At 45.3% G+C, this 56262-nt stretch carries 63 protein-coding genes and 2 pseudogenes (2 of these 65 only partly in view); 39 read left to right on the plus strand and 26 right to left on the minus strand.

Going from position 1 to position 56262, the window contains the following annotated elements; translation table 11 throughout:
• Positions 1 to 65: the 5' portion of a contact-dependent growth inhibition system immunity protein gene (locus tag L3V45_RS05890; RefSeq protein ID WP_003154958.1), read on the minus strand. 226 nt of this gene lie to the left of the window's left edge; the window shows 65 of its 291 coding nt (coding positions 1-65); it begins with the start codon at positions 63 to 65; its stop codon lies beyond the left edge, outside the window.
• Positions 66 to 81: 16 nt separating this feature from the next.
• Positions 82 to 1965, minus strand: a complete 1884-nt coding sequence (locus L3V45_RS05895; RefSeq protein WP_236837286.1) for a ribonuclease YeeF family protein — start codon at positions 1963 to 1965, stop codon at positions 82 to 84.
• 495 nt (positions 1966 to 2460) lie between these two features.
• On the opposite strand from L3V45_RS05895, the gene L3V45_RS05900 reads away from it, so the two are divergent.
• The 4 genes from L3V45_RS05900 to L3V45_RS05915 all read left to right on the plus strand — a co-directional run bounded on the left by L3V45_RS05900 (position 2461) and on the right by L3V45_RS05915 (position 5159).
• Complete coding sequence (locus L3V45_RS05900) at positions 2461 to 2823, plus strand: hypothetical protein (protein ID WP_024085166.1); 363 nt, start codon at positions 2461 to 2463, stop codon at positions 2821 to 2823.
• A 291-nt stretch (positions 2824 to 3114) separates the two neighbouring features.
• Positions 3115 to 3501 carry a VOC family protein gene (locus L3V45_RS05905; protein ID WP_015388384.1) on the plus strand — a complete coding sequence of 129 codons (387 nt, stop codon included), beginning with the start codon at positions 3115 to 3117 and terminating at the stop codon, positions 3499 to 3501.
• Between the two features lie 345 nt (positions 3502 to 3846).
• On the plus strand, positions 3847 to 4767 hold the full coding sequence (gene bla / locus L3V45_RS05910; protein ID WP_095315330.1) for a class A beta-lactamase: 921 nt from the start codon (positions 3847 to 3849) through the stop codon (positions 4765 to 4767).
• 110 nt (positions 4768 to 4877) lie between these two features.
• Positions 4878 to 5159, plus strand: a complete 282-nt coding sequence (locus tag L3V45_RS05915; RefSeq protein ID WP_003154950.1) for a putative quinol monooxygenase — start codon at positions 4878 to 4880, stop codon at positions 5157 to 5159.
• Positions 5160 to 5258: 99 nt separating this feature from the next.
• Here the strand turns inward: L3V45_RS05915 and L3V45_RS05920 are convergent, their stop codons facing one another.
• The 9 genes from L3V45_RS05920 to lacG form a co-directional block, all read right to left on the minus strand.
• Positions 5259 to 6671, minus strand: a complete 1413-nt coding sequence (locus tag L3V45_RS05920) for an MDR family MFS transporter (RefSeq protein ID WP_236837287.1) — start codon at positions 6669 to 6671, stop codon at positions 5259 to 5261.
• A gap of 132 nt (positions 6672 to 6803) precedes the next feature.
• Positions 6804 to 7277 carry a MarR family transcriptional regulator gene (locus L3V45_RS05925; protein ID WP_003154948.1) on the minus strand — a complete coding sequence of 158 codons (474 nt, stop codon included), beginning with the start codon at positions 7275 to 7277 and terminating at the stop codon, positions 6804 to 6806.
• Between the two features lie 269 nt (positions 7278 to 7546).
• Entirely contained in the window at positions 7547 to 8659 is a 1113-nt protein-coding gene (locus tag L3V45_RS05930) for a glycoside hydrolase family 53 protein (protein ID WP_236837288.1), read from the minus strand.
• A gap of 51 nt (positions 8660 to 8710) precedes the next feature.
• Positions 8711 to 10210: a UDP-glucose--hexose-1-phosphate uridylyltransferase gene (gene galT, locus L3V45_RS05935; RefSeq protein WP_115996252.1), complete on the minus strand. Its 1500-nt coding sequence runs from the start codon at positions 10208 to 10210 to the stop codon at positions 8711 to 8713.
• 1 nt (position 10211) lies between these two features.
• Positions 10212 to 11204, minus strand: coding sequence for a UDP-glucose 4-epimerase GalE (gene galE, locus L3V45_RS05940; protein ID WP_236837289.1), 993 nt, complete (start codon positions 11202 to 11204; stop codon positions 10212 to 10214).
• Between the two features lie 3 nt (positions 11205 to 11207).
• Positions 11208 to 12377 carry a galactokinase gene (locus tag L3V45_RS05945; RefSeq protein WP_044053113.1) on the minus strand — a complete coding sequence of 390 codons (1170 nt, stop codon included), beginning with the start codon at positions 12375 to 12377 and terminating at the stop codon, positions 11208 to 11210.
• A 15-nt stretch (positions 12378 to 12392) separates the two neighbouring features.
• Positions 12393 to 14099: a PTS lactose transporter subunit IIBC gene (locus tag L3V45_RS05950; RefSeq protein WP_044053114.1), complete on the minus strand. Its 1707-nt coding sequence runs from the start codon at positions 14097 to 14099 to the stop codon at positions 12393 to 12395.
• An 11-nt stretch (positions 14100 to 14110) separates the two neighbouring features.
• Positions 14111 to 14425, minus strand: coding sequence for a PTS sugar transporter subunit IIA (locus tag L3V45_RS05955; protein ID WP_025851875.1), 315 nt, complete (start codon positions 14423 to 14425; stop codon positions 14111 to 14113).
• Between the two features lie 63 nt (positions 14426 to 14488).
• Positions 14489 to 15889, minus strand: coding sequence for a 6-phospho-beta-galactosidase (lacG, locus tag L3V45_RS05960; protein ID WP_025851873.1), 1401 nt, complete (start codon positions 15887 to 15889; stop codon positions 14489 to 14491).
• 252 nt (positions 15890 to 16141) lie between these two features.
• Between lacG and L3V45_RS05965 the strand changes: the two genes are divergently transcribed.
• Both L3V45_RS05965 and L3V45_RS05970 read left to right on the plus strand, forming a co-directional pair.
• Positions 16142 to 16903 (plus strand): DeoR/GlpR family DNA-binding transcription regulator, encoded by a 762-nt coding sequence (locus tag L3V45_RS05965; RefSeq protein WP_003154937.1) that lies wholly within the window; start codon positions 16142 to 16144, stop codon positions 16901 to 16903.
• A 17-nt stretch (positions 16904 to 16920) separates the two neighbouring features.
• Positions 16921 to 17604 carry an HAD family hydrolase gene (locus L3V45_RS05970; RefSeq protein ID WP_046559501.1) on the plus strand — a complete coding sequence of 228 codons (684 nt, stop codon included), beginning with the start codon at positions 16921 to 16923 and terminating at the stop codon, positions 17602 to 17604.
• 188 nt (positions 17605 to 17792) lie between these two features.
• On the opposite strand, the gene L3V45_RS05975 is transcribed toward L3V45_RS05970, so the two are convergent.
• Entirely contained in the window at positions 17793 to 18140 is a 348-nt protein-coding gene (locus L3V45_RS05975) for a DUF3147 family protein (RefSeq protein WP_015388376.1), read from the minus strand.
• On the minus strand, positions 18124 to 18549 hold the full coding sequence (locus L3V45_RS05980) for a MarR family winged helix-turn-helix transcriptional regulator (RefSeq protein WP_015388375.1): 426 nt from the start codon (positions 18547 to 18549) through the stop codon (positions 18124 to 18126). The genes L3V45_RS05975 and L3V45_RS05980 overlap by 17 nt, the downstream gene beginning before the upstream one ends.
• A gap of 361 nt (positions 18550 to 18910) precedes the next feature.
• On the opposite strand from L3V45_RS05980, the pseudogene L3V45_RS19640 reads away from it, so the two are divergent.
• Positions 18911 to 19307: pseudogene (locus tag L3V45_RS19640) on the plus strand (MgtC/SapB family protein); the annotation flags it as partial.
• Between the two features lie 283 nt (positions 19308 to 19590).
• Here L3V45_RS19640 and L3V45_RS19645 read toward each other — a convergent pair.
• From L3V45_RS19645 to L3V45_RS06000, 4 genes are all read right to left on the minus strand, one after another.
• Positions 19591 to 19773 carry a hypothetical protein gene (locus L3V45_RS19645; RefSeq protein ID WP_071543315.1) on the minus strand — a complete coding sequence of 61 codons (183 nt, stop codon included), beginning with the start codon at positions 19771 to 19773 and terminating at the stop codon, positions 19591 to 19593.
• A 112-nt stretch (positions 19774 to 19885) separates the two neighbouring features.
• A complete protein-coding gene (locus L3V45_RS05990) occupies positions 19886 to 20059 on the minus strand; it encodes a YjfB family protein (protein WP_069013283.1) in 174 nt (57 codons plus the stop codon).
• Positions 20060 to 20102: 43 nt separating this feature from the next.
• Positions 20103 to 20504 (minus strand): ribosomal maturation YjgA family protein, encoded by a 402-nt coding sequence (locus tag L3V45_RS05995; protein ID WP_236837290.1) that lies wholly within the window; start codon positions 20502 to 20504, stop codon positions 20103 to 20105.
• Between the two features lie 97 nt (positions 20505 to 20601).
• Complete coding sequence (locus tag L3V45_RS06000; RefSeq protein WP_069473347.1) at positions 20602 to 21171, minus strand: YjgB family protein; 570 nt, start codon at positions 21169 to 21171, stop codon at positions 20602 to 20604.
• Positions 21172 to 21292: 121 nt separating this feature from the next.
• Here L3V45_RS06000 and fdhF point away from each other — a divergent pair, with 121 nt between their 5' ends.
• The 4 genes from fdhF to L3V45_RS06020 all read left to right on the plus strand — a co-directional run bounded on the left by fdhF (position 21293) and on the right by L3V45_RS06020 (position 27394).
• Complete coding sequence (fdhF, locus tag L3V45_RS06005; RefSeq protein WP_236837291.1) at positions 21293 to 24250, plus strand: formate dehydrogenase subunit alpha; 2958 nt, start codon at positions 21293 to 21295, stop codon at positions 24248 to 24250.
• The gene (locus tag L3V45_RS06010; RefSeq protein ID WP_012117344.1) at positions 24243 to 24785 is read left to right on the plus strand and encodes a helical membrane plugin domain-containing protein; all 543 of its coding nucleotides are present in this window, start codon (positions 24243 to 24245) and stop codon (positions 24783 to 24785) included. Before fdhF ends, L3V45_RS06010 begins: the two co-directional genes overlap by 8 nt.
• Positions 24786 to 24992: 207 nt before the next feature.
• Entirely contained in the window at positions 24993 to 26213 is a 1221-nt protein-coding gene (locus L3V45_RS06015; protein WP_236837292.1) for a cytochrome P450, read from the plus strand.
• The gene (locus L3V45_RS06020; protein ID WP_024085179.1) at positions 26210 to 27394 is read left to right on the plus strand and encodes a macrolide family glycosyltransferase; all 1185 of its coding nucleotides are present in this window, start codon (positions 26210 to 26212) and stop codon (positions 27392 to 27394) included. The genes L3V45_RS06015 and L3V45_RS06020 overlap by 4 nt, the downstream gene beginning before the upstream one ends.
• Before the next feature lie 38 nt (positions 27395 to 27432).
• On the opposite strand, the gene L3V45_RS06025 is transcribed toward L3V45_RS06020, so the two are convergent.
• Positions 27433 to 27618: a DUF8096 family protein gene (locus L3V45_RS06025; protein WP_003154919.1), complete on the minus strand. Its 186-nt coding sequence runs from the start codon at positions 27616 to 27618 to the stop codon at positions 27433 to 27435.
• Positions 27619 to 27793: 175 nt separating this feature from the next.
• Between L3V45_RS06025 and L3V45_RS06030 the strand changes: the two genes are divergently transcribed.
• A complete protein-coding gene (locus L3V45_RS06030) occupies positions 27794 to 28612 on the plus strand; it encodes a uroporphyrinogen-III synthase (RefSeq protein ID WP_003154917.1) in 819 nt (272 codons plus the stop codon).
• 25 nt (positions 28613 to 28637) lie between these two features.
• Here the strand turns inward: L3V45_RS06030 and L3V45_RS06035 are convergent, their stop codons facing one another.
• Genes L3V45_RS06035 through L3V45_RS06045 form a run of 3 tightly spaced genes read right to left on the minus strand, consistent with a single transcriptional unit; the run spans position 28638 to position 31147 of the window.
• Positions 28638 to 29399 (minus strand): ABC transporter permease, encoded by a 762-nt coding sequence (locus L3V45_RS06035; RefSeq protein ID WP_003154915.1) that lies wholly within the window; start codon positions 29397 to 29399, stop codon positions 28638 to 28640.
• Between the two features lies 1 nt (position 29400).
• Positions 29401 to 30138: an ABC transporter ATP-binding protein gene (locus L3V45_RS06040; RefSeq protein ID WP_236837293.1), complete on the minus strand. Its 738-nt coding sequence runs from the start codon at positions 30136 to 30138 to the stop codon at positions 29401 to 29403.
• A gap of 25 nt (positions 30139 to 30163) precedes the next feature.
• Complete coding sequence (locus L3V45_RS06045; RefSeq protein WP_063174240.1) at positions 30164 to 31147, minus strand: DMT family transporter; 984 nt, start codon at positions 31145 to 31147, stop codon at positions 30164 to 30166.
• Positions 31148 to 31276: 129 nt separating this feature from the next.
• Here L3V45_RS06045 and L3V45_RS06050 point away from each other — a divergent pair, with 129 nt between their 5' ends.
• The 12 genes and pseudogenes from L3V45_RS06050 to L3V45_RS06105 all read left to right on the plus strand — a co-directional run bounded on the left by L3V45_RS06050 (position 31277) and on the right by L3V45_RS06105 (position 43735).
• Positions 31277 to 31774, plus strand: a complete 498-nt coding sequence (locus tag L3V45_RS06050; protein WP_236837294.1) for a cupin domain-containing protein — start codon at positions 31277 to 31279, stop codon at positions 31772 to 31774.
• 387 nt (positions 31775 to 32161) lie between these two features.
• Positions 32162 to 32578, plus strand: a complete 417-nt coding sequence (locus L3V45_RS06055) for a DUF1641 domain-containing protein (RefSeq protein WP_003154908.1) — start codon at positions 32162 to 32164, stop codon at positions 32576 to 32578.
• 39 nt (positions 32579 to 32617) lie between these two features.
• Positions 32618 to 33796, plus strand: coding sequence for an NAD(P)/FAD-dependent oxidoreductase (locus L3V45_RS06060; RefSeq protein ID WP_003154907.1), 1179 nt, complete (start codon positions 32618 to 32620; stop codon positions 33794 to 33796).
• A gap of 184 nt (positions 33797 to 33980) precedes the next feature.
• Positions 33981 to 35378, plus strand: coding sequence for a glucuronate isomerase (uxaC, locus tag L3V45_RS06065; RefSeq protein ID WP_236837295.1), 1398 nt, complete (start codon positions 33981 to 33983; stop codon positions 35376 to 35378).
• 24 nt (positions 35379 to 35402) lie between these two features.
• Positions 35403 to 36794 (plus strand): MFS transporter, encoded by a 1392-nt coding sequence (locus L3V45_RS06070; RefSeq protein WP_236837296.1) that lies wholly within the window; start codon positions 35403 to 35405, stop codon positions 36792 to 36794.
• Positions 36795 to 36864: 70 nt separating this feature from the next.
• Positions 36865 to 37863 (plus strand): LacI family DNA-binding transcriptional regulator, encoded by a 999-nt coding sequence (locus L3V45_RS06075; RefSeq protein WP_003154904.1) that lies wholly within the window; start codon positions 36865 to 36867, stop codon positions 37861 to 37863.
• A gap of 73 nt (positions 37864 to 37936) precedes the next feature.
• Complete coding sequence (locus L3V45_RS06080) at positions 37937 to 39382, plus strand: tagaturonate reductase (protein WP_236837297.1); 1446 nt, start codon at positions 37937 to 37939, stop codon at positions 39380 to 39382.
• Positions 39379 to 40872: a UxaA family hydrolase gene (locus L3V45_RS06085; protein ID WP_063174236.1), complete on the plus strand. Its 1494-nt coding sequence runs from the start codon at positions 39379 to 39381 to the stop codon at positions 40870 to 40872. The genes L3V45_RS06080 and L3V45_RS06085 overlap by 4 nt, the downstream gene beginning before the upstream one ends.
• A gap of 183 nt (positions 40873 to 41055) precedes the next feature.
• Positions 41056 to 41727: a response regulator transcription factor gene (locus L3V45_RS06090; RefSeq protein WP_003154900.1), complete on the plus strand. Its 672-nt coding sequence runs from the start codon at positions 41056 to 41058 to the stop codon at positions 41725 to 41727.
• On the plus strand, positions 41724 to 43082 hold the full coding sequence (locus L3V45_RS06095; RefSeq protein ID WP_003154898.1) for a HAMP domain-containing sensor histidine kinase: 1359 nt from the start codon (positions 41724 to 41726) through the stop codon (positions 43080 to 43082). Before L3V45_RS06090 ends, L3V45_RS06095 begins: the two co-directional genes overlap by 4 nt.
• A gap of 119 nt (positions 43083 to 43201) precedes the next feature.
• A pseudogene (locus L3V45_RS06100) lies at positions 43202 to 43384 on the plus strand (ATP-binding cassette domain-containing protein); the annotation flags it as partial.
• Between the two features lie 159 nt (positions 43385 to 43543).
• Complete coding sequence (locus tag L3V45_RS06105; protein WP_014304836.1) at positions 43544 to 43735, plus strand: hypothetical protein; 192 nt, start codon at positions 43544 to 43546, stop codon at positions 43733 to 43735.
• Positions 43736 to 43810: 75 nt separating this feature from the next.
• Here the strand turns inward: L3V45_RS06105 and L3V45_RS06110 are convergent, their stop codons facing one another.
• Both L3V45_RS06110 and L3V45_RS06115 read right to left on the minus strand, forming a co-directional pair.
• Positions 43811 to 44575: a sulfite exporter TauE/SafE family protein gene (locus L3V45_RS06110; RefSeq protein ID WP_015388360.1), complete on the minus strand. Its 765-nt coding sequence runs from the start codon at positions 44573 to 44575 to the stop codon at positions 43811 to 43813.
• A gap of 147 nt (positions 44576 to 44722) precedes the next feature.
• Positions 44723 to 45190 carry a DinB family protein gene (locus tag L3V45_RS06115; protein ID WP_014304838.1) on the minus strand — a complete coding sequence of 156 codons (468 nt, stop codon included), beginning with the start codon at positions 45188 to 45190 and terminating at the stop codon, positions 44723 to 44725.
• A 204-nt stretch (positions 45191 to 45394) separates the two neighbouring features.
• Here L3V45_RS06115 and L3V45_RS06120 point away from each other — a divergent pair, with 204 nt between their 5' ends.
• The 3 genes from L3V45_RS06120 to L3V45_RS06130 all read left to right on the plus strand — a co-directional run bounded on the left by L3V45_RS06120 (position 45395) and on the right by L3V45_RS06130 (position 47745).
• The gene (locus L3V45_RS06120; RefSeq protein WP_088005367.1) at positions 45395 to 46531 is read left to right on the plus strand and encodes a Rap family tetratricopeptide repeat protein; all 1137 of its coding nucleotides are present in this window, start codon (positions 45395 to 45397) and stop codon (positions 46529 to 46531) included.
• Entirely contained in the window at positions 46521 to 46655 is a 135-nt protein-coding gene (locus L3V45_RS06125) for a PhrA family phosphatase inhibitor (RefSeq protein ID WP_003154881.1), read from the plus strand. The genes L3V45_RS06120 and L3V45_RS06125 overlap by 11 nt, the downstream gene beginning before the upstream one ends.
• A gap of 142 nt (positions 46656 to 46797) precedes the next feature.
• Positions 46798 to 47745 carry an N-acetylmuramoyl-L-alanine amidase gene (locus L3V45_RS06130; RefSeq protein ID WP_025851834.1) on the plus strand — a complete coding sequence of 316 codons (948 nt, stop codon included), beginning with the start codon at positions 46798 to 46800 and terminating at the stop codon, positions 47743 to 47745.
• Positions 47746 to 47782: 37 nt separating this feature from the next.
• Here the strand turns inward: L3V45_RS06130 and L3V45_RS06135 are convergent, their stop codons facing one another.
• The gene (locus tag L3V45_RS06135) at positions 47783 to 48160 is read right to left on the minus strand and encodes a PH domain-containing protein (protein WP_003154878.1); all 378 of its coding nucleotides are present in this window, start codon (positions 48158 to 48160) and stop codon (positions 47783 to 47785) included.
• A gap of 109 nt (positions 48161 to 48269) precedes the next feature.
• On the opposite strand from L3V45_RS06135, the gene L3V45_RS06140 reads away from it, so the two are divergent.
• Positions 48270 to 48875 (plus strand): poly-gamma-glutamate hydrolase family protein, encoded by a 606-nt coding sequence (locus tag L3V45_RS06140; RefSeq protein WP_032858666.1) that lies wholly within the window; start codon positions 48270 to 48272, stop codon positions 48873 to 48875.
• Complete coding sequence (locus tag L3V45_RS06145) at positions 48865 to 49014, plus strand: hypothetical protein (RefSeq protein WP_162918038.1); 150 nt, start codon at positions 48865 to 48867, stop codon at positions 49012 to 49014. Before L3V45_RS06140 ends, L3V45_RS06145 begins: the two co-directional genes overlap by 11 nt.
• 15 nt (positions 49015 to 49029) lie before the next feature.
• Here the strand turns inward: L3V45_RS06145 and L3V45_RS06150 are convergent, their stop codons facing one another.
• Positions 49030 to 49620, minus strand: a complete 591-nt coding sequence (locus L3V45_RS06150; protein WP_003154873.1) for an ImmA/IrrE family metallo-endopeptidase — start codon at positions 49618 to 49620, stop codon at positions 49030 to 49032.
• A 148-nt stretch (positions 49621 to 49768) separates the two neighbouring features.
• Entirely contained in the window at positions 49769 to 50107 is a 339-nt protein-coding gene (xre, locus tag L3V45_RS06155) for an HTH-type transcriptional regulator Xre (protein WP_003154871.1), read from the minus strand.
• Positions 50108 to 50298: 191 nt separating this feature from the next.
• Here xre and L3V45_RS06160 point away from each other — a divergent pair, with 191 nt between their 5' ends.
• The 10 genes from L3V45_RS06160 to L3V45_RS06205 all read left to right on the plus strand — a co-directional run.
• Positions 50299 to 50478 carry a hypothetical protein gene (locus L3V45_RS06160; RefSeq protein WP_003154869.1) on the plus strand — a complete coding sequence of 60 codons (180 nt, stop codon included), beginning with the start codon at positions 50299 to 50301 and terminating at the stop codon, positions 50476 to 50478.
• On the plus strand, positions 50468 to 51295 hold the full coding sequence (locus L3V45_RS06165; protein WP_025851827.1) for a FaeA/PapI family transcriptional regulator: 828 nt from the start codon (positions 50468 to 50470) through the stop codon (positions 51293 to 51295). Before L3V45_RS06160 ends, L3V45_RS06165 begins: the two co-directional genes overlap by 11 nt.
• On the plus strand, positions 51195 to 51995 hold the full coding sequence (locus L3V45_RS06170; protein ID WP_044053121.1) for an ATP-binding protein: 801 nt from the start codon (positions 51195 to 51197) through the stop codon (positions 51993 to 51995). Before L3V45_RS06165 ends, L3V45_RS06170 begins: the two co-directional genes overlap by 101 nt.
• Entirely contained in the window at positions 51995 to 52162 is a 168-nt protein-coding gene (locus tag L3V45_RS06175; protein WP_003154863.1) for a hypothetical protein, read from the plus strand. The genes L3V45_RS06170 and L3V45_RS06175 overlap by 1 nt, the downstream gene beginning before the upstream one ends.
• A 97-nt stretch (positions 52163 to 52259) precedes the next feature.
• Entirely contained in the window at positions 52260 to 52589 is a 330-nt protein-coding gene (locus tag L3V45_RS06180) for a hypothetical protein (RefSeq protein ID WP_014304844.1), read from the plus strand.
• A gap of 1 nt (position 52590) precedes the next feature.
• Complete coding sequence (locus L3V45_RS06185) at positions 52591 to 52794, plus strand: XtrA/YqaO family protein (protein WP_003154859.1); 204 nt, start codon at positions 52591 to 52593, stop codon at positions 52792 to 52794.
• Between the two features lie 112 nt (positions 52795 to 52906).
• The gene (locus tag L3V45_RS06190) at positions 52907 to 53419 is read left to right on the plus strand and encodes a sigma-70 family RNA polymerase sigma factor (protein ID WP_058905954.1); all 513 of its coding nucleotides are present in this window, start codon (positions 52907 to 52909) and stop codon (positions 53417 to 53419) included.
• Between the two features lie 112 nt (positions 53420 to 53531).
• Positions 53532 to 54329, plus strand: coding sequence for a terminase small subunit (locus L3V45_RS06195; RefSeq protein WP_003154855.1), 798 nt, complete (start codon positions 53532 to 53534; stop codon positions 54327 to 54329).
• Positions 54326 to 55624, plus strand: a complete 1299-nt coding sequence (locus tag L3V45_RS06200; protein WP_024085188.1) for a PBSX family phage terminase large subunit — start codon at positions 54326 to 54328, stop codon at positions 55622 to 55624. The genes L3V45_RS06195 and L3V45_RS06200 overlap by 4 nt, the downstream gene beginning before the upstream one ends.
• 48 nt (positions 55625 to 55672) lie before the next feature.
• Positions 55673 to 56262, plus strand: partial view of a phage portal protein gene (locus L3V45_RS06205; RefSeq protein WP_099762611.1) — the start only. It continues 790 nt past the right edge of the window; only the first 590 of its 1380 coding nucleotides appear in the window; the start codon lies at positions 55673 to 55675; the stop codon falls past the right edge of the window.

Raw genomic sequence — 56262 nt, forward strand, 5'->3', positions numbered from 1 at the left:
TCTTGATGAAATGTTGCACCTAAAAAATTTTCTAATTCATCTAAGAAATCATACCTTTCATCCATGATACTTCCTCTCTTTCTATTTGGTTGGATATCCTGTAAGGATAAAGTTACCGTTATTATCTTTTTTGAGTATAATTTTTGCGTTTGTAACGTTTTCTACTAGATCTGAATTTCTTGATACACTTCTGCCGATTATTTCTCCATCGCCCTTGTATCTTAACATTAATTTAGGTTTTTTAGGATCATCAATCCAATTTTCGATTTTCTTTATATTTTTTGGATCGTTTAAAACTGAATTAGCAATTCTTTCAGCGGTAGCCCTATCTTTAAAAGTAGATGAAGCTGTAATATGTGGGTTAGGATCAGTTTTCAGTCTTTCTATTAATTCTTTATCTGTTTTCCCAACATGCCTTTCTAGAAGGTGTCCGCCTTTTGCTTCGTGAGCAGCTAAGCCACCGCCTGGTGCGAGAGGACTGCTGTCTCCTTGTTTAACACTATGTATGCCGTTATTGTCAGAAGTCACAGATTTACTGAGCACACTCTCTTTCTGATCTTCAATAATACTTTTCAACAAAGGCGTATTCTTCACATTGTGAGTATTTTCAATATCCTGTGCTATTCCGGCAAGCGCGGGTTGGTACTTATTTTTCGAAACGGAATTGATATAATTTTTTCCTTTTTCAATCCCGGTTTTTACATGTTTTGCAGCTGCTTTTTCACCGGCTTCCAAGACGTTATCCACTTTGGCGGCGCCTGTTTTCGCGAGCTTGCTTGATACTTTTACAGCTGAGCCGGAACCTTTGAGCCCGACGATGCTCCCGATGGCGTAAGTGATGTAATGGGATCTTGAATACGCATCCCCGTTAACCATTTTATCATTCCACGAATCCGCCAGGTTTGTCCATATGATTTTTGTGTAGGAGGGCGTGTTCAATACAGCCGATATGGTTTTAGCGACTTTTTGTTCATCGGAGAGATGGTAAAAATCCCATGCGCCGACAGCCAGATCTTTGACGCCGGTTATGGTGTCTTTCCCGACATCATAAAGGCCGACGCCTATTCCTTTGACGATATCCCAAGCCGTTTCTCCGACTTCTTCGAGCTGTTTTGCTTGTTCAAGCTGCAACACATATTCCACCTGAGCAGGTTCAAGGTTTTGATAGCCGATCTTCTTCGTGATTTCCAAATACTCATCCGGATCGGTGACACCATCGGCCAGCTTTTTCTTCAGATCCTTGATTTCCCGCTCTTTCGCTTCTTCCTTTTTAATCGTCAAATAAGCATCCGAATGTCTTGCAATCTCGCCTTTCTTCTTATGGGTGTCGCTTTCTCGGTATGCCTTGGCGTTGTAGTGAAGCGGCGTGGCGCTTTTTCCTTTGCCCGTGGCGTTTTGAAGCTGCTGGAAGTCAGCTTGGATGAACTGTTCGTTTGCTTCGGTTTCTGTGTATTCTTTCGTTAGATCGTGATCAAGCTTGCCGAGCTTATGTATCGTTTCGCTTCTTTTTTTGTCAGCTGAAGAAAGCTTCTGATCCGTGCTTTCGGTTGAAAACAATTCGAGCGAGATGATGTCTTCGATCTCTCCGAGGATGGAGCGCATGTCCTTTTTTTGCTCTTCCATAATCGCCTTTGATTTACTGAGGGCGTGGGTGAGCTCATGCTCCAGGAAAGATTCCTCCACATGCGAACTGGAAAGTCCGGCATCTTCGACCTTGCCGGGAAGGCTTGTGAGAAATGCGATTTTCATGTCGATCAGATCAAGCCAGCTGTCTGTGACGCCGGCGTGGTCTTTGAAAAAGGCTTTGATGTTGTCAGCGCCCCGGCCTGAGAAATCATTGTCACCAAGATCAGCCATACCTTGAAACGCTTTTTTCAGATTGACCATCTGACCGCGCAGTTTTTTATATTCACCCGCACGCTGTTTGGCGGCGGCGAGGAGGGTGGTTGCTTCGAAAACTTTCATGACCATATCCTTTCATGCGAAATACTTCAACAAGATATTACCATGGAAGAATGAAGGAAAAGCCAAATAAGTATTTTGAAAGTGCAAAATGATTAATTTGTTCTGGGTAAATTTACTTATTTTATGATCGGGAATTGGGGTAGAGTTAGCTTTAGGTGAATCGGTTGTTAGAACATCATGTGACGCACTTCCTTTAAAAAGCATACACACACATATTAGAGGGCTGAAATTTACCCGAATGAATTAGGATACGGCGGCCCAAACTGCTTTCCGCATGGAATCAACCTGGGCAACTGGTCAATAGCTTTAAAAACTTCAACATAACAGGGAAATGCGGCGGGCATTGGGAATATAAAGGAATATAGGCTTACAGCTATGCAGGATGGATGAAAATCCGTCAGACGGCGAAGGAAAGGCAATCTCCATGTGTTGTGACAGTTCGAATGCGGGGGGTATGTCAGAGGGACGAAGCGACTTTTTTGAGGAGGAAGCGGAATGATTAAATTTACACGGCCTTCACCTATGAAGAAAACATGTACGATGCACCCGGAAAAGGAATCTGTCAGATCGGTTTCGTTTACTGATTTTAACGGCAATTCTGTAACAGTAACACTTTGTCAAATGTGTCTGGCTGAATTAAAAATGAAAGCCGCGACTGAATACAGGAGCATGACCGAGGAGCGGGCCAAACTGAATCGTTTCAAGATTGGTGATCATGTGTATTTAGAGCATTTGGGAGTCGTCAGCGAGATAAAAAACCTGGAAGGCGCTCAAGTGGCAAACAGGACAGACACAGACGGAGTCCGGAAGGCTACCCCTAAGGAAATCGCAGAGTATAAAAAGCAGGGGAAGCGATGACGGTGAAAAATTATTCAGTCAATTATTTATCAGTTGTGTTACTTATGGGAGCGGGGGCCGGATGTTTACGGGTGCGCGACTTACACGGCCGGAGCCTCCACGGTGGAGAGGAGGAGAATTCAAACTAAGAATGTGAATTGATCAAACGCAGTTTCATGAATCTCCGAAGGCTTTCCATCCGAAATTTGGGTGCAGTATGGGAAATTTTTTTGTGGAAACTTGACATAATGCTGTCAGGTCCCTATTGTATGATTAAATGAATGGCCAGTAAAATGATAGGAGGCGTTCAATATGAAGCTGCTGCAAATTAGACTATTGGTTAATGACTTTAAAAAAAGCGTCGAGTTTTACAGAGATTCATTAGGACTTCCAATAAGTTGGTTAGAGAAGGAAATGGAATATGCACTTTTCGATAATGGAGAAACGAAAATAGAGCTTTTATCTCAAGAAAATATGGCTGAAATAGTTGGAGAAGAAAGAAAATCTTTAGACGGAGATGCGCAATCGAGATTTTTGCTTCAATTTAAGGTAGAAGATGTTGATAAAACGTATGACTATTTGCACAAGCAAGGGATTACATGCGTCAATGAACCACATGATCGTCAGGAATGGCGTGCACGAGTTGCTCATTTCAGAGATCCAGATAATAATCTTATTGAAATATATAAAATGATATAATTTTGACCGGCAAGATTAAGGTAATGCGTTTGTTAACTTACCTTATGATTTTTATAGTCTGCAAGAGAAACATATATAGATCCAAGACGGAAAGCCTGCGGACACTGATCATTGCACAGCTCACTATGCTCTGATTGGTGTCCGTTTTTATTTGCACGGAGGGATAACAAATAGATAATGAACACGAAGCGGACATGCAAACATTCAGACGCGGCAAGGGCGGCGCATTTAATAAGGGGAGGAATCAGAATGCAGGATTTAATCATTCACAGGAAATATATTGACTTTCATCCTGTTTGTAATGTTAATTAGAAGATGTATACAAAAACATTATAATGAGGAGGTCTGGATGTGAAAAATAAAGCGGGAATACAAGTTGGAATATGCATTGGGCTTTTATGTTTAAGCTTTACCGGTTTCAGCCCTTTATTCGGCTCTACGCACGCTGAAGCAAAATCCATAGAAAACACAAAAATGACAAGCTGTATAACGAATCAAAAATTTGTTCAGCTTGAGAAAAAATTTGATGCCAGGCTTGGGGTTTATGCGATTGATACGGGGTCAAACAAGACAATCGCCTATCGGCCGAATGAACGGTTTGCTTACGCATCAACCTATAAAGTTCTGGCTGCAGCTGCTGTTCTGAAGAAAAGCTCAAATGAAAAACTTAATGCCATCATCCGCTACAGCAAAGACGATTTAGTTACATATTCTCCAATCACAGAAAAACACCTGGATACAGGCATGAGCCTGAAAGAAATCTCAGAAGCCGCTGTCCGTTACAGCGATAATACTGCGGGGAACCTATTGCTGCAGCAGCTTGGCGGCCCTAAAGGTTTCGAAAAATCACTGAAACAGATTGGGGATCATGTAACGAAAGCGGATCGATTCGAGACGGATCTAAACTCTGCGATTCCCGGGGATCGTCGTGACACAAGCACAGCAAAGGCACTGGCAACCGATCTTAAAGCGTTCACTTTGGGTAACACTCTCACGACTGACAAGCGCACGATCTTAACGGATTGGATGCGGGGCAACGCTACCGGCGATGAACTGATTCGGGCAGGCGCCCCTGCAGGATGGGAAGTCGGCGATAAATCCGGAGCCGGAAGTTACGGGACGCGAAACGACATTGCCATCGTTTGGCCGCCTGACAGAGCTCCGATTGTTTTGGCAATCCTGTCAAACCGATTTACAGAAGATGCCGATTATCATAATGCTCTTATCGCTGAGGCTGCAAAAGTCGCTCTTCATGATCTTAAATAAACATTGCCGTTCATTTTTTATGGACGGTTTTTTATATGTTGAGAATGCGGTATGCGGGTTTCGATGTTATAATGTAAAGCCATAAAATGATGGGAAGAGGGGGAGTTTCGATGCATTACATAACGGCATGCTTAAAAATCATCAGTGATAAAGACCTTAATGAAATAATGAAGGAATTCAAAAAACTTGAGGAAGAAACGAACAAAGAAGAAGGCTGTATTCAGTTCCATGCTCATCCGCTTGAACCATCAGAACGCAAAATTATGCTTTGGGAGATTTGGGAAAACGAAGAAGCTGTTAAAGTCCATTTTACGAAAAAGCACACAAAAGACGTTCAAAAACAAGAATTAACGGAAGTAGAATGGTTAATGAAAAGCAATGTGAATGAGTAAAAGGCTTTGTATGTTGTTGGCTGACTCTGCCGGCAACAATCATCAGTTTCATTCATTAAAACCCTTGCTGCGCAAGGGTTTTTTACTTTGAAAAGTTCTTTATATCGCAGTCTTTTTATGGGTAAGGAACAGACTTGGAATGAAGATGGCCGCAAGGATGATGACGGATACTAAGAATCCGGCATGGTAGCCTTTTAAACTGTTCGGAATCGTTGGCTGCAATCCTTGTATGACAGTTGCGGTAACGGTTGCGATCACAGCTGACCCAAAGCTGGAACCGAGGTTTTCAATCATATGAATACCGACACCTGCTTCCGGAAGCTGTTTGCTGTCAAGACCTGTATAAGCGTCACTCATTAATGGGAGCATAATTCCTCCAAAACTGGTGCCGCGGAAAAATAATACGACGGAAATCCAAATCATACTTGTGTTATCGGTGATAAAAATAAGCGGGATAGATCCGATCAGCGAAAGAACAAGACTGACCGTAACCACGTATTTCGCACCGATCTTATCAATCATTTTTCCGATCAGCGGACGAGTCACGAGCATTCCGACTCCTTGAGGGATTAAAGCGAGTGCTGCTCCGACTGCCGTGAAATGACGAATGTCTTGAAAAAACAGCGGAAGTATTAACATCGGCCCCATGATGGCAACATTCGCTAAGAACAACCCGATCGAAGATGCTAAGAAGCTCTTGTTTGCAAACAAATTCATAGGCAGCACGGTTTGGTTTTTCTTGATCAGATTATATACAAGATAAATGACTGCTGAAACAAGACCGATGCCCGCCCATAAAATGGTGTCGCTATTGTTAAATGATGCATGATCCGCCGCTTTCGTAATACCGTACATCAATGCCGCGCTCATTAATGACAAATTGATAATCCCGAAAATATCGAGTTTACGATCTTTGTTGAATGGTTCAAAGTCTGGAATGGTTTTCATCATAAGCGGTGCGGCAACCAAAATGATGAACACGTTGATGTAAAAAATCCAATGCCATGAAGCGCCTTGGACGATGAAGCCTCCGATGACAGGTCCTAAGATCGGGCCGAAGATCATAGGGGTGCTGACGATTGCCATCACTTTTCCCAGGTTTTCCGGACCTGCCGTTTTAACCAAGAGTGTTGACATAAGCGGAGTGATAATGCCGGCGCTGAATCCTTGAAGCAAACGGAAGAAGATGAAGCTGGAAATGTCCCGGCTCATTCCCGCAAAAACAGAAATGACACCAAAGGCGATGACTGAGCCGATGAAGATTTTCTTACCGTTATATTTATTCATAAGCCAGCCGGATACGGGTACTGCAATCGCAAGTGCTAACATATAGCCTGTAACGGACCACTGAATGGTATCCAATGTCGTGTTGAAGTCTTTGGTCAGTTTGTCGATGGCGATGTTTACCATCGTAGAGTCAAGCATGGGAGCAATTGCTCCCAGTGCAATAGCCCAGGCGGCTGTGAGAACTTCTTTTGGCAGCAAAAGTTCCTTTCTTTTATGTGTTGACATATTATTCTCCTCTCAAAATTGCTGTATTTGTTTCCTTGTCAACAAAATAATAGAGTGATTTTGTTTCTTTGTCAACAATAAGAAGGATATAAAAAGGCAGCCCGTTTTCATGGAGCGGGGCTGCCTATGGTTTTATTCCGATTTCATGTCTGCACCAAGTTTCTTTATTTCTGAATCCAAATGCCTGCTGTATGTTTCCACGAAGCTCAGCATCGTGTCAAATTGTTCATCAGTTACTTGTTCAAACACGATTTTGTCCCGTTCTTGAAACTCTTTGTGCAATTCCTCGTGAATTTTATAAATGACTTTTCCTTGCTCGGTAAGCCTGAAATAGATTTCTTTCTTGTTAAGCGGCTTCTGATAGCTTTCGATAAGGCCTTTATTGATAAGCTTCTTCGTTAATTTACTTATAGCGCCTCTTGTCATATAAAGGGACTCCGCAAGTTTTGTCACATTGGCGTCTTCAATTTTTTCGATGAATTCGATGCAATGCACTTCAGAAGGTTTATGCCCCTTAAGGCTTTCTTCCATCTTCAGCCTATTCAGCCACACCATCTTGTTAAAAAAGTCCCTGAAATCCGTGAGGAGCTGTTCTTTTTTGTCCATGACCCGTCCTCCTGCTCGGTGGTGCTTACACAATATTATAAAATGTTTGTTTCTTTTTCAACAATCGTAAAGTTATTATTTAGGAACTGAGAGATAGTGCGCAGAAATAAGAAGGAGGGGGAACAGAAGAAGTATCCTATTTTTAACCGAAATGTGTTTTTTCGAGTATGTTTCTTTCCGTATTCGTTATTAGCTCTTCATAACAGGCTAACTCTGCAGCCTTACAAAAAAGCAGGCTGCGAAAAGAGCCTGCTTTAGAATTGCATCAATCATTTTCCTGTTGCGGCATCATAAAAAGCGTCAATTGCGGTTGTGTATTTCAAGACGTTTTTAGACACTTTTGCGGTTGCGCCTAGTGGATACGCATCTGACAGAACGCTGGAGTGAGCTTCGGGTTCCCAGTAAAATACGCCGGTTCCTTTGCCGTTCGGAACGGCTTTCACCAGTTTTATGGTGTCTTTTATGGTCCAGTAGGAATCTTTCGGATTATTTTCATCTCCGCCCAGTTCAACCACCATGACTTCCTTGTTGTAGCGTGAGGCGATGTCATTCAAATTAGATGATAAATGGCCGGTGAGCTCCCAGTACGGCTTACCTTCCCAATAGGGATAGAATGAAACGCCGATGATGTCGGTTTTCCCTCCGTTTTTAAAGAATTGATCAAACCACCATCTGAATAGGCTGTTGTCCGTGCCGTGTGCCAAATGGCTGATTACCTTGGTGGCCGGGCTGACGGATTTCACGGCGTCATAGCCTTTGTTCAGTAAGCCGGTCAATTTGCTGAAATCGCTCGTGCTGCCGTCGGGCAGTAAAATTCCTGAATTCATTTCATTTCCTACTTGCACCCAATCAGGAGAGATGCCGTGATTTTTAAGTTCTTTCATGACATCGTACGTATGGTTATACACGGCTGCCTGCAGCTGGCTGTTTGAATAGCCGGTCCATTGGTTCGGCTTGATCTGGTGGCCAGGATCAGCGAACACATCACTGTAATGGAAGTCAACCATTACTTTCATTCCTAACGCTTTTGCCCTTTTGGCTGCCGCAAGTACGCCCGCTTTGTCACTATAGCCGAGCATCGTCCATGTTGTGCCGTCTTTCAGCCAATAATAGCTGCTTGGCGGATTCACAAACACTCTCAGTCTCACGGCATTTATTCCGTGATCTTTAAGAATCTGCAAGGCATCTTTCTGTTTCCCGCCGTCATCCAGCCAGCGCACACCTTCATCCTCCATTTGTTTCAGCCATCCTATATCCGCGCCATAGGCAAACGGGGCATCCGCTTTTGCTTTAGGAGACTTCCCAATAAATGTAAAAGCGGTGAAAATGAGAGAAAGACAGATTGCGCTCACAAATACACGTTTCAATCGGTTTTTGAACATCACAATACCTCCTGATAAAAAAGATTGTTGATTGATTTCACTCTGAATGTTTCAGCTGCCATTCTCCAATAACGTCGTGAAACGCTGAAACGCCTGAATTCCTTCGGGTGTCATTTTAAAAACGCCTGCATCGGTCAGCGCGCGTAAAAATACATTCGCGGTTTCTCTTTGTAAAACAGCGGCTGCATTTTCCGGTGTCACGTCTTTATCCGCTTTGATGTTTTCAGCCCACGGAAGATGAATGTCCTTGATGTCATGATGTTCATTCAGTAAATACTTTTTCACTTCTGCCAGCTCATCTTTCAGACGGGGAGGTAAAACGGCGAGCCCCATCACTTCAATCAGACCGATATTTTCTTTTTTGATGTGATGAACGTCTTGATGCGGGTGAAAAATGCCATCCGGATAATCTTCGGAGGTGCGGTTGTTTCTGAGAGCGAGATCGATTTCAAAATCCGTTCCCCTGCGTCTGGCAATCGGGGTGACGGTATTATGGGGTTCATTTGTCTTCGCGATGATGCTGACGGTTTCGTCTGAATATTCCCGCCACTTTTCAAAAACATACGCAGCGGCATCTGTCAGCAAATCCGGATCTTTTGCGCGAAGGCGGATCACTGATACCGGCCACTTCACGGCTTCGGCCTGAACGTCTGGAAAATGACGCATATGAAAAGGGTAGAGGGAACCCGCTTTTGCCATGGGAAACTCATGGGCGCCGCCTTGATAATGATCGTGTGAAAGAATGGAACCTCCTACGATCGGCAAGTCTGCGTTTGATCCCGCGAAATAATGAGGGAAAATTTCCGTAATGGCCAGAAGCCTTCTGAAGCTTTCGCGGCTGATGTTCATCGGCTTGTGCACGCTTGAAAGAAAGATGGCATGCTCGCTGTAATACGCATAAGGAGAGTATTGAAAACCCCACTGTTCTCCCGCTAAGTCAAGCCTGATGATGCGGTGGTTTGAACGGGCGGGGTGATGCGGTGTTCCGGCATACCCCTCGTTTTCCATACAGAGCAGACATTTCGGATACCGGTTTTCCGGACTGTTTTTTACCGCGGCGATGTCTTTAGGGTCTTTTTCCGGTTTTGATAGATTAATGGTGATGTCCAATTCCCCAAAAGGTGTTATTGAGCGGTACACGATATTTTTTCGAATGGCCCGCGTCTTAATATAGTCGTTGTTTTGACTCAATCTATAAAAATAATCTGTTGCTTTTTTCGGGCAATCTGATAACAATTCGCTGAATGCGGCATTGATCAGAGAAGGGGCCGGTGTGATTACGTCCATGATTCTGCTTCCCAGCATGTCTCTTTCAGCCGGCGTATCGTTTATGATTGACCGTTTTACCGCGTCTTTCACCATTTCGTCCAAATAGTGAAGCCTGTTTTGTTTCTTGATACGTTTCGGTTCTGCATAATCCGTCAGTCCGAGCAGATCGAGAAGTCTGTTTCTTGTATAAATCACATCTGTTTCATTTATGTCGCCTAAGACAGTGCTTTCTTTCAGAAACCCTGCCACTGATTCAAAAACGTCAATGACCGCCGCCTCCATTTCATTTGTCCTTGTATCCGTTAGGATGATGCCGATGCCAATTCCATGCTGACGCAATGATTTCCGATATGTCCGTTTGTTTCGGATTCCAGCCGAGAATGTTCCGCGCTTTATCGCTGGAAGCGATGAGGGCGCTTGGATCACCGGGTCTTCTTGCGGACGCTCTTACTTTTATGTCTCTTTCGGTCACTTGCCGGGCCGCTTCCGCCATTTCTGATACGGAAAACCCGCTGCTTGATCCTAAATTGAAAATGCCGCTGTCTCCGCCGTTTTGCAAATATTCCAGAGCGAGAATATGGGCATCGATTAAATCAGAAACATGAACATAATCGCGGATGCACGTGCCGTCTTTTGTATCATAGTCAGTGCCGAATATCAAAACCTCCTCGCGCTGACCGAGCGCGGTTTGTATAAGGATAGGGATAAGGTGGGTTTCCGGATGATGATCTTCTCCGATGGAACCGTCCGTTTTCGCGCCGGCAACGTTAAAATACCGAAGCGAGACATATTTTATGCCGCAAGCGGTATCGCACCACTTCAGCATTTTTTCTGCCATGAGTTTTGATTCGCCGTATGCGCTTTCCGGCTTTTCCGGCATGTCTTCTGTGATGGGCGCTTTTTCAGGTTCGCCGTAAACAGCGGCGGATGAAGAAAACACAATGTGTTTCACTTCGAATTCCTGCATGACCTCCAGCGTAATTTGCGTACCGTACACATTATTATTGAAATATGAAAGAGGGTCTTTCATTGATTCGCCGACAAGGGATTGAGCGGCAAAATGGAGAACGCCTGTTACGTTCTCCTTCGCAAATACAGAGCGAAGAAACGGTTTGTCACGGATATCTCCATGGTAAAAAACGGCTTTTTCATGAACGGCTTTCCGGTGGCCTGTCTGGAGATTATCCACAGCTATCGTTTCAAATCCTTTGTTTACTAATTGATCAACCGCATGAGAACCGATATAGCCGGCTCCGCCGAGAACGAGAATCGCCATGATTTATTTTTCCCTCCATTCAGCCGCGCCATCGCTTATATCCGCGATGTAGAAAGAAGCTTCAAGACCTGTCCTGCTGCGGTAGTGAGATGAAACGGCCCGGATAAAGCCGGCGGTTTCTTCACTTTCCACAATGGCTATGGCGCAGCCGCCGAACCCCGCGCCCGTCATCCGCGCTCCGAGTGCTCCTTCTTTCCAGGCTGCTTCAGCCAGCGCGTCTAATTCGTCACCGGTCACTTCGTAGTCATCACGTAACGAACGGTGCGACGCATTCATCAGCTCCCCGAACGTTTTCAAATCATTCGATTTGAGAGCTTCCGCCGCTGAGAGGGTCCGCTCGTTTTCATTGACCGCGTGCCGGGCTCTTTTACGCAAAGTTTCACGGGAGAGAAGAGGTTCGAGTTCGTTGAATTCTTCTCCCGTCAATTCCGCAAGTGATGCGATATTTTGATATTGCCGCAGTTCCGTGAGAGCCGCGTCGCATTCGCTGCGGCGTTCATTATACTTTGAAGCCGCCAGCTCCCGGCGCTTGTTCGTATTCATAATGACGATTTTATATCCGTTAAAAGCAGCCGGAATCATTTCGTGCTCAAGCTTATCGCAGTTTAACAGAATGGCCATGTTCTTTTTGCCTTTTTGCACTGCGAATTGATCCATAATCCCTGAATTCACGCCGATAAATTCATTTTCGACTCTTTTTCCGATAAGCGCCAGTTCAGTATCGGAAACATCCAGGCTGAATAACTTTCTTAAAATGGAACCGGTTAACATTTCAATGGAAGCAGAGGAGCTTAAACCGGCTCCGTTTGGAATCGTACCGTGAAAAAGAATATCCATTCCGCTGTCTATTTGGCCGCCGGCTTCAAGAAGGTAATGGATCATCCCCTTCGGATAATTGGTCCAGCCGTCTTCTTTTTTGTATGCAGTGGCGGAAAGATCAAGGCAGACAATGCCGCTGTCAGGAAAGTTTTCTGAGTATAACCGGATCTGGTGATCTTCGCGTTTTGCGCATACGGCATATGTTCCGATCGTGATCGCGCATGGAAGAACGTGACCGCCTATATAATCCGTATGTTCCCCGATCAGGTTGATCCGGCCGGGTGCGAAAAACAGTTCTCCGTTACTTCTCTTGAAAATGTCTTCGAATCTTGATTTCAAAAGTTTGGCATCCATGGTAAACCTCCGATTCTATTTTGAGGTATGCTCCAGTATGAACTGAATGGCTTTTTGTGAATTTCTGGTGAGACTGATATATTCCGCTCCTTTCGTTGCGACGAGTTTCACATGCAGGCGGTCCGCATCTTCTTTAATGTCATCATAATAAGAGCCGACTTGCGGAGCCAAAATGATCATATCGAAGTCTTTCATGATGTCGTAATGGGATCCGTAGGCGCCTGCTGAGGCGGTGATCGGCACGTTGTATTCTTCGGCTCCTTCTGTCAGTGCGTTCGCAAGCATAGCGCTCGTTCCCGCTCCGGCGCACAGCACTAACACATTGGTGCCGTGTTCCAAGGCGGATGAGGATTCCTGAAGATTTGTGCTGATGACGGTGGCCGCGTCTTCTGAGGCGCCGGCCATGGCTGGCTGTATCTCCCGGGATTTTTGCGGCGCGGTTTCAGGTTCGGTATGTTGGGCTTCTTCCGCCGCTAATACTTTGTCATAAGCTTTACAGAATGGCAGGTATATCAGGAAATCGACAATGATTAATACAGCCGTCAGCACAAAAGCCGAGAGCCCCATGCCGGTTCCGAGAATCAAGCCGGCGGGCGCCGGGGTGGCCCACGGAAGAACATACATAAAACTGTTCATTCCGATGACATCCACGAAAAATTTAAACAGACAGACATTCACCATCGGCGTTACAACAAACGGAATGAAAAAATAAGGATTTAAAATGATCGGCGCAGCAAAGAGAAGAGGTTCGTTTACTGCGAAAGACACCGGAACCGCGGATGCTTTTCCGACTGCTTTCAATTGCTTGGATTTTGCGAAAAGCAGAAAGATAAACGGAACAACAAGGGTTGCGCCGGTTCCTCCCATTGTGCCGACGAAGTTCCCGAGTCCGACGGTCAGCACGTTGGATGCCTGCTCGCCGGCATTATGAAGCTGAAGGTTCGCCTCCACATTTGCGTAAATAATAGCTGCGATGGCCGGCTCTACAATAGAAGGCCCGTGAACGCCGACAAACCAGAACAGCGCCATCATTCCCCAAATGACACAAATCCCGAGATAACCGTCTGCGGCGGTAAAAAACGGCGATAAGAGAGAGGAGAGAGCCTCCGCAAACGATACATTCAGCGTATTCCTGATCAATAAATCAACGATCACCATGGCCAAAACGGAAAAAGCGAACGGAAAAACATCTTTAAATGTTTGTGAAATGGTACCCGGTACTTCTTTAGGCATTTTAATCGTAATATTTTTCAGCACGCAGAATCTGTAAACGTTCACCGTTATGAAAGCGGATACAAAAGCGGCTAAAAGACCTTTTGTGCCGAGATATTCCGTGGAGAACCCGCCGTCGATTTGAGTGACGCTTAAAATGAGAAACCCGACGACTGAAGCAAGCATCGCTGAAACGGGGTTGATCCCTTTGTTTTTCGGCATTTTTCGGTTCATTGATTCACTCAGGCATTTCGCACTTGTTGCCGCAACGATCAGACCGAGGGCGCCCATTGAATAGTTATAAACTTTCCAAAGCCATTCAGAAACACTTTTAGGCCAAGTGAAACCCAACACTTCCGGCACAGCGGCGGTGAGAATGAAAATGCTGGCGAATAAAATAACAGGCATGGCAGTTAAGAAGCCGTCGCGGATCGCGCCTAAATAAATGTTTCTTGAGATTTTTTCGAAAAACGGTTTTCCCTTTTCGATTTGCTTGATGATACCGTTCATTTTTCCACTCCTTATCGGCGGCTTCGGTAGAGTTCTATAAAATCCTGAATAAGATCACGGAGCAAAAGGGTTGTCATCAAGTGGTCCTGACCGTGAACGAAAATAAACCCTAATTCCATGTCCTTGCCGTCAGCTTCTTCAGCTAACATTTTCGTTTGCGCATTGTGGGCGAGGGTTAAATTTTCATCGGCGCTTTTCAATGCTGCTTCCGTGTTTTCGAAGTCTCCGGCACGGACTTCTTTCAGGACTTTCAATAAAGTGCTTCTGGCGTCGCCGGCATAGGCGACGATTTCAAAACCGAGCATCTGCAATTCTTCCTTTGTCATGAAAAAAACCTCCTAAAGACGGCACACATGATGAAAAGAGATTCTTTTCACCATGTATGATCGTTAAATGATTGTTTTTGTTTCACTTACAAGTTTGTACCAGTAGGCCGATTCTTTCGGATACCGTTTTTGGGTGTCGAAGTCGACGTAAAAAAGACCGTAACGTTTGTTGTAGCCGTTGGTCCATGAAAATAAATCCATTAAGGACCATAAGAAGTACCCCTTTACATTGACTCCGTCGGTAATCGCTTTACTGACGGCTTCTAAATATACTTTTAAATAGTCGATCCTTGCCTTATCCATAATGATGCCGTCTTCAAACTCATCTTTATAGCCCATGCCGTTTTCGGTAATGTAAATTTTGTTATATTGCGGATAGTCCCGTTTGATGCGCATCAGCATGTCATACATGCCTTCAGGGTAAATGAGCCAGTCCCAATCGGTCCGCTTCAGGCCTTCTTTGTAAATTCGTTCGCCGATTCCTTTTACTTTATAGACCGAAGTGCCCTTATCGCCCGTTCCGTTATGGTGAATAATGGTTTCTCCGTCGTACGCTTTGACGAAATGGCATTGATAATGATTGATGCCGAGATAATCATTGCGCGTTGAGGCTTTTTTCATCACGTCAAAGTCACTGTCTGAAAACTCGTATGAAGCGCCGTTTGCCTCACAGATTTCATCCAGAGCACGCATGGTTTCCTCAGAATAATAGCCAAGGTAGGTGGCATCGAGGAGGAATCTCACTGATAACGCGTCATCCAGAAAACAGGCGTGGCGGTCTTCTTCTGTGCCGCTGGCGGGATATTTTGTTTCCAATGAGTGGACGACCCCGATTTCTCCCGGATAACCGCCGTCTTTAAAAAGATTGACGGTCATCGCATGCGCTACCATCATGTGATGGAGGCATTGAATGACTTTTGTGATATCACTTTTAACAGATGGCGGGAAAACCCCGAGTAAATACTGGTTGGTGGCTGTGGGATAAATTTCGTTAAACGTGCTCCAATATCTGATTTCGCTGAATTCTTTAAAGCAAAACTCCGCATAGCTGACGAACGCCTCTATTGCAGCGCGGTTGAGGAAATCTCCCTGATCAAATAATCCTTTCGGTGTATCGAAATGATGCAGCGTGACAAAAGGGGTGACGTTGCGTTTATGGCACTCTGAGAAAATACGATGATAGTAATCAACACCTTCCTGATTGATTTTGCCCGTGCCGTCAGGGAAAATTCTCGTCCAGGCTATAGAAAGGCGGATGCCGTTTATTCCGAATTTTTCACATAGTTTAATATCTTCCGGAAACTGGCGGTAAAAATCACTTGCCGGATCAGGGCTGAATCTTCCCTGTTTTTCAAGAAATTCATCCCAGGCCACAGGGCCTTTGCCGCCTTCTTTTGTGGCGCCTTCCGCTTGATATGCCGCAGTCGCCCCGCCGAAAATAAAGTCATGAGGTAATTTGAGCATTACTGAATCCTCCTTCGCCAATGTGTGAATTGAAGTTTGTTAATGTTTGTAATTGTTATCTTTTGTTTAATAGTAAACGCATACATTTTTGTTGTCAATAGCTTCATAAAGAAATAACATCTGTATTTATAGAGGTTATATAAGTTTTTCGTTGTTTCGCATGTTGATTATGTTGTTTGTTAATGTTTGTTTTTGTTGACCGGATTGCCGCAGTATGTTAGATTGTGTGTAAAGTTGAGGGGATGATTGAACATGTTAAAAAAAGAGCGACTTTTAAAAATCATCGATATCGTAAACTCGCGGGGGTTTATTACGGTGAGTGATATTATCGATGAACTGGAAGTTTCTGATATGACAGTGAGAAGAGATCTGGACGAGCTGGATAAGGCCGGAAAAATCGTACGTATTCACGGAGGCGCACAGAGCATATCTTATTCCATTGATCACGAATTATCGCATAATGAAAAACTCGGTGTTCAAATGGAGGAGAAGGGGAAGATCGCGGAACTCGCAGCTTCCTACGTAAATGACGGCGATACCGTTTTTTTAGGGCCCGGCACGACGATTGAACTTTTAGCGAAACACCTGCTGCATAAGCGAATCAGGATTATCACAAACAACTATCCCGTATTTGATATTTTGAAACATGGCGACACTGCGGATACCATCCTGATTGGCGGCGACTTCCGAAAAAATACCGGTGCCTTCGTCGGCCCCATCGTGAACGGCAATCTGCAGAAATTCAATTTTACGAAGGCTTTCATCAGCGCCAACGGCATACATAATGATGAGATTTCTTCTTACAGCATTGAAGAAGGGGAAGCTCACCAAATCGCGCTGAATAATTCGCGGACGAAATTTTTGCTGGCGGATAATAAAAAATTTAACCGGGAAGATTTTTACGTGTTCTATAACTTGCACGATATGGACTATCTGATTACGGATGATAAAGTCATGAAAGATGTTCAAATTCATTACGAGCAATATGTAGATGTCAAAATCGCAAAAAAATAAAAAAGGCGGGCGGTTCGATGAAAGGGGTTATTTTTGATTTCAACGGCACGATGTTTCAAGATTCGCATCTGCACGAAAAAGCATGGTTTTTCATGGTGAAAAAATACGCGCCGAAAACCATTTCTGATGATGACATTTTCGTTAACATTCACGGGAGAACAAACAGTGAAATCCTGACGTATTTTATTTCCGGCGATTTAACAAATGAAGAAATCAAGAAGCTGTCTTTTGAAAAAGAAGCTTACTACAGAGAATTATGCCTTGAAAACAAAGACGAATTAAAGCTGACGAAGGGACTGACCGGCGTATTGAATCATCTGAAAAAATCTAAAACGCCGATGACCATCGCTACGGCTACGGTAAAGGAAAATGTCGAGTTTTACTTTGACGTCTTTCATTTGGATCAGTGGTTTGATTTTGACAAAGTCACGTTTGATGACGGGAGCTTCCCCGGAAAACCGGCGCCGGATATTTTTCTCATCGCATCGGAAAAGTTAGGCCTCAGACCTGAAGAATGCTTGGTCATTGAAGATGCCTTTTCGGGGCTCACAGCGGCGAAAAAAGCAGGTGCGGGCAAGATTATGGCCATTGACCCGCACGGAAAAAACCGCGCGCTATTTGAAGAAAAACAGCTGGCGGGTGACGGGATACTGACAGATTTCACCTCGTTTTTTGAGGTGATTGCCGGACATTCTGTTTGAGAGATCAGCCGGTTTTCACACGGGTATGGCCGTAGAGATGCGGACTCCGTTCGCAACACGGGATGTTTTTGTGTTTGGCGCTTCTCGTGAAGAAAGGAGTTTCGCTTTTTATTCGGAGTCACTTTTAAGACAGGGATATCCCTGTCTTTTTAATTCTTCGTATTTCTTCCAAAGAAGCGCTAAGGTGCCTATTGCTGACTGTTTATATGTTTCACGATAAAATCCTGAGCATACAAGAAAACCAGCCATCCTGTAAGTCCAAGCCCTGATGCGGCAATGAAAGACAGTGAATGGCGAAGGGCGATGCCGATAATGACCAGCATAATGACTGTAGAGGGGATGCCGGAAGCCACGCTGAATGCAAAATGACTTAATGTCTCCTTCGTTTCGCCTTGGATGTACAGCCAAATCATGCTCAGCATACTGACAATTGGTAAAGCCGCTATAATACCTCCATAACTCGGGCTTCTTCTTGATATTTCAGTGATAACCCCAATAATAGCAGCGGAGACAATGATTTTAACGATCGTAAACATCTTCAGCACGCTCCTTCATCAAACTGAATGCTTTTAAGACAAGTGTTCGTTCTTCATTATTCATGTTGTCAAAAAGAAGCTGTTTAAGCTTTTCTTCATCAAGACCGGAATGCCGGTAAAGGACATCCGCCCCCAAACTGGTAAGTTTTAAAATGACTTTCCTCTCATCTTCAACATTTCTGGTTTTATAAACATACTTTTTCTTCAGTAACCGCTTTATATGTTCCGAAGCAGTATTATGCGATACTTGAATCGCTTCGGCAATGTCTTTTATTCCGACTGCCTTCTCTTTTTGAATGACTTGCAGAATCCGTACACCTTGGTGAGTGATTTTTTCATGGTGCTGATAACGGAGCCGGTAGTAAATATCTGTCCAGAGGTCATTTAATCGTATTATTTCGTTAGACATCATCATCCACCTTCTATCGTTTATTAAGATTACATCTTATATTACGATATATTTTCGCAGATTGAAAGCAATTTTGAGCATGAGGGAGCGGCATTCGTTCTGTTTTTAGAAGATTGGAAGAGACAAGCGGCCGCAGCTTCAACGAATAAACTTATTTAATATACTCTCAATAAGTCATTTTCCTTATTTTAAGAAACGGCAGCTTAATACCTTCCGCATATAAATAAGAGCACTGACAATATGATAAAGAACCAAAGTATATATTCAAATGCAGTTTTTTTCAGCAGGGCAGTCCTGTGCTGATTGAAAAAGATACGGGGGATAAAAAGCGGGTAAGAAGATAAGGAAAGGAGAGAGACGGATGGAACTTGATTTTGTGATTCGTCTGGCGGTTGCGGGTCTGCTTGGGGCTCTTATTGGATTGGAGAGAGAATTCAGGGCAAAGGAAGCCGGTTTGAGGACGCATTTTTTAGTGGCCGTCGGCAGCGCCTTGATGATGATCGTTTCCAAATACGGCTTTTTTGATTTGTTATCCAACAGCCATACGTCCTTTGATCCGAGCCGGGTGGCGGCGCAGGTCGTCAGCGGCGTCGGATTTTTAGGAGCCGGCACGATTATTTTGCAGCGGCATGTCGTGCGGGGGCTTACGACGGCCGCGGGGATTTGGGCTACGTCGGGGATCGGGCTGACGATCGGGGCAGGTATGTATGTCATCGGCATCAGCGGCACGATTTTGGCGTTAATCGGGCTTGAACTGTTAAATTTTCTGTTTAAACCGGCGGCGCATTCTTTGTCTGTCAGTTTCAGGATTGAAGAGAAAGCCGTCATGCATGATATTTTAACTTCTCTTGAGGAAAAAGGAATTCTGATTACGTCCTATGAATTGAATAAGGCGGTGCTTGAAGTGAAGGGAAGGGTGAAAAGCAAAAGCGGGAAAGCAGCGGTAATGGAGAAAGTTCAAGCCCTCCCGTATATCCTGTCGGTCAAAGTTGAATAGCAGACAGGGGAAGCCTCCTGTCTGCAGTCATTTCTTTTCAAACATTAATACCAAGGATAGAACGGGATATACGGCCGCGGATAGTATGGGTATGGTCTAGGGTAATAATAAGGCGGCCGCGGATAGTATGGATATGGTCTGGGGTAATAATAAGGCGGCCGCGGATAATGATATGGCACCCGTTCGTGGCTCTCGGCTGTGTATTCATGATCGAAAGGATCGTACAAGAGGAAAACCTCCTTTTCAAATGTTGGTTCCGTTTACCTTATTCCTGTATGCCCGGTACGGTGTATGTACAATGGGCAAAAAAAAGACGCCGGTTATCATCCGGCATCTTTTTTACACTTTCACATCAATTGAATGTCCGGCAGTCGGGTGCTGGGACGGCAGCATTTTCACTGTTTCTTCCGCCGCAGCCTGTGCATGCTGCAGGACCGTTTTTGTTAAAGCGATATTTACATTCTGCGCCAGAGATGCCTGATGCATTGCGATTGATAACGCAGGGATATCCATAGCTTCCACCTCCTTATCCGTTCATATCGGCGGCGTGCTCCGATTATGAAGAGGGCTGGCGGTTTCTTTTTACGGCCCATTCTAGAAGTGCGGTAGCGCATACCCCGAGGGTATAGGCAAAAATGTCACTCCAGACAAATTGCCAGCCGAGGATCAGCCCGCCGAGCGTGCTGCTTCTGACCGCGTCAATCCACGGCGCGTGATACAGCTGGCTGCATTCAATCAGACAGCAAAACGAGAGGCTCAAAATTGCGGCTGTTTCCGTCCGGATGTGCCGAAATAAAAGCCCGAATCCTGTAAAAATCATTGCCGCCCACAAGGCATCTCCTAAATAAGCGTTTATGATGCCGGGCAATAGGGCGGTGATGTATGCGGTTCTGGACAGCAAACCGAGGGCGATGATAAAAACGGTACATATTCCGTATGTCAATGGATGTCTATTCACTTCACACTGTTCCCCTTTTTTTGTACTCCCATGTATTGTAAGGAACGACGGAGAAGCTGTCTATGAAAAAAACGGCCCGGGAGGCCGCTTTTTTGCGTTATCTGGCTTTTAGGTTGACATGATCTGCTCTTTGATCACTGCCGATGACGAAGCGGAGCTCATACTGCCCCGTATGGTAGACGTAATCTGTTTCGCCCGTTTCTGGCACTGTCAGGATTTTGTCAGCGCTGCCGATTTGTTTGCTTAAGACGTCAGGTGTGACGCTGCCGAGGTTTAAGCGCCGCTCGACCCCCGTTCCGAAATAGCGTATTTCCGAGATTTTTCCGTTTTTATGATAGGAAAATCCATACCCGGGGTTTCCCATGTTCCAGCTGTATAAATCAAATGGATTGCGGCTGTCTGCTTTTTGTTCCGGCTCGCCGATTTTATTGTAAACGTCCTGTCTTGTGCTTTGGTTGATTTTCAGGCCTTTCACATTTTGCGGCATTTCCCCTTTAAATGCCGATTGGTAAAGGCTGTTCACCAGTTCTTGTGCACGCTGGTTTTCCGTTTTTGAAGCGGCTGCGGCATGGACGGGCTGTGTATCCGAAAATGCTTCTGCTCCGAAAGCGCATCCCGTGAGGATCACTGCCGATAATCCCGTGACGAGTGTTTTTTTCTTCAACATGTGAACGCCTCCTTTTTACCGCTCATACCCGTATGTTTCCTGAGATAAACGAGATGTTTTAGTGAAAGGCCGGTTGGGAATCATAGAGGATGTATAGAGGGGTACAGAAAGGGGAAAGAAAATGGCTGATACAAAGAAAGTTACAATCAATGGGGTTGAAATGGAAGCGCCGGACGGCCAAACCGTTTTGCAGCTTTTGAACAATAGTTCAATTGACGTGCCGCACGTGTGTTATCACCCGAGTCTCGGGCCGATTGAAACGTGCGATACCTGTATCGTCAATGTTAACGGGGAACTGGTGCGTTCGTGTTCCGCGCAAATAAAGGACGGAGATGTCATTGATACGCTATCGTCCGATGTAAAAAAAGCGCAGGTTATCGGCATGGACAACATTTTGCACAACCATGAATTGTACTGTACGGTCTGTGATTACAACAATGGGAGCTGCGAAATACATAATACCGTAAAGGAAATGAAAATCAATCATCAAAGCATTCCGTTCGATCAAAAACCGTATCCTAAAGATGAATCAAATCCGTTTTACCGATATGATCCCGATCAGTGCATTTTGTGCGGACGCTGCGTCGAAGCCTGTCAGGACGTACAGGTAACCGAAACCTTAAGCATTGATTGGGAGCGGAAACGCCCGCGGGTCATTTGGGATCAGGATGTGCCGATCAATGAATCATCATGTGTTTCCTGCGGACATTGTTCGACGGTATGTCCGTGCAATGCCATGATGGAAAAAGGCATGGAAGGCGAAGCTGGGTATTTAACAGGCATCAGCCAAGAGACGCTTCGGCCGATGATTGACATCACAAAAGGCGTCGAAACCGGATACGGATCAATTTTAGCCATATCGGATATGGAATCGGCCATGCGGGATGAAAGAATCAAAAAAACGAAAACCGTATGCACATACTGCGGTGTCGGCTGCAGTTTTGATATATGGACGAAAGGAAGAGACATTTTAAAGGTCGAGCCTCAGGCTGAGGCGCCCGCAAATGGAATTTCGACGTGTGTGAAAGGGAAATTCGGCTGGGATTTCGTCAATAGTGAAAAGCGCCTTACCAAACCGCTTATCCGGGAAGGAGACTCGTTTCGGGAGGCGGAATGGGATGAAGCGCTGCAGCTGATCGCTGATAAATTTACCGATATAAAAGAACATTTCGGCCCGGACACGCTTGCGTTTATCACATCTTCCAAATGCACGAATGAAGAATCATACGTGATGCAGAAGCTTGCAAGAGCCGTTATCGGAACAAATAATGTCGACAACTGCTCACGCTACTGCCAGTCTCCCGCCACGGCCGGATTGTTCAGAACGGTCGGATACGGCGGTGATTCAGGGTCGATTACAGATATAGAAAAAGCTGAGCTCGTGCTGATTATCGGTTCAAATACATCTGAGTCTCACCCCGTCCTGTCCACACGCATTAAACGTTCTCATAAACTGCACGGACAGAAGCTCGTCGTTGCTGACTTGCGAAAACATGAAATGGCCGAGCGCTCCGACGTGTTTTTCCAACCGCGTGCCGGATCAGATATTGTCTGGCTGAATGCCGTATCGAAATATCTGCTTGATCACGATTTGGCGGATACTGCATTTCTGAAGGAGAGAGTGAACGGATTAAATGAATTCGTGAAAAGCCTTGAACCTTATACGATGGAATATGCGGAAAAACATACCGGTGTGGACAAGGATACCTTAATCAAAGTGGCCCGGATGATTCATGAAGCCAAAAGCGTATGCGCACTGTGGGCGATGGGGGTCACCCAGCATATCGGAGGAAGTGATACGAGCACGGCCATTTCCAACATGCTTCTTGTGACCGGAAATTACGGCAAGCCCGGCGCAGGCTCATATCCGCTTCGGGGCCATAATAACGTGCAGGGAGCCAGTGATTTCGGCAGTATGCCTGACAGCTTCCCCGGCTATGAAAAAGTAACGGATGAAAAAGCCCGCAAAAAGTATGAACAGGGCTGGGGAACAGACCTGCCGAAAGAAATCGGAATGACAAATCATGAAATGATCGAGGGCATCCACTCGGGAAAACTGAAGTGTATGTATGTAAAAGGGGAAGAAATGGGGCTTGTCGACTCCAATATCAACCATGTTCATGCCGCATTTGAAAAGCTTGATTTCTTCGTTGTGCAGGATATTTTTCTCTCGCGGACGGCCGAGTTCGCCGATGTGGTGCTCCCGGCAAGCCCGAGCCTTGAAAAAGAAGGGACGTTTACGAATACGGAACGGAGGGTGCAGCGCCTTTACGAAGTGTTTGAACCGCTGGGCGATTCAAAGCCTGATTGGCAGATCATTACGGACATCGCCAACCGGCTGGGCGCTGATTGGCGCTATGAACATCCGGCAGACATTATGGAAGAAGCGGCAATGCTTTCGCCGCTCTACGCAGGCGTCACTTACGAACGTCTCGAAGGCTACAATTCACTGCAATGGCCGGTAGCAGCGGACGGAACCGATTCACCGCTTTTATTTACGGACAAGTTTCCGTTTTCAGACGGCAAAGCGATTCTATATCCCGTTCAGTGGACCGAGCCGAAAGAATTTGATGAAGAATATGATATCCATGTGAATAACGGGCGGCTGCTCGAGCATTTTCACGAAGGAAATCTGACTTACCGATCAAAAGGAATATCCGAAAAAACACCGAGTGTGTTCCTTGAGGTCTCGCCCGAACTCGCCGAAGAAAGAGGGCTGGAAGACGGAACGCTTGTCCGTCTGACATCACCGTACGGAAATGTGAAAGTCAAATGCGTCATCACAGACAGGGTAAAAGGCAAACAAGTCTATCTCCCGATGAACGATTCAAAAGACGCCGCCATTAACCTTTTGACAAGCAGCTATGCGGATAAGGATACCGATACACCGGCATATAAAGAAACATCAGCGAAGATGGAGATTTTGAAAAAAGAAGGCGTTAATCCGCTTCCGAAAATCAATTTCCGTTACGGAAACCCGCAGCCGCAGATCGGTGTCCGGGTTGATCGGAAATGGGCGCGTCAAGATTATGTATTTCCGGGAGACGCCGTAAAAAGGGGGAAACAGCAGAATGGCTAAAGCAATCAGCGGCATCCGAAAACAGACCGTCACAGAAGAAGACAAACGAAAAAAGGACTTAGAAGAGATCGAGACGGCTCTTTTACGAAATAAAGACGCGATTTTGGAATCTCTGCACATTCTTCAGCACATGAACGAGCGCGGCGTTTTGGCGCTTCTGCGCGGGCTCTTCGGCCAAGGAGACAAAGTGATGGATATCCTCGTGAAGAAGGCGAATACGCCCGAAACGGCCAATATGCTGAAAAATCTCCTGCTGTTAAGCGGCGTTCTCGGCATGCTCGATGTAAAACAGCTTGAGCCGTTTATCGTTAAAATCAATGCGGGCGTCACAAAGGCCGTCGAAGAAAAAGACAGCGGCAGGAAGACAGGGTATTTTGATATCGTCCGCGCTTTAAAAGACCCGGAAATCAACAAGGCCGTCACTCTGCTGTTTTCTTTCCTGAAAGGCATGGGCGCTGATACGGACGATATGGAAAGAAATACGCAGCCTCCTGAAGACCAAAAGCAGCATCAGAAACCGCAGACGAATGAGTGAACATTTCTCCCGAGCCTGGCTGAAGGCTCGGGTTTTTTGTGCGCTTCTGCTGTTTTCTTGGGAGAAATTTCACCTCCGGATTCATGACTTTTGTTGTGTTATGTTAATAGTTAAGGTTATGAATAGAAAAAAATTGAAAATATGTGCTAGGATAAAATTCAAGGTACGTCAACTATTCAAATATGAAACAATCAGGAGTGATGTAACATGAGTAAGCTGAGGAGCACGAGACAAGCCATCCAAAGAACCCTGATGAAAGGAAAAAACGGCCTGGACGTATACAACCCTTTTCCTTGGTATGAAAAAATGAGACGGGAAAGCCCTATATACTTTGATGAAGAAACGAAGGTTTGGAGTGTGTTTTTATACGATGATGTCAAAAAAGTCATCAGTGATAAAGAGACGTTCTCAAGCCGCATGACTGATGTGAAAAGCTCGATTGCAAAGTCCATGCTGAATATGGACCCGCCGAAACATACCCAAATCAGATCTGCCGTCAATCGCGCTTTCACTCCCCGCGTCTTGAAGGAATGGGAGCCGAGAATTAAAGACATTACCGATCATCTCCTGAAACAGGCAAAGAACAAAGGGCGGATTGATATCGTTAAAGATCTCTCTTACCCTTTGCCGGTCATGGTGATTTCAGAATTATTAGGCGTTCCGTCCGAACGTATGGATCAGTTTAAAAAATGGTCGGATATTCTCGTCAGCATGCCGAAAGATGCGAGTCCTGAAGCGGCGGAGAAAAATCAGCAGGAACGTGACCAATGTGAGGCGGAGCTGGCGGCGTTTTTTACGGAAATAATAGAAAGCAAACGAAAACAGCCCGGCCAAGACATTATTTCTATTTTGATAAAAGAGGAAGAAGAGGGGGAGAAGCTCACGCCAGAAGATCTGATCCCGTTTTGCAACCTGCTTTTAGTGGCGGGAAATGAAACAACGACTAATCTCATTTCAAATGCGGTTTACAGCATATTAGAGACGCCCGGCCTTTATGAAGAGCTGAGACAGGACCCTTCTCTCATCGCGCAAACGGTGGAAGAAACGCTGCGTTTTCGCGCTCCCGCTCCGTTTGTCAGAAGGACGGTCCGGCACGACACTGAACTGCGCGGGCGCCGCTTGAAAAGCGGAGAGATCGTTCTCTGCTACGTTGCATCTGCCAACCGTGATGAAAACAAATTTGAGAAGGCGGGCGTATTTGATATCCATCGCCAATCGAATCCGCACCTTTCCTTCGGATTCGGCGTACACTTCTGCTTAGGCGCTCCGCTTGCCAGACTTGAAGCGGAAGCCGCACTGAAAGGAATTGTAAAAGCCTTTTCACACTTTGAGCCCGTCCGGATTGAGCCGATCCGAAACAGTGTCATGTACGGGCTGGAGTCTTTAGAAGCCGAGATAAACGAAAATGAGGGAGAAGAAAAAAGATGAGAAAAACACACATCGCCATTATTAATGTAGCCGCTCACGGTCATGTCAATCCCACGCTGCCTGTAGCCGAGGAACTTGTCAATCGCGGGTATAAAGTGACATTCGCTACGACTGAGGAATTTGAAGCTTCCGTTGCCAAAACGGGTGCCATTCCCGTTTTATACCGCACAAGCATAAAGGCGGACCCGAAGACGATAAAAGAACGGGTAAACAAAAGTGACGCGTTTGTGATGTTTCTGGAAGAAGCGGTTGAAGTGCTTCCGCAGCTGGAAGAGCTGTACAAAGACGACCTTCCTGACATCGTCCTGTTTGATTTTTTAGCGCTTGCCGGAAAATTGTTTGCGGATAATGGCGGCATCCCGGCCGTAAAGTTCTGCCCGAGCTATGCAATGAATGAGTATTTTCAATTAGGAAGAGACGAAGAAACGATGGAAGCGGCCAAACAGGCGATAGAAGAATATCAGGAGAAAATTGAAAATGAACAAGTGAAACGGATGACAATGGAAGAATTTTTCATGCCTGAAAAATTGAATATCGTCTTTATGCCAAGGGCCTTTCAGCCGAAACAGGAAACCTTTGATGAACGATTCTGTTTTGCGGGTCCGTCTCTTGGGGAACGCACAAATACGGGAAGTCTGGAAATTGATGCAGCCGATGACCGTCCGCTTATGCTCATCTCACTGGGAACGGCGTTTAACGCCTGGCCTGAATTTTACCGGATGTGTATTGACGCGTTTCGGGACTCGGACTGGCGGGTTATTATGTCAGTCGGCACAACAATTGATCCGGAAAGTTTTTCGGATGTCCCCGATCACTTTATCATCCGCCAGCACGTTCCGCAGCTTGATGTGCTGGAGAAAGCAAAGCTGTTCGTATCTCACGGCGGGATGAACAGTACAATGGAGGCGATGAATGCGGGTGTTCCGCTCGTTGTCGTTCCGCAAATGCACGAACAAGAGGTCACCGCAAAGCGTGTGGATGAATTGGGGCTTGGCGTGCATCTGCCGCCGAAAGAAGTCACTGTGGCCCGTCTGCAAAAAGACGTTCAGAACGTATACGGCGATAAAAACATTCTCAGCCGCGTGAAAAGCATGCAGCAGAAAATAAAAGAAACCGGCGGCCCTAAACAGGCTGTTTGCGCCATTGAAGAATTTTTGAAAGAGGCGTCCGTCGAAAATTGATTAGGAAAACAGGCAGCACCGGACGGCTGCCTGTTTTGTTATATGTTTTTCTTCATGCCGCATCTCCGGCATTCCCTCAAAAATTTTCCGCCCTTCACTGAGCTTTTAAACAGCGTGTAGTCGCAATTGTCACATCGGCCGCTGTGAACATCAGGATATTCATTGAACTCATAAATGACCGAAGTATCGTATCCTTTTGTCTCGAACTCTTTTTTTGTTTCCATGATTGAAAGTCCCTCCGCGAATCAAATCGTTCTGCCCGGTTAATGATACAGCAACTGCACGGGGGATTCAACGGGAGCATAGCTTGATTTTCCCGGCTGATTGCGTAACAATAATAGAAATAAATGACGGCCTGCCATAGGGCGCCCGGCATCTGAAGGGAAGAAGAAAACAGCGATGGGAAAAGGATTGAACGGGAAACGGATTGCCATCGGCGGTTCGCGGAAAACAGAAGAGATCACAAAATTAATAGAAAAGCAGGGCGGAACGGCGGTCATCCGTTCCCTCCAAGGAACCGTATACCTGGCGGAGGATCAAATGGAACCCGACGTAAGAACATTTGCCGAGCAAAAAGCCGACTGGGTGATATTCACCACAGGCATCGGTACGGAAACGTTATTGTCGGTATCGGAAAAAATCGGTCTGAAAGAAGAATTTTTAGCGGCCGTTCATGAAGCGAAAATCGGCTGCAGAGGCTATAAAACATATGCGGCCTTAAAAAAGCTCGGCATCACGCCGCATGCCTCAGATGAAGACGGTACAACAAGAGGGCTGATCCGCTCCTTGGAACGATTTGACTTTAAAGATAAAAAAGTTATGATACAGCTTCATGGCGAAAAAGCGCCGGTTTTAACGGAGTTCCTTGAGAAAAACGGAGCGGAGGTATTCCCTGTTCTGCCGTATCAGCATATTCCGCCTGAAAGGGAGACGGTCGATAAACTGATGGGAGAGCTGTTAAACGGAGAGGTCGATGCCGTATGTTTTACGACAGCCATTCAAGTGCGCTCTCTCTTTGATTATGCAAAAGAAAAAGGATCCGCAAAAGAATTGCAGCAGGCATTCGAAAAACATGTGCTTGCCGCCGCAGTCGGCAAAGTGACGGCTGAAGCGATCCGGGATGAAGGGGTAAAGAGGGTCCTTGCTCCGGACATTGAGCGGATGGGAGCGATGATTATTGAATTATCCCGTTACTATGAATCTCTGACCTTGTCATAAACCACCATTCAGCAGGGAAAAAAGCTTACGCTTCCCTGCTGAATTTTTTTAATTGCCAGTGTTCCGTGAAAAGGGAAGGATATGTCAAGGCGCTGAGTATAATGCATGTAAGAAGAGCGGAGGCCATCGTTGTAAAAACGATCAGCAGCTGAAAGCGCACCGCCTGTATCGGATCAGCCCCCGCTAAAATCTGCCCCGTCATCATGCCGGGAAGCTGAACGAGACCCAATGTTTTCTGGCTTTCTAGCGTCGGGATCATACTGAGCTTCATACTGGACGTCAATATCTGCCGGACGGCCTGCTTAGGCGTTCCTCCGAGAGAGAGAATCAGCTGGATTTCTTCTTTCCGCAGGTCTGCTTCCGAACTGAGCCGGCTTAAAAACAGACTTGAGAGCACCATGGAGTTTCCGATGACCATGCCGCTTATCGGAATGACATATCTTGAAGTGAACGGAATGATGTGAAGGGTCAGTAAAAGTCCCTGCGTCACGGTTTCCGCGATTGCCAGTGTCAGAAAAACGCGCCAAAATGAGCCGATCCGCATTTTTTTCCGTTTGGCGACATTGTGCGAAGCGGCCGTGAGCATGAGAAGCACCATTAATATGATAAATATCGGGTGATCACCGCGAAAAATCAGCGACAGCACATAGCCGATGATGAGAAGCTGAATGACGGCCCTGACGGTTGCGACGATCATATCCTTTTCGACGCCGGCTTTAAAAGATTTAGACAGGAATAAAGCGATAATGACAAATATACTTGTTAGTAACAGTGAAAGATCATTCATATCAGCACCCGCTCCCTTGTAAAAGCGCCCGGGCTTTTTCGTGTTTCGGTTCCTTAAAGAACGTTTTCGTTTCCGCGGTCTCTAAAAGCCGTCCCTCAGCCATAAACCATACCGTATCGGATAATCGTTCTGCTTGTTCAAGGTTATGGGTGATCCACAGGATTGTCAGCTGTTTTTGCCGATGGAGTTTCGTAATCAGTTTCTCAATGGTGAGAACGGATGAGGGGTCGAGCGCCGAGGTGATTTCATCCAGCAGCAGGATGGACGGCAGTCCGGCGAGAGTTCGCGCTAATGAGAGTTTCTGCCGCTGACCTCCGGATAATTCTTTCGCATTCCGATCCAGAAGCCCGCGCGGAAGGTCTGTAAAATCTGCGAGCTCTTCAGGGGTATAGTGCTGCGCCCCGTGGAGTTTTTCTGCGAGCAGAAGGTTGTCCCGCACCGTGCCCCCCGTGAGGGGAGCTGATTGAAATGCAAGGCCCGCGGTTTTTCTGAGCTCCCTGATATCCCAGCGCCTTATTTCTTTTCCGAATACAAGAACTTCCCCTTCATCAGGTGTATTCATCAGATTGCAAAGTGACAGCAATGTGCTTTTTCCCGCGCCGGAAGGCCCTATCAACGCCGTGATAGAACCTTTTTGAATATGTCCGGTTACACGGCTTAGGACATCAAAGGACGTATTGTTTTGTTCAAAGCGTTTGCCGGCTGACAGAAAAGATATTGCCGGAATTTCTTCTTTCATATGGGATGACACCTTTCGTAAAAAATCAGGAACCGGTGAGATTGGCTGACGTTTGCTCCGCCGTTTTCTGGTCTGTCTGCCGGGAAGCGAATGTATGCATGACCATTCCCGCAATAATAATGAACAGTCCGGCAAATGAAAGAAGTGACGGAAACGCCGCGGATAAAAAGACGATTTCGCCGATCAGTGCAAAAAGAACCTCTCCGGACTGCGTCGCTTCAACAGCAGCGAGCTTCTGCGGCTCATTCCTCACCATATCGGTGGCGCGGAAAAATAATACTGTTGCGATAACGCCCGAGCTGAGTGCGACGATAAAGGATTGGAATGTCTGTCCCATTGAGGGAAGCCCGTCTCTATACCAGCCGAAAGCGGCGATCAAAAGCCAAAACGGAAGGCTTGCGAGCGTCATGCCGAGCACCCGCTGAAACGTATCGAGTTTTCCGCCGTATTGTTCCAGCATTTTGCGGTTGCCGAGCGGATAGGCAAACGCCGCGACGACGACCGGCGCCACGCTGAATAGTATCGTGCGGCCGGACAGAGAACCCGCATGCTGAAGCTGAATCAGCCCGGCTCCGATCAGGATGATGACGGAAGTAACCAGCGAAATCAGCGGGATCTTTTGTCTGACGGAAACCGGGCCCGCCGGTGAATTTTTTGTTTCGCAGAAAAACGGCGACAGAAGCACACCCGCGACAATTGTAATCTGCCACGTGCCGGCGATCAGCCAGCCCGGCCCATATGCCGCCGCAAACGTAATCGGGGCATAAAAAAGCACGAACCCGGTAAAACTCCACTTCAGCCAAAAAAACGGCTTTTTCCGGATTTCATGCCAGAGCGGCGCCCATTTTCCTTTCGCATAAACAATCAAAAATAAAAACGGAATCATAAAAAGAAAACGCAGGGAAGAGCTCCACATCCAGCTTCCGCCGGAAAGCTCCATCGCCCTGTTTAAAATAAATGTGACTGCAAAAAACAGAGATGCCAATATTCCGATCACGATGGCTTTCATTAAATCCCTCATTTTGACACATATTTTTTTATACTATACTATTCACCGGCAGGCTTCGCAATGGAATATGAGAAAATAGCGTTTTAATAAATGATGAATGGGAAACAGACATATACGGAGGTGAACACAATGCAAAAAGAGGATATTCAAGTGCTTTATTTCGAAGATGACGGCCGCATTCCGAATAACCCGAATCTTCCGCTTGTTATTTATAAAGCGGTATTTAATGAAGAAACGGTACAGAAAGCAGAGTCCGTCCTCAGCCGGCACGATTGGTCGAACAGCTGGACGGGCGGAGTGTTTCCGTATCATCATTTTCACAGCACCACGCACGAAGTTCTTGTCGTGGTAAAAGGAACCGCGGTTTTGAGGTTCGGCGGGGAACAAGGGGCGGACGCCGTTCTTCAAACGGGAGACGCAGCGGTCATTCCGGCCGGCACCGGACATAAAAAACTGTCGGGCAGTTCTGATTTTACCGTGATCGGGGCTTATCCGGGCGGCCGGCAGTACGATACAAAAACGGAGAAAAATGATAGAACTTCAGAAGAAATCAGCCGTGTCCCGCTCCCGGAATGTGACCCCTTTACGGGAAAATCGGGCCCGCTTTTAGAATTGTGGGAAAAATGACAGGGGAAAAGCGGACGGTCTGTAAAAAAATAGCCTAAAAGAAACGTTATTACACCCCCGCCATATAAATAATTTCATAAACGAAACAATTCACGTTCAAATTTTGTTCAAAAAGTGTTATTATATAAGAGTAAATCAAATTGGGGTTTTTTATGTTTGCTATTTTCAGAGAGGAAAAAGAAATTTTGACTTATTCAATTGTTTTTGTTGATATAAAAATAATACTGGATATGGCAAAGTGAAAAACTGGGTAGTAAACATTTATTTTTGTAAATGATTGTGCATGAATTCACAATCTTGCTTTTTCATGCTTTTCTGCATGAAGGGGGGAAAGGCTACCCTTTCCAAAAAAATCAGCATACTGCTTATAGTAAAGGAGAATCGGATATGCCAGAAACAATCGATCAAACAAATGCATCTGTCAGCCAAGGCCAACGCGATCTTATTGATCAGCTGCTAAAACCTGAAGTTCAAGAATCACTGACTGTTTTAGTGGATCAGCTTCCAAAACTGACTGAGTTAGTAAATATTTTAACGAAGTCTTATGATTTTGCACAGTCTGTAGCGACAGACGAAGTATTGAAGAGCGATACAGTGGGTGCGCTTACAGAAATTCTTGAGCCGGTGAAAGAAACAGCGAAAGAAGTTGCGGCTACTGCCATCGAAGCAAAAGACCGCGCGGATGCAAGCAATGAAACGATCGGACTTTTCGGCCTGCTGCGCATGCTGAAAGATCCTCAAGCTCAAAAGCTGTTCCGTTTTGCTAACAGCTATCTTGAAATCATGAACGAAAAACAAAAATAATCTCAGATTCAAATTGATATAAAGGACGGAGGATATACGATGTCAAAACATATTGTCATTTTAGGCGCTGGTTACGGCGGAGTTCTTTCTGCTTTAACCGTTCGCAAACATTACAGTAAAGATGAAGCACGCGTAACCGTTGTGAACAAATACCCGACTCACCAAATCATTACGGAACTGCACCGCCTTGCAGCCGGCAACGTGTCTGAACAGGCTGTTGCTATGCCGCTGGAAAAACTTCTGAAAGGAAAAGACGTTGACATTAAAATCGCAGAAGTCAATTCTTTCTCAGTTGATAAGAAAGAAGTTGCCCTTTCTGACGGTTCTAAGCTGACTTATGACGCGCTTGTTGTCGGACTTGGTTCTGTTACGGCTTATTTCGGCATTCCTGGACTCGAAGAAAACAGCATGGTGCTGAAATCTGCTGCTGATGCCAACAAAGTATACAAACACGTGGAAGACCGTGTGCGTGAATACTCTAAAACGAAAAACGAAGCTGATGCAACGATCCTTATCGGCGGCGGCGGCTTAACAGGCGTCGAGCTTGTCGGTGAGCTTGCTGACATCATGCCGAACCTTACGAAAAAATACGGCGTAGACCCGAAAGAAATCAAACTGAAATTAGTAGAAGCAGGTCCGAAAATTCTACCTGTTCTTCCTGATGACCTTATCGAACGCGCGACAAAAAGTCTTGAAAAACGCGGCGTTGAGTTCTTAACAGGTCTTCCTGTTACAAATGTTGAAGGAAACGTTATTGATCTGAAAGACGGTTCAAAAGTCGTTGCCAACACATTTGTATGGACAGGCGGCGTACAAGGCAACCCGTTAGTCGGCGAATCCGGCCTTGAAGTGAACCGCGGCCGTGCGACGGTTAACGATTTCTTACAATCTACTTCTCACGAAGATGTATTCGTTGTCGGAGACAGCGCTGTATACTTTGCGCCGGACGGCCGTCCGTACCCGCCGACAGCGCAAATCGCTTGGCAGATGGGTGAACTTGTCGGTTACAACCTGTTCGCTTACTTAGAAGGAAAAACGCTTGAAACATTCAAGCCTGTAAACTCTGGTACGCTTGCAAGCCTCGGACGTAAAGACGCGGTTGCCATCATCGGAGCGAACTCTACTCCGCTGAAAGGCCTTCCGGCATCTTTAATGAAAGAAGCAAGTAACGTACGTTATTTAACACATATCAAAGGATTATTCAGCCTCGCTTACTAATCCTTAAGATCACACAGAAGACATTGCCGGACTTTTCTCGGCAATGTCTTTTTTACATGAAAATGTTAACAGATACAATTTTCTGAAAAAAAAATAAAAATGATTGATATGTGAGAAAGAGGAAGCTAAAATAAAAAAGAACCATTTTGTTAACGTTAACATTTTTAAGAGGGAGGATGAAAGTGTGAAAGCTTTTATGGGTGATGACTTTTTACTGGATAGTAAAACGGCCGTAATGCTGTACCGGGAATACGCTGAAAACATGCCGATCATTGATTATCACTGTCACTTAAGCCCAAAGGAAATCTATGAAAATAAAACCTTCGCAACCATTACGGAGGCATGGCTTTACGGTGACCACTACAAGTGGCGGATTATGAGGGCCAACAGCATTGAAGAGCGCTGCATTACCGGAAACGCTTCAGATGAAGAGAAGTTTTTCGCCTGGGCAAAAACGGTGCCGATGGCGATAGGCAATCCGCTGTACAGCTGGACGCATTTAGAGCTGCAGCGCTGGTTCGGTATTTATGACGTATTGAATGAAAAAACGGCCGCGGCAATTTGGAAAAAAACGAATGAGCTCCTGCAGGGAGACGGGTTTGGCGCAAGAGATCTCATTCTGAAATCAAATGTCAAAGTCATTTGCACAACCGATGATCCTGCCGATGCGCTGACATACCATGAACTGTTAAAAGAAAGTGATTTTCCGGTTCAAGTGCTGCCCGGATTTCGGCCTGACAAAGGTCTGGACATCAGCAGCCCGGGTTTTGCCGATTGGGTCCGGTCGCTGGAGAGCGCTTCCGGAATGGCTGTCACCACCTACCAATCGTATTTGGATGCGTTGGAATCCCGCGTCCGCTTTTTTCACAATGCCGGGGGAAGAGTGTCGGATCACGCATTAGATCAAATGGTTTATGCCGAGACGACCGAAGAGGAAGCGGCCCGGATTTTTGCCGCCGGATTAAGCGGAGAGCATGTGTCTTTTGAAGATGAAAAGAAATTCAAAACACGGACGCTGCAATATCTTTGCGGTCTTTACGCCGAACTGGACTGGGCGATGCAGTTCCATATTAACGCGTTAAGAAATACCAATACAAATAAGTTCAGCAGCCTCGGTCCTGATACGGGATATGACTCGATTAATGATGAATGTATCGCAAAACCGCTTGCCCGGCTGTTAGATTCCGCCGAAAAAAAGCGGCAATTGCCTAAAACGATTTTGTATTCTCTGAATCCGAATGACAACTATATTATCGCCAGCATGATCAACAGCTTTCAGGATGGGAAAACACCGGGGAAAATTCAATTCGGCACAGCCTGGTGGTTTAATGACACGAAAGATGGAATGCTTCAACAAATGAAAGCGTTATCAAACGCAGGTCTGTTCAGCCGTTTTATCGGGATGCTGACGGATTCAAGAAGTTTCCTGTCCTATCCCCGCCATGAATACTTCAGGCGGCTTGTCTGCACGCTGATCGGCGGCTGGGCGGAACAAGGCGAAGCGCCCTGCGATATGGAGCTTTTAGGGAGGATTGTCGAGGGAATTTGTTACCGGAATGCTGAGGAATATTTCCGCTTTTAAAAAATGGAATGAAAGAGGTGGCCTATGAGTAATGTGCCTGTCGTGACACCACCTGGCGCAAAAGTGAAGGAGCATAAGCTGAGTCTGAAAGAAAAAGTATCCTATGGTTTCGGAGATTTTGGGAACGGATTTATGTTTGATCTCGGGCAGATCTATTTGCTGAAGTTTTTCACAGATGTCGCAGGCATTCCGGCAGCGTTCGCCGGCAGTATTTTTTTGGTCAGCAAGCTGTTTGCGGCTTTGACTGATCCGATTGTCGGCTCGGCCATTGACTACAGAAAAAAGATCGGACCCCGGGGGAAATTCAGGCCGTACTTATTATTCGGAAGTATTATTCTTGCGGTCATGACCGTATTGATTTTTGTGTCACCGGACGTGAGCGTCACCTGGAAACTTGTGTACGCCTATGCTTCTTACATGCTGTGGGGGGTCGCTTATTCTTTTGTCAATATTCCGTACGGCTCCCTCGGCGCAGCCATTACACAGGATGCGGAGGACAGAACGGCGCTTTCCGCATTCCGCCAGATCGGCTCTCTCGGCGCGCTGCTCATTACAAGTGTCATCGTCATCCCGATTCTCGTTCATTTTGATAACGTTCACATCGGCTACCCGGCAGTCATGGGAATGATGGCCGTAATCGGAATCGCGGGATTTATGATCTGCTACCGAAACTGCAAAGAAAGAATTATCGTCCGTGAAGCGCCGAAAGAAAAGCTGTCCGTCATGTCGGTTTTCAAATGCTTTATCGGCAACAAACCGCTTCTGACTGTCGTTTTCATGACGATTTTCTCAATATCGGCATACAACATTAAATCCGCTATGCTTGTTTACTTCGCCCAATACAATCTCAACAATGCGGAGCTGATGTCCTACATGAGTTTTATCATCATCGGCTCTTCATTTTTAGGTGTGTTGTTTATGCCGAAACTCGTCAAACGCTTCGGAAAAAAGCAAACGGTGATGATCGGTTTTGCCGTCAGCGCCGCGGCTGATGCGCTGAATTTCTGTCTCCCGTCAAATGTATATATCTTTACGGCGTTAGCGAGCATTGCTTTTATCGGGATCAGTATACCAAACGGCATTACGTGGGCGCTTGTGTCGGACATTATTGATTACGGAGAGTGGAAGACGGGTGAACGGAAGGAGGCGACGACATATTCGCTTTTCAACTTCTCCAGAAAACTCGCCCAATCTTTATCAGGTTTTCTTTCAGGCATCGGGCTGAGCGTTATCGGCTATATCCCGAATGCGTCTCAGACAAAAGGCACGTTAATCGGGATTAAAGGGCTTCTGCTGCTGTACCCGGCTTTCGCTTTAGCGTGCGCCATGCTGATTATCGGCTTAATGTATAAACTGACGGACCGGCAGCATGCCGAGCTCGTTCAGGACTTACATCATGCAAAACCTCAACTTTAGTGATTTTATGGACTGTCCGTTAATGATACAATAGAAATAAATGACAGCATACAGAAAGAAAGGAAAAACGATGGTAACCATAAAAGATATCGCAAAACTCGCCAACGTATCCCACACAACCGTATCCCGGGCACTTAACGGCAGCCCCTACATTAAAGAGCATACAAAACAAAAAATATTAGAGCTCGCTTCACAGCTGAATTACACACCGAATGTAAATGCAAAAAGCCTTGCCATGCAAAAGTCCCATACGATCGGACTGTTTTTTACAAGCATCACAAACGGAACCTCACACAGCTTTTTTTCCGATACCATCAAAGGTGTAAACCGCACAATCAGTGAGGAATACAATTTGTTCGTCCGCGCGATTGACGATCTGAAAAGCTTTGAAACCATTACGCCCATGAGATATGACGGAATCATTTTAATGAGCCAAAGCGACAGTGATAATTCATTTATTTATCATATCCGCGAGAAAAACATCCCGCTCGTCGTGCTGAACCGGGACATTGATGACCGGAGCATCACGAATATCCTGTCAAACGATAAAGAAGGCTCCAGACAGGCGGTCGACTGCCTGATCGCAAACGGACACAGAGATATCGCGATCATTGAGGGAAAGGAAGGATTCAGGTCAGCTTCTCAGCGGAAAGAAGGCTATTTGACATCTTTAATTGATCATTCTATCCCGATTAAGCATGAATACAGTGTAAAAGGCCGCTATGATATGGAAAGCGGCAGTCAGGCGATGGAAAAACTTTTGGCGCTTCAATCACCGCCTACGGCTGTTTTTTGTTCAAACGATGATATGGCGATCGGGGCGATGAATACCATTTTCGCCAAAGGCCTGAACGTTCCGGAAGATATATCCGTTATCGGGTTTGATGACATCGGCATTTCCCAATACATGACGCCGAGGCTTTCGACAGTAAAACGCCCGGTTGAAAAAATCAGCATACTCGGCGCAGAGAAAATTTTGGCGCTTATCACCGACCCGGATACGGCGGCGGAAAAAATATACGAAAACACCGAGGTGATGATAAGAGATTCAATTAAAAAACTCACATAACGGCCCGTCTGATTATCCGGGTTTTCGCACGGAAAAATGTTAACGTGTGCATAAATATAAGGAGGCGGACAGCTTGCGGCAGCTGAATAAAAAGATGTGCGGTGAATACATTCAATATCCTGAAAAAGTCCTTCAGTTCGGCGAAGGCAACTTTTTGCGGGCCTTCGCTGACTGGCAGATCGATCAATTGAATCAATTGACGGATTTTAACGGAAGCATTGTCGCCGTACAGCCGAGAGGCTCTGAGAAAATAAAACGTTTAAACGAACAGGACGGTTTGTTTACGCTTTTTTTGCGGGGGTTAAAGGATGGAAAACCGGCTGAAGAACACACGATTGTCAAATCCATCAGCCGCGGCATTGATCTTTTTTCTGACTATGATTCCTTTAAACAGCTGGCAGCACAAGAGGATCTTCGTTTTATCATCTCCAATACGACAGAAGCGGGAATTACGTTTGAGAAAGGCGACCGGCTTGAGGATAGGCCTCAAAAAACATTCCCCGGGAAATTAGCGGCGTTCCTTTATTTCCGCTATAAGGCATTTGCGGGTGCCGCCGAGAAAGGGTGCATTGTGCTTCCATGTGAACTGGTCGAAGAAAACGGACGGAAACTGAAGGCTGCCGTGCTTCAATATGCCGGGCTGTGGAAGCTGGAGCCTGATTTTACTCAATGGATTCATGATGCGAACATCTTCTGCAATACCCTCGTGGATCGGATTGTTCCGGGATTTCCTGTTGATGCCGCGGAAGAACTTACCGATTTTCTCGGATACGAAGACCGTCTGCTTGTGGTCGGAGAGCATTATTATTTGTGGGTGATAGAAGGGCCGGAACAGCTACAGAATGAGCTTCCTTTTGCTGAGGCCGGGCTAAACGCACTGATCACGTCTGATCTTACGCCTTACAGGACAAAAAAGGTGAGAATCTTAAACGGCGCTCATACGGCATTGGCGCCAGTGGCTTTATTATACGGACTCCAAACCGTCCGGGAAGCGGCTGAGCACGAGGTGACGGGCAGATTCATCGAAGAACTGATCAATGAAGAAATCCTTCCCGTGCTGCAAATGGAGGGTGTCACCCAGTATGCGGCAGATGTGTTACACCGGTTTAAAAACCCTTATATCCAACATTATCTGCAAAGCATCACCCTTAACGCCGCCGCAAAGTTCAAAACAAGAAACCTGCCGACGCTGAAGGCTTATATCGAACAGGAGGGCCGGCTTCCTGAGAGGCTGGTGTTTTCATTCAGCGCCATGATCTATTCATACTGGAACGGGCCGAACAAACCGGCAGACGGCGAGGAGGTTCTGAACCGTTTTCAAATGGCGCGGTCCCGTTGCAAAGATGATATGTTTCAAGCGGCATTTTCTATATTAGGAGAAGAGCGATTGTGGGGAAAGAATCTGAACCATCTTCCGGGGCTGACTGAACGAACGGCTTTTTTTCTCTCTGTCATTCTTAAGCGGGGGATGAAGCATGCGTTACATGAATGCTGCGGCAATAAGGGGGAAGTGGAATGAAAGAGGTCATAAAAATCCATAAAAACGATAACGTGCTTCTCGCTATGCGCCATTTTAACAAAGGAGAGCGGCTGCATACAGACGGACTGACGATTGAAGTGAAGGACCCTGTAAAGCGGGGGCATAAAATCGCGCTGCAAACCATTGAAGAAAACGGCAGCATCATTAAATACGGTTTTTCAATCGGGCGTGCGACAAGGCGGATTTCGGCCGGCGAGCATATTCATACCCATAATCTGCAAACGAATTTATCCGATGTGCAAGAATACACGTATTCACCGCGCTTCGAGGACAATCCTTTTACAAATGAGAACCGGACATTTAAAGGCTACAAAAGAGAAAACGGTACATCCGGCGTCCGGAATGAACTGTGGATCGTGCCTACAGTCGGCTGCGTAAACGGCGTCGCTGAGAAAATCCTGCAGCGCTTCGTAAAAGAGGCGAAAGACATTGCCCCCTTTGACAATGTGTTGGTTTTAAAGCACCAATACGGCTGCTCCCAGCTTGGCGATGATCATGAGAATACGAAACAAATGCTGATTAACGCCATTCGCCATCCAAATGCGGGCGGTGTGCTGGTTTTAGGGCTGGGCTGTGAAAATAATGAGTTGGCGGCAATTAAGGAAACGCTGTCTGAAGTGAACGGAGATCGGTTGAAATTTCTCGAATCACAGGCTGTCACAGATGAAATTGAAGCGGGGACAGCGCTTCTTCAAGAGATACACCTTGCGGCAAAGGGAGATAAACGTGAGGAGATTCCGCTGTCAGAATTGAGCATCGGATTGAAATGCGGCGGGTCGGACGGTTTTTCCGGCATCACCGCAAACCCTTTATTAGGAAGATTTTCAGATTACTTGATTGCACAGGGAGGGAGCACGGTCTTAACGGAGGTGCCTGAGATGTTCGGCGCCGAGACGATTCTCATGCAGCGTGCGGCGAGCGAAGAAGTGTTTCATAAAACAGTCCGATTGATCAATGATTTCAAGCAATATTTTATGAAGCACGAGCAGCCGATTTATGAAAACCCGTCACCAGGGAATAAGGAAGGCGGCATTTCAACGCTCGAAGACAAGTCGCTCGGCTGCACCCAAAAAGCCGGTCTTGCACCGGTTTCTGATGTGCTGACATACGGTGAAACACTGAAAACAAAGGGATTGACACTGCTCAGTGCGCCCGGCAATGATTTAATCGCTTCTTCAGCGCTCGCTGCGGCGGGCTGTCACATCGTGTTGTTTACAACCGGAAGAGGCACGCCGTTCGGCACATTTGTCCCGACTGTGAAAGTATCAACAAATACCGATTTATTTCAATCAAAACCTCATTGGATTGATTACAACGCGGGCAGATTGGCGGAAGACCAAACAACAGAAGATCACATTGTGAGAGATTTTATTCAATACATTATTAAAGTTGCAAGCGGAGAATACGTCAATAACGAAAAAAACGATTTTCGGGAGCTTGCAATCTTTAAGTCCGGTGTGACGTTATAAGGGAAAAGGCGATCTGACAACAGACCGCCTTTTCGCATTCACTTATCGTTTTGCCCCTTGATGAATTGTGAATATCTATGAGCTATAATAATGGAATGGTGCCTTACATAAAGGAGATTTTTATAATATATATAATTATTATGGAAGATTGGTTTTTAGTCACATATTTCAGAGGGGGTCCTAATGAATAACATTTTATACATTGAAGATGACCAAGAAATTGGCCAATTTGTAAAGGATGATTTAGAAGATCGGGGCTATATGATTATATGGCTCACTTCTTCCTATAATTACGAAACATATATAGAAAAGGCTGATCTGATCGTGCTTGATATAATGATGCCCGGTTTAGATGGATTTACAATCGGTCAAAGGATGAAAAAAACACATCCACAGATCCCGCTCTTGCTTTTAACAGCGAGAACGGGTCTGGAAGATAAACTGAAAGGCTTAGGATTTGCGGATGATTACGTGACAAAACCCTTTCATCCCGATGAACTGGCCGCTCGAATCGAAGTATTATTAAGAAGATTTGACAAGACTGCCATTCATGAATTGAAGCTAAAACACTTAAGTGTCCACTTGAAAGAAAAAAGAATTTTAAATCATCAAAGTCATGAGGAAATATTTTTAACTGATAAGCAGTTAAGGATTTTTTTGCTTTTGCTTAGACATCCCAATCAAATATTAACAAAGGAACAAATTTATGAAAATATTTGGGAGCAGCCTTATATCGAAGGGGATAAGACGTTGATGGTACATATCAGGCATTTACGGCAAAAAATCGAGATCAATCCAAATGAGCCGGAAATTCTTGAAACGATCAGAGGGATTGGATACAGGATTAAACAATGAAATTATCAACAAAATACCTTATTAATATCGTTGCCTCAATTTTGTTTTTTCCGATAGCCTTTTTAGGTGTGAATTTTCTTTACTATGTCACATTAACATACTTGATTGATCACCAGGGGCAAGTACACTATGAACCAAACAAGTTGGAAAGTGATTGGAAGTCTGATGTGGAAGGTTTTTCAGGGAAATCCAATCGGGAAATTACGTCTGCTTTCCCGCACATGAAGCAATATAAACACTCTGATATTGTATGGATAAATGATAAGGGAAAGGTGATGTTTTCGAACTCAGAACGGTTGGCCAAAAAGGGTGAGGTTATTCACGTTAGCGAATTGATTAAATTGATGGAACAAAACCAAAAGAAATATTTATTGCTGAGTGCTTATGTAAATGGGAGTGAAGACAGCGGATATGCATTTTTAGAAACTCCGCGCTCAATTATAGGATCTCAATGGGAGGTTATGAGGGCCAAGTATTCCTATATATGGTTTATCGCCTTGATTTTTGTCTGTTCACTTTTTGTGATTAATTCATGGATGTTTTTTGCGAAAATACAAAAAAGGTTAATTTCTTTGGGGAATCATATGAAAAAACAAGATAATGACGGCATACCGGAATTTGTAACAGTTAAACAGAAGGATGAACTGGGTCAAGTGGAATATTCATTCAACCAGATGGTTGAGGAACTAAGGAACAGCAGACAAAAAGAGCGTGAAGAAGGCGAAATCCGAAAAAACTTGATTGCTGATTTATCTCATGATTTAAGGACCCCTCTTACGGTTATAAGAGGGCATACATTTACGTTGAAGAATGAAATAAGCAGTGAAAATGGAAAGCATTCTTTAGGCATCATAAACGATAAAATAACGTTTATGGGCGAACTGATTGACAATTTGTCATCATTTTCTCTTCTTGCCGCAGGTAAATTGCCGCTTCATAAAAAGAGTTGTGACATATTAAAGATAATACGTTCTTCGTTAACAGCTTGGTATCCAATTTTTGAGAAAGAGCACTTCACAATAGATATTGATCTGAAGGAAAACATCGTATGGGAAATAGACGAGACTTGGCTGAAGAGAATTCTTGATAACATTTTTCAAAATGTTTTGCGCCATGCTCATTCAGGAAAATACGTTTCCGTACAGACAAAGCTAATTGAAAACAAACCCGTAATCATAATTGAGGATAGGGGCCCGGGAATGAATTATAAATCTGAAAGAAAAGGCGCCGGGATCGGCTTATCGATCATTAATATGATGCTTAAACAAATGGGGCTTGAACATAAAATAAAGAGCAATCAAAACGGAACGGTTTTTATTATTTATCCAAACAGCAATGAATACGTGAAGCCGTAGAGGCTTCACGTATTTTTTATATTGAGAAATTTAAACGTAAATTAACCTTGACTATATCTTCTTTTTAACCTCGTAAGTTTATATTATAAACAGAACAAGACGGAGAGGAATGATGAAAAGTGGGAAAGGCTGATCCAGCTTTAATATCCAAGGGTATCAATGTTTCTATAAAAAAGAAAGAAATTTTACATGATATAAATTTAACATTGGAAAAAGGTAAAATATATGGTTTATTAGGTCCCAACGGTGCAGGAAAAACGACATTGCTTAAAGTTCTTTTAGGGATATTTCCTCCAACTTCAGTCCCGGAAAACTATTAATAGCGACATTTTTTCTGCTGCTATAAATTTGTAACGTTTCATTTCTAGTTATGAAAATGTCAGGTCGCAATAGTTTTATCTTTTTCCCAGACTAATAGGCATATTTGAGAAAAAGAGAATGTAAATGGAGGATGATTTGACATGGAGCAGGTTATTTTTGTGATTTCAATGCTCGCTTTAGGAGTTACACTGGTGACATTTTTCGGAATGATTTTGAATGATGGATTAAGGGGAGTATTAAACTTCTCAAGAAAACCCGTAAAATTTATGACTGGATCATTTCTGGTATACATTGTCGCGTTTGCTGTTTATATTTTAATAAGTGTAAGGTAATATTGAACTTTTATAGAGGTGCCTCATTGGGGGGATTTCCCAAATAAAAAAGCGATCCTGTAAAGGACGCTTTTTTTAGATTAATTTTATCCCGCTGATTAAAATAATCGCCGCCATCACAAACTGCAGCGGGCGCGGTGAGAATTTCGGCGAAAAGAAGCTGCCGAGAAGCACACCCGGCACAGAGCCGATCAACAGATTCAATACAAGCAGGTAATCGACGCTTCCGAAGCTTGCGTTTAACAGACCGGCAACAGTTACGAGCAAAAAGGCATGTGCGATATCCGTTCCCACCACTTCTGCTGTTTTCATTCTGAACAGGTATAACATGGCGATCGCAAATAATGAGCCGGACCCAATAGATGTCAGGCCGACGATGAAGCCGAAAATGACGCCGATCAGTATCATGAGTGTCCGCTTTTCTTCAAGTGTTTTTTGCTGCCAGCGGTTCGGCCGCAGTTTTTTATCGAAAAAAAGGCGGGCGATAATGGAAATGGCGACAAGGGTCAGCACGTAGCCGAGCGCCTGTTTGATAATCTGCTCCTGATGCTGGTGAAAAGCGGGAAACAAGTGAAGAATACCGATGGCGGCTGTTGCGCTGGGAATGCTCCCGAGCGCCAAGTAGCCGACAAGTTTAAATTGAACGGTGCGCTGCTTCCAATGAGAAACGACACCGAACAGTTTGGTGATGGAATTATATAAAAGGTCAGTGCCGACGGCGATTGAGGGGTTGATCCCTAAAACGATCAGTAAAGGAGTCAAAAGCGCCGCTCCCCCCACACCCGTCAATCCGACCAGCGTTCCGACAAAGAAACCCATAAACACAATGCTTACAGTCATCTGTGTGCCTCCTGAATAATCCTACTATTTTTATCAGATTATATATGATTAAGAGGCGGTAATCAATTAAATTTTCGGAAAATTTTATACAGAACAAAAAATCCGCCGGCCTGCTGTTATTTCGCAGATCGGCGGATGATGGCCGGATTATGATTTTTGCTGATAAAACGGAAGTTCCGTGTGGCCCATTTCTCTGACATACACGAAAAGATTGCCTTTATGATGAATTTCATGCTCCATGGCAAGCTGAAGGAGAGCCGCGCCGGTGATTTTTCTGCCGAAAGAGGCAGTCAGGTCAATTTCGCGGTTCAGCTGCTCTTCAGTCAGCTGTGACAGGATGTCTGTCGTTTTTTCAGTACATGCTTCAGCCAGTTTGACGAGGTCGGTTTCCGCTTCTTCTTTCGGTTTGTTCTGGATAGCTGATCCGTTTCCGTCGTTAATGACGTTTGCAAACATAAGAAAAGAATAAACGATGTGTTTTACAAGTTCCTGAGCGGACATTGATGTCTCTGCCGGCTTGTAGTCGTAATGCTCGCGGCTGATTTTTTCCGCCAGCTCAATCGTCACGTTTCGATGTGACAGAAAGTGGCTGACCAATTGATTTTGTGCTGTCATGTGAAAACCCCCATTTAATACAGAATAAAAGCTGCAAGGATATGCTATATCAACGGCACGGAAGAAACAAGCAATAAGCTTGTGATGAAGATAAATCGTTGCGGATATCCGAAATTCGACAATTGCGGTCTTTTTGCGTTCTTCTTTTTCTAGCAATTATGATAAAATATGACATATCTCGGTCATTCCAAAAGGGGGGATTTATTGAGGATGAAGCAGACTATTCCGTCCTCTTTTGTCGGGCTCAAAATTAATGAATGGTATACCCATATCCGGCAGTTTCACGTCCTTGAGGCGGAGCGCGTCAAACGTGAAGTAGAGAGAGAGATTGAGGATATGGAAGAAGATCAGGATCTGCTGCTGTATTATTCATTAATGGAATTCAGACACCGCGTCATGCTGGATTACATCAAGCCCTTAAAGGAGGACCCTTCTCAGCCTGAGTTTTCAGAATTATTGGAAGACATTGAAGGCAACCAGTATAAACTGACAGGACTGCTTGATTACTACTTTAATTTTTTTCGAGGAATGTACGAATTTAAACAGAAAATGTTCCTAAACGCCATGATGTATTACAAACGGGCTGAAAAAAACCTTGCACTCGTTTCTGATGACATCGAGAAAGCTGAGTTTGCTTTTAAAATGGCCGAGATTTTTTACAACCTGAAACAAACCTACGTCTCCATGAGTTATGCCGTTCAAGCCCTTGAAACGTACCAATCGTATGAGACGTACAACGTCCGCAGAATCCAATGTGAATTCGTTATTGCAGGGAATTATGATGACATGCAGTATCCAGAAAGAGCATTGCCCCACTTAGAACTTGCTTTAGATCTTGCAAAACAAGAAGGCAATCCCCGTCTTATCAGTTCAGCCTTATATAATCTCGGAAACTGTTACGAAAAAATGGGAGACCTCTCTAAAGCAGCCGAATATTTTGAGACATCCGTTTCCATTTGCAGGTCAGAAAAGTTCGATAATCTTCCGCATTCTATTTACTCATTAACACAGGTTCTTTATAAACAGAACACTACAGCCGAAGCAGAGAAGCAATATCGCCTCGGGCTCAGTATCGCCCGCGAATACAATGATGAATTGTTTGTCAATCTGTTCCAATTTTTGCATGCGTTATACGGCAAGGAAATGGATAACGCATCCGTCAGGCGCACGTTTGATTTTCTGGAAGAACACATGCTGTATCCGTATGTGGAAGAATTGGCGCATGACGCTGCCAAATTTTACATGAAACACGGACAGCCTGAAAAAGCGCTCACGTTTTATGAAAAAATGGTGCACGCCCAAAAACAAATCCAGAGAGGAGATTGTCTATATGAAATCTAAACTGTTGTCAGGATTGCTGCTAGTTGCTGTCGGGTTCAGCTTTACACAGGTGATCGGCCATGAAAGCCATTTGGAAAACCAAGCGGACGGCACGTTCCATATTGCCGCGCGCAACCAAACATAACATAAAGACCCTTCTTTGGAAGGGTCTTATTTTTTGCATGCGTATCCATTCCAATTTTATCCGAATGCAGGGTCGATATGCTCAAGTTATCTGTCCTACGAATGCCACCTATTGATGAAAAAGGCATAAGGAGAGATGAAGAGTGGGGATTGAAGTGAAAAAACGGCTCGTATCGGCTGATAAATATGCGTTAAAATGTCCGAATCCGATGACGCCGGAGTATATTACCATTCATAACACGGCAAACGACGCATCCGCCGCTAATGAAATCAGCTATATGACGGGAAACAGCGAATCAACGAGCTATCATTTTGCGGTTGATGACAAAGAAGTGATCCAGGGAATTCCGTTGGACCGGAATGCCTGGCATTCGGGAGACGGCACGAACGGCACCGGAAACCGAAAGTCGATTGCTATAGAAATCTGTTACAGCAAGTCAGGCGGCGAACGGTACAGAGCCGCAGAAGAACTGGCGATTGCGTTTGCGGCGCAGCTTTTGAAAGAACGGGGCTGGGAGATTGACAGAATCAGAAAGCATCAGGACTGGAACGGAAAGTACTGCCCGCACCGTATTTTGTCTGAAGGCCGCTGGGATGAAGTGAAGGCGAAGATTGAAAAGAAATTAAATGGGAGTACGTCGGTGAAAAAAGCTTCCGCCCCGGTGTCTGAATACCATGTGAAAAAAGGCGACACCTTATCGGAAATCGCCGCATCGCACGGTGTCAGCGTAAAATCGCTGCAAAGCATCAACCATATCACCGATCCGAATCACATTACAGTCGGACAAGTGATCAAGCTCGCTCAGACGGGTTCTTCTTCAAAAAGTCAGGCTGTGTCTTCCTATCCGCTTCCATCCGGTGTGATCAAAGTGACGAAACCGCTGACGAAAGGGACAAACGTAAAACAAGTGCAAAACGCTTTATCCGCTCTTTATTTTTATCCCGATAAAGGAGCAAAAAATCATGGGGCGGACGGCGTTTACGGTCCGAAAACGGCAAATGCCGTAAAACGTTTTCAATCCGTCAGCGGATTAACGGCAGACGGAATTTACGGCCCGAAAACGAAGGCGAAAATTGAAGAAAAACTGTAATCAATAAAACGGAAGCTCCCCGGGCTTCCGTTTCTTCTTACATACAAACTGCGGCAAGGGCCTTTTGAATATCATAAATGCTTTCATCTTTTTTAAACTGCTTTGAGACAGCGGGAAGTTCCGCGCCTGAAATCCAAATTTTCAGCTCTGAATCAAGGTCAAAGCGGCCGGCGGTTTCTACGCTGAATCTGGAAATGCTCTTGTACGGAATGGATTGAATCTCCGTTTTCTTCCCCGTGAGTCCCTGTTTATCAACAAGAATAAGACGCTTATCCGTAAAGACAATGATATCTCGGACAAGCTTAAATGCGGCATTGACATTCTCGCCTTCCAGCAAAATACGGGCCAGTTCTGATTTTGCTTCAGCCGTCGATATTGTCGACGCATTGCCCAGCAATCCGTTGATGAACCCCATGATATCTCCCCCCTGATACGTATTCTATCAAATCATACTATAAAAAGGTTTCCATTCCCAGATGAGTAGAGTAAACTGGTGCTGACTGGAAAAGGAGAGCATGTTACACATGAAAGATAGATATGACAATTTCGCAGCCCTTTCCGCTGCTGAATCGGAATACAGAATTATTTATGAAGAAAAAGAGGGAAGTAAATGTATCGTCCTCGCTCCCCACGGCGGCAGGATTGAGCCGGGTGTCAGTGAGCTGGTGCAGGCATTTTCTGACCAAAGCTCAATTTATTTATTTGAAGGGACGAAGCGGTGCGATAACCGTTCTCTCCACTTGACAAGCACACGCTTTGACGAGCCTCTGGCTTTAGAAAAAGTGACCGCCCATCATTACGCATTGGCTTTTCACGGGTATCATGATCTGAAAAAGGCAAATACACTCGTCGGGGGGGCGGATCTGGAAAAAGCAAGACTGATTTGTGATCTGCTGCGTGAAGCGGGATTTGATGCCGAGCTGACAGAGAAGAATGATCGGCTGGCAGGTGTAAATCCCGGCAACATTGTCAATCGGACAAAAAGGAAAATGGGGCTGCAATTGGAAGTGAGCACGGCGCAGAGACACGCGCTGTTCAGCAATTTTGGCTGCCGGGGAGAAAAATACACGCCAACCGATCTGTTTTTTCGGTATGTAGAAACCGTGAAGGCCGGTTTTTATGATAAATGAACAGGGGGCCCGTTCTTACATTCACTGGAGCTATGCGGCGCATGAAGTGCTTGGCGGGCAGCACGGTGATTACAGCGTCATGATGCAAAAACTTTTTCTCCGATCTCAAAATGATGACATTCTGCCGGCTGTGTTCTAAGCCGGCGGAGAATCGCTAATTTTCAATAAAATACGGCGTTTTTTCTTCAGCGGCATGCAAGTGTGTCTGTCCGCTTCCATAATACACATTCGGCCGCTTGTCGGATAACAGACAAGCGAGCCGCTTCTGAAATTGAATACCTGCTTTACGCCGTTCAAACAGCTCGAGCCTTTTTTCCGCAAATGATGCCGTCACCCGGAAAGCGGCTGCGATTAAAATAACGGCGTGGCTCCTCCGCTGGGGCAGCTCCATGTTTAACAGCATAAAGGTCGGCACACAGAAGTGGTACATAAAATGGTTGGCCTGAAATTCCTGCAGTTCCCTGAACAGCTTGTTCATATGAAAATGGTTCCCGGTATGCTTCAGCACATGGCACAGTTCGTGCGCAAAATCCTGCCATTGCTCTTCGGGTGACTTTTTTTGATTCAGGACGATGCTGTACATGCCGTCCCGCTTCAGCATCATACTGTGCGTATCTTCAAAATGAATCCAAATGTCAAGCTCCTTGGCAATCATCTGCATATCAATATGGAGAGGGGCGGTCATTCCCATGCGGCAATATAAGTTTTTGACGTATTCCTCAAGATGTGTTAAAAAATCGCCCAATTGAATACACCCTTTCGAACATATGTTCTTTTTTAAGCGAGAAAGAAAAGCCCTGATCGGACTTTGAATCAATTCCCTTTTCTTTTAAAAATAAACATTCAGCTTTTATATCGGCTGAACGTTAAGCAGTTTAAAGGAAAAGAGCGGATTATTTATGTTTCGGCCTGCGGTTTTTCTCTTTTTCTTTTAAATAATTAATGAATTCAATGGCCTGCTGCTTGCTTTCCGGGGAAAAGTCCTGCATGTCCCGATATGCGATCTGCAGGTCGGGATCGGCAAACATGTCTTCATCTGAAGGTTCTTTTCCGGTTAACAAATAATCAGTCGACACTTTGAAATAATCCGCAAGCTTTTGCAGCGTGTCGTAATCGGGTTCAGATCGGCCGTTTTCATAATGAGAATATCTGGCGCGCGAGACACCGATATGATTTGCGACTTCTTCCTGCGTTTTCTTACCTCTGAGACTCTTTAATCTTCCGCCTATCATCCGAAATGACCTCTCTTTTTTCAACACCCTAAGTTACTTATGATTATAGATACAAAATGTATCAAAAGAAAGGGATGATAAAAAAAGTATCAAAAAGGTCTTGATGATACGAAATGTATCGTATATAATCAACATCATAGAGATACAAAATGTATCAAAATACGATAAGAAATTGATCAGGAGGGTGAGAGATGCAGCCGATAATCATCCGTTTCAGCAGCAATCCGGCTGACCAGAGATGTTTAGGAAAAGCAGGCGGTTCGATATCTTTTACCGCTTGCGGACTACCGGTATTCCGATTTGATAACCGATTGCAGTATGAGCGCTATATACGTCTGAAGAAAAATGGAGACGTCCCTTATGAATCGTAAAAGCTACCCGTTTTTCATCTATTCCGGATTATTGAATTCTGAACATTATGACAAAATAGGGTCCGCCATTTGGCTGTTTTTATGGTTCATCAGCTCAACGACAAAGGAACATGTAAAAGACGGCATAAAGTGGGGGATCGTCCTCGGACATAAGCCCGTAAAAGCAAGAGAAATGGCCGATGTATTCGCGGTCAGCGAAAAAACCGTCAGGCGGTGGCTCGAGAGCTTGGAACAGCATGAGTATATCAAAACCGTCCGCGCCCCTTATGGACTCATCGTCTCCGTAAAACACTCGAAAAGATTCACTCCGAAAAAGACATTAACCCGCCCGGAAGCAACTGACCGGACAATATCGGCGGATCACCGGGACAAAAATGTCCGGAGAGAAATAGATATAACAAAAAATCATACTGCTGAAGAAGCGATTAACGAAATTGCCGCCCATTTTATCAGATTAAGGTCTGCACAGGAGGGGCGGAGCGTATACCCGTCGCCCCGGGATTATCAGGCCATCGCCCGGATTGTTTCCCTCGGTGCGTCAGCACAAGAAGCAATCAAATGGCTCGGCGAATGCTTTACCGCTTTTGAACAGCGGCGCACCTCTTCAGCTGAAACGATCAAGGCTTTCAGCTATTGCGCCAAGTTTATGGAAGACCGCTTGAATGCACGAATTGCGGGAAGGACAATCACAACAAAAAAAGAGAGGAATACGATACATGACAAAACGAACGATCGAGCAGATACTGGCCGACCTGAAAAACGGAAAACGTCCATTACTGGCGGACAGACCGGAAGAATCAGACAAAAGCCGCTTTGACTGCCCGCTCTGTAAAGATCAGGGCGGTTATCTCAAAAACCAGCTGGGAATGGAAGTGTGGGTGAAGTGCCGCTGCGCCGCCGAACGAAAAGTAGAACGCATTCTCGGCGCAAGTGAGATTACAAATGCCTTTCGGAAGCTGGATTTCAAAGGATTTATCACGCGGGGCAAGCCTCAGGCAGTCGTCGACGCATATGAGTGCGCCCTTGAATATGTTGAGAACTTTGACAAGATGAAAAACTGCCGGAAAAACAGCATTGCCCTTTTAGGGCGTCCGGGGTCGGGGAAAACCCATCTTTTGACCGCTCTCAGCAATTATGTCATGAGACAGAAGCAGACACCGGTGCTGTATTTTCCTTTTGTTGAGGGCTTTACGGATTTAAAAAATGATTTTGATTTGCTTGATGCAAAGCTTGGCCGTATGAAACAGGCGGATGTGCTTTTTATTGACGATCTGTTCAAACCGCTGAACGGAAAACCCCGGGCGACCGATTGGCAGATTGAACAAATGTACGCCGTCGTGAATTACCGCTATTTAAATCATAAGCCGGTTCTTATCTCGAGCGAGCTGGCCTGTGACGGATTGGTGCAGGTTGATGAAGCCCTGGGCACAAGAATTTATGAGATGTGCAGCGATTATTTAGTCATCATTAACGGCAATTCATTTGACGTAAACCACAGATTAGAGGGGGCGAGATAATGTGTAAGCTGTGCGGACCGAAGAAGGTCATTGTGACGGAAACGGGTTTCGGCGCTGTCTTTCACCCTTGCCCGAACTGCAAAACAGGCACTGATTTAACGCCGGTCATTAAACGGCTTGAACGAATGGTTCAAGACGCAAAAGCGAGGCTTGATGCACGTGTGTAAATATATCAAATGGCTTTTTTGCCTGCTGTTCAGGGCAAAACGGATAGAAAAGCAAATTGAAGCATGGCATGAGGCTGATGGAAAGTGAGGATCACCATTGCAAGAAAAAAACAGCCCCGCTCCATGGCGGGCCGTACACAGCGGAGAAGAAAAACCCATTTACATTTATTCCGCTTACAGCGAAGCGGATAAAGAGAAGTTCCCTTATTCAAACGGAAGGCTCATCGCGGCCGTTTTCAACTTAAGTTCATACTCACAGCACATCAACGCGGCATTGATGGCGAAAGCCCCGGAACTCTTTGAGGCGGCCGAAACGGCTCTCCGCCTGCTCCGGGGAGAAAGTTCTGAAGAAAAAGAAGCGTTCATAAATGAGCTCGGAAGCCTCATACATGAAGTGAACATTTTGAAAAAGACGGAGGACGTATAACATGAATCCTAAAAAACTGACTGACATTGAACATACAACATTAAAAAGCCAGCTGGAAGAAGGCAAGGTTCGGGTGATTATAGTAGACGGACTGAAGAAGGAAGCATGGCTCGCCGAAGCGCCGGAGCACGGCAAAACGCTTGTCGAAACGCGAAAAGGGGATCTGGCCCGGGTCGAATATGAAATCGGCTTTAAATTGAATTAATCGAAAAAAACAGAATACGTCCAAGACGGAAAGCCTGCGGACACTGATCAATCGCGCACATGCTGCGCATTGATTGGTGTCCTTTTTTGTTCCGAAAAAGAGGAGGATCTACATGGAAGACTTACTATTTGACTATAAACGCACGCTGAAAGAGACGAAAAAGTGGTACAAGCAGCTGGAGGAAGCCGATGAAACGGTGCTTACTTCAGAAGAACTGAAAGATAAAAAAATCATCAGAACGATTATTACAGATTTGGAGTATGTCATCGAATGGCTTGAAAAAGGCCGGCAGCCCGGCATAAGAAGAGCGATAGACCGCAGAGACGCTTATCAGAGAATGCTCATTAAAGATCCGAGAATCATAGAAACCTATTCGCAGGCGCTGATGTTTGAACCGTCCGCAAATGTGACTGAAGAAGACAGAATCAGACTGCGGGACGCATTAGCCGTTTTAACGGATAGAGAAAAAGAAATGCTGCTGCTCCACAAAGCGGAATGCTTTTCGTATGAACGGATCGCCGCCTTGCTGAATATAAAGAAATCAACCGTACAAACGACGGTCAAACGGGCGCTTCTGAAAATTCAAAAACAGCAGGAACAAAGAAATCAATCGCCTGCTTCATAAGTTGTCATACGTTTGCCACCTAGAAGTGAACAGACGATCACAAAAAGCGGCCCGATTAGAAGCCGCTTTTTATTATAGACAATCATGTCGGAGGTGGCGGTGATGCCGTAGCATGAAAAACGCAAAAAGAGAACAGGCATTTACAATCTATCAGTCTCATAAAGGCCGCATCACAAATCGCGCCCTTGCCGGCAAATCAGGCGTATCCGCAAGAACAATCGGCAGATGGAAAAAAGAAGGGCGCTGGGACGAGGCGCTTAATAAGAACGCGGAAAGCGGCGGAAAAAACAACCCGGGCGAAGGTGATGAGTTAAACGAACGCCAGCGGCTGTTTTGTCTTTATTATGTGAAAAGCTTTAACGCCACCCAATCTGCGATAAAAGCCGGGTATTCACCGGAAAGCGCGCATGTGACGGGAAGCAGGCTGTTAAAAAACGAAAAAGTCGCTAAAGAAATCAGCCGCATGAAAAAGGAAATGGTCAATAAAGTGTTTGTCGAAGCGATGGACGTTCTTCAAGTCTATGTGAAAATCGCTTTCGCTGACATTACCGATTATGTAACCTTCGGAAAAAAAGAGGTTCAGGCCTTCGGAAAATCAGGGCCGCTCTTTGACGAAAATGATAATCCGATTATGCAGGAGATCAGCTACGTTGACGTTAAAGATTCGCACCTTCTGGACGGAACCATCGTCACGGAAGCAAAACTAGGGAAAGAAGGCATTGCAATAAAGCTTGCCGACAAGATGAAGGCTCTTGAAAAGCTGTCCTTGTACTTTGACCTTTTCCCTGACCAATTTAAACAAAAAATCGAAAATGAAAAATTAAAGCTGGCACAGCAGAAGATGGAAAAAACAGAAGACAGCCAAAAGCCGATTGACATTGTCATTACGCGGAAAGAGGAACGGACATGATTGAAAAAGCGGTCAACCCGCGCTTTGAAGATTATTTGTTCAATTGGAATGAAACGTACCAATTTCTCGTCGGAGGCTATGGATCGTCAAAAAGCTATCATACCGCGCTGAAAATCATCTTGAAGCTGCTTCGTGAAAAGCGGACGGCGCTTGTCGTGCGGGAAGTTTTCGATACGCACAGAGATTCTACTTTTGCCTTGTTTGAGGACATTATCGAAGAGCTTGAGCTGGGACATGCCGTAAAGGCCGTGTCATCACCGATGCAGCTGAGATTTTCAAACGGAAGCCGGATTATGTTTAAAGGGATGGACAACCCGGCCAAATTGAAATCCATTCATCATATTTCACTGATTTGGATTGAAGAATGCTCTGAAGTGAAATATGAAGGCTTTAAGGAGCTGATCGGCCGTCTGCGCCATCCTGAGCTTTCGCTTCATATGATATGCACCACAAATCCCGTCGGCACCTCCAATTGGACGTACCGGCATTTTTTTCGTGATGAGCAAAACAAACGGTTCGTATTGGATGATCAGACACTGTATGAAAAAGGCACCGTCGTTAAGGGAGATACGTATTATCACCATTCCACAGCGTGCGATAATCTGTTTTTGCCGAAAAGCTATATTAAGCAGCTGGACAGCTTACGGCATTACGATCCTGATTTGTACCGGATCGCCCGCAAAGGACGGTTCGGCGTCAACGGCATCCGCGTGTTTCCGCAGTTTCAGGTCATGGAGCACAACGAAGTAACGGAGCGGATTGCGTCCATCAGGCGCCCCCTGTTTCGGACGGGCATGGATTTCGGTTTTGAAGAGTCATACAATGCGGTCATCCGGCTTGCCGTCGATCCGGATCAAAAAGAGCTTTATATTTTCTGGGAGTATTACAAAAACAAAATGACCGATGATCAGACAGCTGAGGAGCTTCAAGAATTGGCGGATCAAAAAGAGCTGATCAAAGCGGATTCGGCTGAGCCGAAAAGCATCCAATATTTCCGCAGGCAGGGATTTTGCATGGTCGCGGCCAAAAAGTTTCCGGGCTCAAGACTTCAGTATACAAAAAAGCTGAAACGGTTCAAACATATCTATTGCTCAGACAGCTGTGAAAATACGATCCGCGAATTGCAGAACTTAACGTACGCAAAAAACAAAAACGGCGTTCTGTCGGAAGATGAGTTTTCAATTGATCCCCACACACTTTCAGCCATTTGGTATGCGCTGGATGACTATGACGCGGCGGATCTGAAAGATGCATCACAAAAACGGAGACGTCCGAATCGGGAAAGGAGGAGATAGGCGTTGCCTAACTATCAAAACGTTAGAGCCACCGTCTTTAAATCAAAAATGGCCGCGCCGCAGGCAAGGCAGATGAACGAAGATCAATTTGCCGATCTGTACGGCGAAGACATCATTTCACCGCCCTATAATCTCATTGAACTGAAAACAATCGCCGAATACTCGACGATTCTTCAGCAGTGCATTGACGCGTATCGGGTCAATATTACGGGTTTTGGGTTCGATGTGGAATATACCTTTGATGTAAATAGCCCAGATTGCTCACCGTCTAAAAAGGCCCGGGCCGAAAAAAACTGGATGAAGCTGGAGAGCTTTTACAAATGTCTTCATTTTGATGAATCGGCCGAGACGGTCCTCGGATATGCGATAGAAGACCGCGAAAAAACGGGCAACGGTTTTCTCGAAGTGCTTCGGGACGGCGCGGGAAAACCGGCGGGGATTGAATATCTGGATGTGAAACATATGCGCGTCTGCGGTGTGACTGATCCCGTTGAAGTTACATTTTCATATGAAGAAAACGGCGCATCCAAAACGATTAAAAGGCAAAAACGGTTCCGTAAATATGTTCAGATGCTGAACGGACGGAAAGTGTTTTTTAAGGAATACGGCGATCCCCGCATGATGGACATGAGAACCGG

It is taken from the genome of Bacillus sp. R45 (genome assembly GCF_021729365.1).
Lineage (GTDB): Bacteria > Bacillota > Bacilli > Bacillales > Bacillaceae > Bacillus > Bacillus velezensis.

Coding starts and splice junctions, on each gene's coding strand:
- L3V45_RS06195 (WP_003154855.1), top strand. CDS start 53,532: ATGAAAAACGCAAAAAGAGAACAGGCATTTACAATCTATCAGTCTCAT.
- L3V45_RS06125 (WP_003154881.1), top strand. CDS start 46,521: ATGAAATCTAAACTGTTGTCAGGATTGCTGCTAGTTGCTGTCGGGTTC.
- xre (WP_003154871.1), bottom strand. CDS start 50,107: ATGATAGGCGGAAGATTAAAGAGTCTCAGAGGTAAGAAAACGCAGGAA.
- L3V45_RS05945 (WP_044053113.1), bottom strand. CDS start 12,377: ATGGATGCCAAACTTTTGAAATCAAGATTCGAAGACATTTTCAAGAGA.
- L3V45_RS05915 (WP_003154950.1), top strand. CDS start 4,878: ATGCATTACATAACGGCATGCTTAAAAATCATCAGTGATAAAGACCTT.
- L3V45_RS06055 (WP_003154908.1), top strand. CDS start 32,162: ATGCCAGAAACAATCGATCAAACAAATGCATCTGTCAGCCAAGGCCAA.
- L3V45_RS06025 (WP_003154919.1), bottom strand. CDS start 27,618: ATGGAAACAAAAAAAGAGTTCGAGACAAAAGGATACGATACTTCGGTC.
- L3V45_RS06050 (WP_236837294.1), top strand. CDS start 31,277: ATGCAAAAAGAGGATATTCAAGTGCTTTATTTCGAAGATGACGGCCGC.
- L3V45_RS05970 (WP_046559501.1), top strand. CDS start 16,921: ATGAAAGGGGTTATTTTTGATTTCAACGGCACGATGTTTCAAGATTCG.
- L3V45_RS06135 (WP_003154878.1), bottom strand. CDS start 48,160: ATGGGGTTCATCAACGGATTGCTGGGCAATGCGTCGACAATATCGACG.
- L3V45_RS05895 (WP_236837286.1), bottom strand. CDS start 1,965: ATGAAAGTTTTCGAAGCAACCACCCTCCTCGCCGCCGCCAAACAGCGT.
- L3V45_RS05925 (WP_003154948.1), bottom strand. CDS start 7,277: ATGGACAAAAAAGAACAGCTCCTCACGGATTTCAGGGACTTTTTTAAC.
- L3V45_RS06145 (WP_162918038.1), top strand. CDS start 48,865: ATGATAAATGAACAGGGGGCCCGTTCTTACATTCACTGGAGCTATGCG.
- galE (WP_236837289.1), bottom strand. CDS start 11,204: ATGGCGATTCTCGTTCTCGGCGGAGCCGGCTATATCGGTTCTCATGCG.
- L3V45_RS06035 (WP_003154915.1), bottom strand. CDS start 29,399: ATGAATGATCTTTCACTGTTACTAACAAGTATATTTGTCATTATCGCT.
- L3V45_RS06075 (WP_003154904.1), top strand. CDS start 36,865: ATGGTAACCATAAAAGATATCGCAAAACTCGCCAACGTATCCCACACA.
- L3V45_RS05930 (WP_236837288.1), bottom strand. CDS start 8,659: ATGTTCAAAAACCGATTGAAACGTGTATTTGTGAGCGCAATCTGTCTT.
- galT (WP_115996252.1), bottom strand. CDS start 10,210: ATGGAGGCGGCGGTCATTGACGTTTTTGAATCAGTGGCAGGGTTTCTG.
- L3V45_RS06185 (WP_003154859.1), top strand. CDS start 52,591: ATGAATCCTAAAAAACTGACTGACATTGAACATACAACATTAAAAAGC.
- L3V45_RS06085 (WP_063174236.1), top strand. CDS start 39,379: ATGAAAGAGGTCATAAAAATCCATAAAAACGATAACGTGCTTCTCGCT.
- L3V45_RS06040 (WP_236837293.1), bottom strand. CDS start 30,138: ATGAAAGAAGAAATTCCGGCAATATCTTTTCTGTCAGCCGGCAAACGC.
- lacG (WP_025851873.1), bottom strand. CDS start 15,889: ATGCTCAAATTACCTCATGACTTTATTTTCGGCGGGGCGACTGCGGCA.
- L3V45_RS06070 (WP_236837296.1), top strand. CDS start 35,403: ATGAGTAATGTGCCTGTCGTGACACCACCTGGCGCAAAAGTGAAGGAG.
- L3V45_RS06015 (WP_236837292.1), top strand. CDS start 24,993: ATGAGTAAGCTGAGGAGCACGAGACAAGCCATCCAAAGAACCCTGATG.
- L3V45_RS06170 (WP_044053121.1), top strand. CDS start 51,195: ATGACAAAACGAACGATCGAGCAGATACTGGCCGACCTGAAAAACGGA.
- L3V45_RS05920 (WP_236837287.1), bottom strand. CDS start 6,671: ATGTCAACACATAAAAGAAAGGAACTTTTGCTGCCAAAAGAAGTTCTC.
- L3V45_RS05955 (WP_025851875.1), bottom strand. CDS start 14,425: ATGACAAAGGAAGAATTGCAGATGCTCGGTTTTGAAATCGTCGCCTAT.
- L3V45_RS05965 (WP_003154937.1), top strand. CDS start 16,142: ATGTTAAAAAAAGAGCGACTTTTAAAAATCATCGATATCGTAAACTCG.
- L3V45_RS06045 (WP_063174240.1), bottom strand. CDS start 31,147: ATGAAAGCCATCGTGATCGGAATATTGGCATCTCTGTTTTTTGCAGTC.
- L3V45_RS05975 (WP_015388376.1), bottom strand. CDS start 18,140: ATGTTTACGATCGTTAAAATCATTGTCTCCGCTGCTATTATTGGGGTT.
- L3V45_RS06175 (WP_003154863.1), top strand. CDS start 51,995: ATGTGTAAGCTGTGCGGACCGAAGAAGGTCATTGTGACGGAAACGGGT.
- L3V45_RS06160 (WP_003154869.1), top strand. CDS start 50,299: ATGCAGCCGATAATCATCCGTTTCAGCAGCAATCCGGCTGACCAGAGA.
- L3V45_RS06140 (WP_032858666.1), top strand. CDS start 48,270: ATGAAAGATAGATATGACAATTTCGCAGCCCTTTCCGCTGCTGAATCG.
- L3V45_RS05905 (WP_015388384.1), top strand. CDS start 3,115: ATGAAGCTGCTGCAAATTAGACTATTGGTTAATGACTTTAAAAAAAGC.
- L3V45_RS05980 (WP_015388375.1), bottom strand. CDS start 18,549: ATGTCTAACGAAATAATACGATTAAATGACCTCTGGACAGATATTTAC.
- L3V45_RS05990 (WP_069013283.1), bottom strand. CDS start 20,059: ATGGATATCCCTGCGTTATCAATCGCAATGCATCAGGCATCTCTGGCG.
- L3V45_RS06095 (WP_003154898.1), top strand. CDS start 41,724: ATGAAATTATCAACAAAATACCTTATTAATATCGTTGCCTCAATTTTG.
- L3V45_RS06000 (WP_069473347.1), bottom strand. CDS start 21,171: ATGTTGAAGAAAAAAACACTCGTCACGGGATTATCGGCAGTGATCCTC.
- L3V45_RS06090 (WP_003154900.1), top strand. CDS start 41,056: ATGAATAACATTTTATACATTGAAGATGACCAAGAAATTGGCCAATTT.
- L3V45_RS06060 (WP_003154907.1), top strand. CDS start 32,618: ATGTCAAAACATATTGTCATTTTAGGCGCTGGTTACGGCGGAGTTCTT.
- L3V45_RS06165 (WP_025851827.1), top strand. CDS start 50,468: ATGAATCGTAAAAGCTACCCGTTTTTCATCTATTCCGGATTATTGAAT.
- fdhF (WP_236837291.1), top strand. CDS start 21,293: ATGGCTGATACAAAGAAAGTTACAATCAATGGGGTTGAAATGGAAGCG.
- L3V45_RS05900 (WP_024085166.1), top strand. CDS start 2,461: ATGATTAAATTTACACGGCCTTCACCTATGAAGAAAACATGTACGATG.
- L3V45_RS06030 (WP_003154917.1), top strand. CDS start 27,794: ATGGGAAAAGGATTGAACGGGAAACGGATTGCCATCGGCGGTTCGCGG.
- L3V45_RS06110 (WP_015388360.1), bottom strand. CDS start 44,575: ATGACTGTAAGCATTGTGTTTATGGGTTTCTTTGTCGGAACGCTGGTC.
- L3V45_RS06115 (WP_014304838.1), bottom strand. CDS start 45,190: ATGACAGCACAAAATCAATTGGTCAGCCACTTTCTGTCACATCGAAAC.
- L3V45_RS06020 (WP_024085179.1), top strand. CDS start 26,210: ATGAGAAAAACACACATCGCCATTATTAATGTAGCCGCTCACGGTCAT.
- L3V45_RS06105 (WP_014304836.1), top strand. CDS start 43,544: ATGGAGCAGGTTATTTTTGTGATTTCAATGCTCGCTTTAGGAGTTACA.
- L3V45_RS06190 (WP_058905954.1), top strand. CDS start 52,907: ATGGAAGACTTACTATTTGACTATAAACGCACGCTGAAAGAGACGAAA.
- L3V45_RS06200 (WP_024085188.1), top strand. CDS start 54,326: ATGATTGAAAAAGCGGTCAACCCGCGCTTTGAAGATTATTTGTTCAAT.
- L3V45_RS06010 (WP_012117344.1), top strand. CDS start 24,243: ATGGCTAAAGCAATCAGCGGCATCCGAAAACAGACCGTCACAGAAGAA.
- L3V45_RS05950 (WP_044053114.1), bottom strand. CDS start 14,099: ATGAACGGTATCATCAAGCAAATCGAAAAGGGAAAACCGTTTTTCGAA.